General features: G+C 62.9%; 41 protein-coding genes and 3 pseudogenes. 19 read left to right on the forward strand and 25 right to left on the reverse strand.

All coding sequences use genetic code 11. The features are described from left to right. Window positions 1-184: 184 nt before the first annotated feature. Entirely contained in the window at window positions 185-922 is a 738-nt protein-coding gene (locus HMPREF1023_RS01485; RefSeq protein WP_232228676.1) for a hypothetical protein, read from the reverse strand. 517 nt (window positions 923-1439) lie between these two features. Here HMPREF1023_RS01485 and HMPREF1023_RS01490 point away from each other — a divergent pair. Continuing rightward, window positions 1440-2726: a hypothetical protein gene (locus HMPREF1023_RS01490; RefSeq protein WP_009304361.1), complete on the forward strand. Its 1287-nt coding sequence runs from the start codon at window positions 1440-1442 to the stop codon at window positions 2724-2726. A 188-nt stretch (window positions 2727-2914) separates the two neighbouring features. On the opposite strand, the gene HMPREF1023_RS01495 is transcribed toward HMPREF1023_RS01490, so the two are convergent. Then, window positions 2915-3700, reverse strand: coding sequence for an enoyl-CoA hydratase/isomerase family protein (locus HMPREF1023_RS01495; protein ID WP_009304362.1), 786 nt, complete (start codon window positions 3698-3700; stop codon window positions 2915-2917). Window positions 3701-4205: 505 nt separating this feature from the next. Between HMPREF1023_RS01495 and fixA the strand changes: the two genes are divergently transcribed. The 9 genes from fixA (at window position 4206) to HMPREF1023_RS15865 (ending at window position 13775) form a co-directional block, all read left to right on the forward strand. Beyond that, on the forward strand, window positions 4206-4964 hold the full coding sequence (gene fixA, locus HMPREF1023_RS01500) for a putative electron transfer flavoprotein FixA (RefSeq protein WP_009304363.1): 759 nt from the start codon (window positions 4206-4208) through the stop codon (window positions 4962-4964). Between the two features lie 48 nt (window positions 4965-5012). Beyond that, window positions 5013-5894, forward strand: a complete 882-nt coding sequence (locus tag HMPREF1023_RS01505) for an electron transfer flavoprotein subunit alpha/FixB family protein (protein ID WP_009304364.1) — start codon at window positions 5013-5015, stop codon at window positions 5892-5894. Between the two features lie 333 nt (window positions 5895-6227). Further along, window positions 6228-7523: an FAD-dependent oxidoreductase gene (locus HMPREF1023_RS01510; RefSeq protein ID WP_009304365.1), complete on the forward strand. Its 1296-nt coding sequence runs from the start codon at window positions 6228-6230 to the stop codon at window positions 7521-7523. Beyond that, window positions 7520-7819: a ferredoxin ydiT gene (locus HMPREF1023_RS01515; RefSeq protein WP_009304366.1), complete on the forward strand. Its 300-nt coding sequence runs from the start codon at window positions 7520-7522 to the stop codon at window positions 7817-7819. Before HMPREF1023_RS01510 ends, HMPREF1023_RS01515 begins: the two co-directional genes overlap by 4 nt. 242 nt (window positions 7820-8061) lie before the next feature. After that, window positions 8062-8550, forward strand: coding sequence for a DUF1269 domain-containing protein (locus HMPREF1023_RS01520; RefSeq protein WP_009304367.1), 489 nt, complete (start codon window positions 8062-8064; stop codon window positions 8548-8550). 247 nt (window positions 8551-8797) lie between these two features. Continuing rightward, window positions 8798-9373, forward strand: coding sequence for a helix-turn-helix domain-containing protein (locus HMPREF1023_RS01525; RefSeq protein ID WP_009304368.1), 576 nt, complete (start codon window positions 8798-8800; stop codon window positions 9371-9373). Window positions 9374-9383: 10 nt separating this feature from the next. Beyond that, a complete protein-coding gene (locus HMPREF1023_RS01530; RefSeq protein ID WP_009304369.1) occupies window positions 9384-11075 on the forward strand; it encodes an AMP-binding protein in 1692 nt (563 codons plus the stop codon). A 265-nt stretch (window positions 11076-11340) separates the two neighbouring features. After that, a complete protein-coding gene (locus tag HMPREF1023_RS15860) occupies window positions 11341-12231 on the forward strand; it encodes a dockerin type I domain-containing protein (protein ID WP_009304370.1) in 891 nt (296 codons plus the stop codon). 770 nt (window positions 12232-13001) lie between these two features. Continuing rightward, a complete protein-coding gene (locus HMPREF1023_RS15865; protein ID WP_232228690.1) occupies window positions 13002-13775 on the forward strand; it encodes a fibronectin type III domain-containing protein in 774 nt (257 codons plus the stop codon). Here the strand turns inward: HMPREF1023_RS15865 and HMPREF1023_RS15090 are convergent. From HMPREF1023_RS15090 to HMPREF1023_RS01545, 3 genes and pseudogenes are all read right to left on the reverse strand, one after another. Then, a pseudogene (locus HMPREF1023_RS15090) lies at window positions 13724-14167 on the reverse strand (relaxase/mobilization nuclease domain-containing protein); the annotation flags it as partial. The gene HMPREF1023_RS15865 and the pseudogene HMPREF1023_RS15090 overlap by 52 nt on opposite strands. Beyond that, window positions 14128-14457 carry a plasmid mobilization relaxosome protein MobC gene (gene mobC, locus HMPREF1023_RS01540; protein ID WP_002569185.1) on the reverse strand — a complete coding sequence of 110 codons (330 nt, stop codon included), beginning with the start codon at window positions 14455-14457 and terminating at the stop codon, window positions 14128-14130. The gene mobC and the pseudogene HMPREF1023_RS15090, both read right to left, overlap by 40 nt. 268 nt (window positions 14458-14725) lie before the next feature. Beyond that, window positions 14726-15079, reverse strand: coding sequence for a helix-turn-helix transcriptional regulator (locus tag HMPREF1023_RS01545; protein ID WP_002569186.1), 354 nt, complete (start codon window positions 15077-15079; stop codon window positions 14726-14728). A 384-nt stretch (window positions 15080-15463) separates the two neighbouring features. Here HMPREF1023_RS01545 and HMPREF1023_RS15095 point away from each other — a divergent pair, with 384 nt between their 5' ends. Further along, entirely contained in the window at window positions 15464-15643 is a 180-nt protein-coding gene (locus tag HMPREF1023_RS15095; protein WP_002588768.1) for a cysteine-rich KTR domain-containing protein, read from the forward strand. 23 nt (window positions 15644-15666) lie between these two features. Then, complete coding sequence (rlmN, locus tag HMPREF1023_RS15100) at window positions 15667-16614, forward strand: 23S rRNA (adenine(2503)-C(2))-methyltransferase RlmN (RefSeq protein ID WP_083802122.1); 948 nt, start codon at window positions 15667-15669, stop codon at window positions 16612-16614. Between the two features lie 255 nt (window positions 16615-16869). On the opposite strand, the gene HMPREF1023_RS15870 is transcribed toward rlmN, so the two are convergent. Then, window positions 16870-17283: a hypothetical protein gene (locus tag HMPREF1023_RS15870; RefSeq protein WP_232228693.1), complete on the reverse strand. Its 414-nt coding sequence runs from the start codon at window positions 17281-17283 to the stop codon at window positions 16870-16872. 118 nt (window positions 17284-17401) lie between these two features. Here HMPREF1023_RS15870 and HMPREF1023_RS16155 point away from each other — a divergent pair. Further along, window positions 17402-17632 (forward strand): annotated as a pseudogene (locus HMPREF1023_RS16155) (RNA polymerase sigma factor); the annotation flags it as partial. Beyond that, a pseudogene (locus HMPREF1023_RS15110) lies at window positions 17613-17690 on the forward strand (helix-turn-helix domain-containing protein); the annotation flags it as partial. The pseudogenes HMPREF1023_RS16155 and HMPREF1023_RS15110, both read left to right, overlap by 20 nt. On the opposite strand, the gene HMPREF1023_RS15375 reads toward HMPREF1023_RS15110, so the two are convergent. Next, the gene (locus HMPREF1023_RS15375; protein WP_009304376.1) at window positions 17674-18894 is read right to left on the reverse strand and encodes a hypothetical protein; all 1221 of its coding nucleotides are present in this window, start codon (window positions 18892-18894) and stop codon (window positions 17674-17676) included. The pseudogene HMPREF1023_RS15110 and the gene HMPREF1023_RS15375 overlap by 17 nt on opposite strands. A gap of 270 nt (window positions 18895-19164) precedes the next feature. Between HMPREF1023_RS15375 and HMPREF1023_RS15120 the strand changes: the two genes are divergently transcribed. Beyond that, window positions 19165-19314 carry a type II toxin-antitoxin system YafQ family toxin gene (locus tag HMPREF1023_RS15120; protein WP_220150939.1) on the forward strand — a complete coding sequence of 50 codons (150 nt, stop codon included), beginning with the start codon at window positions 19165-19167 and terminating at the stop codon, window positions 19312-19314. Between the two features lie 263 nt (window positions 19315-19577). Here the strand turns inward: HMPREF1023_RS15120 and HMPREF1023_RS01560 are convergent, their stop codons facing one another. Both HMPREF1023_RS01560 and HMPREF1023_RS01565 read right to left on the reverse strand, forming a co-directional pair. Next, complete coding sequence (locus tag HMPREF1023_RS01560) at window positions 19578-20255, reverse strand: HXXEE domain-containing protein (RefSeq protein WP_009304377.1); 678 nt, start codon at window positions 20253-20255, stop codon at window positions 19578-19580. A gap of 48 nt (window positions 20256-20303) precedes the next feature. Further along, window positions 20304-20831 (reverse strand): nitroreductase, encoded by a 528-nt coding sequence (locus HMPREF1023_RS01565; protein ID WP_009304378.1) that lies wholly within the window; start codon window positions 20829-20831, stop codon window positions 20304-20306. A gap of 411 nt (window positions 20832-21242) precedes the next feature. Here HMPREF1023_RS01565 and HMPREF1023_RS01570 point away from each other — a divergent pair, with 411 nt between their 5' ends. Beyond that, window positions 21243-22925: a SulP family inorganic anion transporter gene (locus tag HMPREF1023_RS01570; RefSeq protein WP_009304379.1), complete on the forward strand. Its 1683-nt coding sequence runs from the start codon at window positions 21243-21245 to the stop codon at window positions 22923-22925. 40 nt (window positions 22926-22965) lie between these two features. Here the strand turns inward: HMPREF1023_RS01570 and HMPREF1023_RS01575 are convergent, their stop codons facing one another. The 5 genes from HMPREF1023_RS01575 to HMPREF1023_RS01595 form a co-directional block, all read right to left on the reverse strand. Then, on the reverse strand, window positions 22966-23538 hold the full coding sequence (locus HMPREF1023_RS01575) for a DNA-3-methyladenine glycosylase I (protein WP_009304380.1): 573 nt from the start codon (window positions 23536-23538) through the stop codon (window positions 22966-22968). Window positions 23539-23546: 8 nt separating this feature from the next. Then, window positions 23547-24434: an aldose 1-epimerase family protein gene (locus tag HMPREF1023_RS01580; RefSeq protein ID WP_009304381.1), complete on the reverse strand. Its 888-nt coding sequence runs from the start codon at window positions 24432-24434 to the stop codon at window positions 23547-23549. Window positions 24435-24443: 9 nt separating this feature from the next. After that, window positions 24444-25715, reverse strand: a complete 1272-nt coding sequence (locus HMPREF1023_RS01585) for an ATP-binding protein (RefSeq protein ID WP_009304382.1) — start codon at window positions 25713-25715, stop codon at window positions 24444-24446. 136 nt (window positions 25716-25851) lie between these two features. Next, on the reverse strand, window positions 25852-27804 hold the full coding sequence (locus HMPREF1023_RS01590; RefSeq protein WP_009304383.1) for a fructose-bisphosphatase class III: 1953 nt from the start codon (window positions 27802-27804) through the stop codon (window positions 25852-25854). 152 nt (window positions 27805-27956) lie between these two features. Continuing rightward, complete coding sequence (locus HMPREF1023_RS01595; protein WP_009304384.1) at window positions 27957-28298, reverse strand: arsenate reductase family protein; 342 nt, start codon at window positions 28296-28298, stop codon at window positions 27957-27959. 81 nt (window positions 28299-28379) lie between these two features. Here HMPREF1023_RS01595 and HMPREF1023_RS01600 point away from each other — a divergent pair, with 81 nt between their 5' ends. Then, window positions 28380-30533, forward strand: a complete 2154-nt coding sequence (locus tag HMPREF1023_RS01600; protein ID WP_009304385.1) for a Tex family protein — start codon at window positions 28380-28382, stop codon at window positions 30531-30533. A gap of 10 nt (window positions 30534-30543) precedes the next feature. Here HMPREF1023_RS01600 and HMPREF1023_RS01605 read toward each other — a convergent pair whose 3' ends face one another. Continuing rightward, window positions 30544-32151 (reverse strand): aminotransferase class I/II-fold pyridoxal phosphate-dependent enzyme, encoded by a 1608-nt coding sequence (locus HMPREF1023_RS01605; RefSeq protein WP_009304386.1) that lies wholly within the window; start codon window positions 32149-32151, stop codon window positions 30544-30546. A 277-nt stretch (window positions 32152-32428) separates the two neighbouring features. Between HMPREF1023_RS01605 and HMPREF1023_RS01610 the strand changes: the two genes are divergently transcribed. Next, a complete protein-coding gene (locus tag HMPREF1023_RS01610; protein WP_009304387.1) occupies window positions 32429-34960 on the forward strand; it encodes an excinuclease ABC subunit UvrA in 2532 nt (843 codons plus the stop codon). A 76-nt stretch (window positions 34961-35036) separates the two neighbouring features. Here HMPREF1023_RS01610 and HMPREF1023_RS01615 read toward each other — a convergent pair whose 3' ends face one another. From HMPREF1023_RS01615 to HMPREF1023_RS01640, 6 genes are all read right to left on the reverse strand, one after another. Beyond that, on the reverse strand, window positions 35037-35360 hold the full coding sequence (locus tag HMPREF1023_RS01615) for a hypothetical protein (RefSeq protein ID WP_009304388.1): 324 nt from the start codon (window positions 35358-35360) through the stop codon (window positions 35037-35039). Further along, window positions 35353-36684 carry a DNA repair protein gene (locus tag HMPREF1023_RS01620; RefSeq protein WP_009608574.1) on the reverse strand — a complete coding sequence of 444 codons (1332 nt, stop codon included), beginning with the start codon at window positions 36682-36684 and terminating at the stop codon, window positions 35353-35355. Before HMPREF1023_RS01620 ends, HMPREF1023_RS01615 begins: the two co-directional genes overlap by 8 nt. A gap of 87 nt (window positions 36685-36771) precedes the next feature. Further along, on the reverse strand, window positions 36772-38079 hold the full coding sequence (locus HMPREF1023_RS01625) for an FAD-dependent oxidoreductase (protein ID WP_035578263.1): 1308 nt from the start codon (window positions 38077-38079) through the stop codon (window positions 36772-36774). A gap of 162 nt (window positions 38080-38241) precedes the next feature. Then, on the reverse strand, window positions 38242-40035 hold the full coding sequence (locus tag HMPREF1023_RS01630; RefSeq protein WP_009304391.1) for an ABC transporter ATP-binding protein: 1794 nt from the start codon (window positions 40033-40035) through the stop codon (window positions 38242-38244). Between the two features lie 93 nt (window positions 40036-40128). Next, window positions 40129-42315: a YhgE/Pip domain-containing protein gene (locus HMPREF1023_RS01635; protein WP_009304392.1), complete on the reverse strand. Its 2187-nt coding sequence runs from the start codon at window positions 42313-42315 to the stop codon at window positions 40129-40131. Beyond that, on the reverse strand, window positions 42308-44953 hold the full coding sequence (locus HMPREF1023_RS01640) for a YhgE/Pip domain-containing protein (protein ID WP_009304393.1): 2646 nt from the start codon (window positions 44951-44953) through the stop codon (window positions 42308-42310). The genes HMPREF1023_RS01635 and HMPREF1023_RS01640 overlap by 8 nt, the downstream gene beginning before the upstream one ends. 805 nt (window positions 44954-45758) lie before the next feature. On the opposite strand from HMPREF1023_RS01640, the gene HMPREF1023_RS01645 reads away from it, so the two are divergent. Beyond that, window positions 45759-46718, forward strand: a complete 960-nt coding sequence (locus tag HMPREF1023_RS01645; protein ID WP_009304394.1) for a hypothetical protein — start codon at window positions 45759-45761, stop codon at window positions 46716-46718. Window positions 46719-47096: 378 nt separating this feature from the next. Here HMPREF1023_RS01645 and HMPREF1023_RS01650 read toward each other — a convergent pair whose 3' ends face one another. From HMPREF1023_RS01650 to HMPREF1023_RS01665, 4 genes are all read right to left on the reverse strand, one after another. After that, window positions 47097-48299, reverse strand: a complete 1203-nt coding sequence (locus HMPREF1023_RS01650) for an NADP-dependent isocitrate dehydrogenase (RefSeq protein ID WP_009304395.1) — start codon at window positions 48297-48299, stop codon at window positions 47097-47099. Between the two features lie 148 nt (window positions 48300-48447). Continuing rightward, window positions 48448-49320 carry an ABC transporter ATP-binding protein gene (locus HMPREF1023_RS01655; protein WP_009304396.1) on the reverse strand — a complete coding sequence of 291 codons (873 nt, stop codon included), beginning with the start codon at window positions 49318-49320 and terminating at the stop codon, window positions 48448-48450. Window positions 49321-49351: 31 nt separating this feature from the next. Then, complete coding sequence (locus tag HMPREF1023_RS01660) at window positions 49352-50122, reverse strand: hypothetical protein (RefSeq protein WP_009304397.1); 771 nt, start codon at window positions 50120-50122, stop codon at window positions 49352-49354. Beyond that, window positions 50119-50796 (reverse strand): hypothetical protein (locus tag HMPREF1023_RS01665; protein WP_369707136.1); only part of this gene is annotated, 678 nt, incomplete at its 5' end. The genes HMPREF1023_RS01665 and HMPREF1023_RS01660, both read right to left, overlap by 4 nt.

Below are 50796 nucleotides of genomic sequence, written 5' to 3' on the forward strand. Positions count from 1 at the left end.
TCGGAAGCGGTTGGACGCCGTCGGAGCGAACGCAACCAGGCGAAACCCCTGGTCGCGACTTCTCCGTTTCGCATTCCTTGTGGTCAGGACTGCCAAAACCTCGTTTTTGCTGCACATCGCGACGCGGAAACGTGCGCGAAGCCCTGCTGCGCATGTTGGGAAGCCGATTATATTAGCGGAAAGCTCATCGTCCGTCGAAGAAAGACCCCGTCAGCATCCCGTGAAGCTCGTGCTGGGCTTTTCGCCAGCCGACTCCGTTCGTGGAAAGCCGTTTGCCCATGCGCCTTGCAAGAAGCCGTGCGATCTCGTCGAGTTCGATGAGGTTCCACACTGTTCTGCCCGTGATCGATACCACCGTGGTGCCTCGCGCCAGCAGGTCGTTCCTTCTTCTTGCGTCGTCGGCCATCTTCGCGCGGCTGCCGTGATGCAGGAAGCTGTCGTATTCCACGGCGATGTCGGCGGCCGGCCACAAGAGGTCGCAACGGTAGCGTCGGTCGGAGGGCTTGCGGCAGGCTTGCTTCTTGAGGCTCGCCCTTCCGTTCATCACGGGGCGCGGCAAGCCGTACCCGCCGAGCCGAGGGGGCAGGCAGAACAGCAGGACGATGGCCGTTTCCATGGGCGAAGCCGAACCCGGCGCGATGTGTCGCACTGCTTTCCGGGCTTTCACCAAGCCGGGCATGCACTCTGCCTTGAGCAGGAACCGCTCCAGCCGCTTGACGGTGGTGAAAGGGCTCGTTCGGTCGAAGTCGACGATGCCGACGGTTTCTATGCCGTAGATGCCGCACAGCTCGTCCCCCAGCTTGACAAGCCGGGGGCAGTCCAGGACTTCCGCCATCTGAACGAAGGCGAGCTCCGGGGAGGACGAGAACGTCTCTTCGTCGATCGGCAGGAACGAACGGGCGGGGAAGGGGCCTGATCGCACGTGGCAACGGGCGTCGGCGCATCGTATCCTGCACTCGCTGCTCGGCACGAGAAGGTGCACGGGCTTCGCGAGGTACCCGAGGCCGAAGCTGGCGAGCCCGTCGATGTCCGCGCGCGTCGTCTTACCGGCAGGCGGAAGCGGGGTTCCGTCGTGTCGAGGAAGCCGTTCCCGACGATCGGCTGCGGCCGGCGCGAGCGGGTCGGCCTTCGCGTATGCGAGCCATTCCAATGCGGAAGTATGACTGAGATACCTGTTCATGACGTGAGGGTAGCATGGGGCTTCGATATGCTACGAGCGCGCAGACCAGCTGTTTACCAGGTGTTATGGCACGTGGAATTCGCGTTGGAACGACGTTGGATCCGTAGGTGATCCACGTGGAAACGACGTTGGATCCGTGGGTGATCCGCGTTGGAGCCGCGTGGAATTCCCGTTATATCGAACGGCTTCCTTGCTCCTCTCGCGCGGGGTTGCGCAGCCGTTGCTTGTCCGGCGGGCGGGGCGATCGTACACTGGACGCATGATGAGAAGCCTTCCCGACAGCAAGCAGGCCGTTCGTTCGGCTGCCCGGCGGTTGGGCGCCTGGACGCGCCGGCCTTTCGACACGGGGTACCGCTGGGGTCTGCCGCTCGCGCTTTACGCGGGGCTCTGCCTTGCGCTGCCGGCGGGCGCGGGGCTCGCGCTGTTCCTGCCGCCTGCGCTCGCGCTCGCCTTGAAGGCGGTGCGCGTATCGCAGCGCATCCACCGCCTGGACTTCGTGCGGCTCGTCGACGAGAACGGCACGGCGCGCCTCGACACCGAGACCGACCGGCTGCAGCGCGCCTGGGTGCTCGGCTGCATCGCGCTCGTGGGTCTGTCGGCGGCGTTGCTCGTCTCGCGCGCGGCGCTCGCGCTTCTGCCGGGTGCGGAGCTGTCGGGTTCCATCGCGCTGTACCTGGGATTCGCCGCCGTGCTGCTGGGAGGCTTTCTGCTGCTCTACTACGTGGCGCTGCGCTTCGACAACGGGCTCGCGCGCGGCCTGGCCAGCATCGCGGTCACCCTGCCGGCGTTCTTCGTCATCGTCGCGGTTTTCGGCATGGTGCTCTCATGGATCTCGACGCTCGCGGGCTCCATCGGCCGGCCTGCCGAGGCGGCCGTCGCTGACGGGTTCTCCTGGGTCTACGACGTCCAGCGCGTGCTCGGATCGGCGACGGACTACTTCGTGCGCCAGGACGCCGTGATCATCGGCGGTTCGGTGGTGTTCGCCGCCGTGCTCCTGCTGCTGTACGCCTATACGGTACCGTACTACTGGATGAGCAGCGTTGCGCGCTGGTTCAAAGGGCTCGGCCTTGCGGCGGTGGCGTTCTCCGGTGCAGCCATCGTGTTCGCGGGCGCGTGGCTGGTGGACGTGCAGCGCTGGGCGGCGCAGGGCGAAAGCGGGCAGCTCGCGCACGTCGTCGATCCCGACCTTGTGGGCGACAAGGCCCGGGCGCTGGCCGACTACCGCACCGACGACCTGGTGGCGCTCGTGAAGGCCTTCGTTCTGCCCTATACCGTGGGGGTGTTCGTGGCGAACGCCGTGGTGGCGTACCGTCGGGCGAAGGCGAAGCGTGAGAGCGACGCGATCCTCGACGGCTTCGCCCAAAGCGGCGCGGCGGACGAGAAGGCCCTTCCCGAGCTCGAGAAGCGCTACCTGTTCTTCGGCGGGCGCCGCACGCTGTGGGACATCGCCTTGCGCTCCATCGGCCACGACGTGCCCCTGCCGAGCCCCTTCGCGCCACGCAAGCTCACCTGGAAGGAACGTCTGACGGGGGAGTTGGAGGAATGAGACGTTGGCCCCGTCCCATCGCCTCGCTTTTTTGGCGCGGGGAGGGATGCGCATCTCGCGCAACCCGTCCGCGCCGATTCGCGATGGATGCGACCCGTCCGCGCCGATCGCGCGCCTCTGCCGCGCTGGAAAAGGCAAAACCCCCGGACGCGAGTCCGGGGGTTTCAAGGGCGAAAACCAAGAAGGAGCTACTTGCCCTGCCAGTTCGGCGTGCGCTTCTCGACGAAGGCGGCCGGGCCCTCGATGCCGTCGGCGGTCTTCTCCAGGAAGCGGTAGGCGGCGTCGCTGTAGCGCATGGCGTCCTCTTCGGACATCTGGTCGGCGGCGTGCACGATGTACTTCGTCCACTTCAGGGCCAGAGGCGCGTTCTTCAGGCACTCTTCGGCCAGCTCGATGGCCTTGTCCATGACTTCCTCGGCCGGCACGACGTAGTTGATGAGACCCAGCGCCTTGGCCTCATCGGCCTTGATCTTCTTGCCGGTGAGCAGAAGCTCCATGCAGTCCTTGCGATTGATGTCGCGGGCGAGGCGCACGAGGCCGCCGGTGGAGGCGATGATGCCCAGACCCACCTCGGTGCAGCCGAACTTGGCGCGCTCGGAGGCCACCACCATGTCGCAGGACAGGGCGATCTCCATGCCGCCGCCGGCCGCGGAGCCGTTGCAGGCCGCGATCACGGGCTTGGAGCACAGGCGCGCGGTCAGGCCGCCGAAGCCGTGCTCGGTCACGGTCTGGCACTCGCCGCCTTCGCTGAGCTCGGAGAGATCCTCGCCCGCGCAGAACACCTTGCCGGTGCCGGTGACGATGATCGCGCGCACCGCGGGATCGGTCTCGGCGTTGTTCATGATGTTCTCCATGGCCTTGGAGGTGACGCCGTTGAGGGCGTTCGCCACGTCGGGACGGTTGATGCGGATGATCAGCAGGCCGTCCTCGCGAAGTTCGGATACGACGGTGTCGGTGCCATAGTAATCTGCCATTGCTCCTCCTTGGATTGTTGCGATCTCACGCCTGTTTCCCAAGCGGTCTCGCCTCCCGCTGCGGCATGTGCAGCACGGCGCAGCGGGAGGCTCGACGCGCCTGAAATCTGGTTCCATCATAGGGATCGTCAGGCATCGGCCGCATCGCAAGCAGCGCAGTAATTCGACGATACTGCGCAAGCGGGGCATCGCAAAAAAAGCAGTAGCCCCGAGTAAACCGGGGTAGCGACTACGTGGAAAGGGCTCGCCGCGCCGCCTGGCCCGCGCCGCCGCCGGACGGCTCCGGCGCCCCCGTCCGCAGAGCCCGCGCAGGCATAGTCAAAAGTTGAGTAATGAGGGTTTCACAGCGATTTTGCGATGACGGGGCGATGACAGGGCGGCAAACTGTCATCAACGCGCCGGGAAGGGCCCCCGAGCTTTCCGAACATCGGAGGAAGGCGCCGAGGCGCGCCCGGCCAACGACCTGCATGCAAAGGTAAGGCAAACGAGAAGGGAAAGGTACAGGATGAACATCGTTGCTGCTTTCAAGGTGGTTCCCGACGATCAGGATATCCAGGTGTCGGCAGACGGAACGCTCGACTACTCCAAGGCGAAAAACACCGTGTCCGCCTACGACCTGAACGCCATCGAGGCCGCCGCTCAGCTGGCCGCCGCCAACGAGGGCTCGAACGTGGTCGCCGTTACCGTGGGAGGCGCCGACATCGACGACTCCAAGCTGAAGAAGAACGTGCTCGCCCGCGGCGTGGACGAGCTGTACATGACCGCCGACGACGCATGCAAGGGACTTGACGCCCGCGCCACCGCCGTCGCGCTCGCCGAACTCGTTTCCAAGGTGGGCGACTTCGACGTCGTCCTCTGCGGCGACGGCTCCGCCGACAACTACGCGCAGCAGGTGGACGTGCAGCTGGCTGCCAAGCTGGGCCTGCCCGTGGTCACCGCCGCCACGAAGATTACCGCCAAGGACGGCGCGCTCGAGGTCGAGCGCACGCTGGAAGACGTGGTGGAGGTCGTCGAGGTGCCGCTTCCGGCCGTCGTGTCCGTCGCGCCGGACATCGCGCTGCCCCGCATCCCCGGCATGAAGGACATCCTCGCCGCCGGCAAGAAGCCGATGAACGTGGCGGGCGCCGACGGCGCGTACGAGAGCTCCATCGAGGTCGCGTCCTGCCTCGCCCCCAAGCAGGCTGATCGCAAGCGCGAGATCCTTGAAGCCTCGGCCGACGGCGCCATCGAGCAGTTCGCCGCCGCCCTCAAGGCCGCGCTGTAAGTTCCCTCGACCATCCCCTTATGCAATAGAAAGGCAGAGTTGATATTCATGAAAGCACTCGTTATCGCTGAACGCACGGATGCCGCTCGGGAGCTTTGCGCTGGCGCTCGCACCATGGCCGACGAAGTCGTGCTCGTCTCCTTCGGCGAGGCCCCCGAGGCCGTCGCCGATAAGATCGCCCGCATCTCCGTGCCGGAAGGGACCGTCCTCGACGACGCCGCCGACACCGTGATCTCGGTGTTCGACGCCGAGGCTCCGGCTGTGGTGCTCGTGGAACCCACGCGCCACATGAAGACGATCGCCGGCAAGCTGGCCGCCCATGCGAACGCCTCCGTCATCACCGACGTCATGTCCTTCGAGAACGGCGCCGTCAGCCTGTACTTCGGCGGCGTGGCCGAGCGCGTGCAGAAGGCCGCAGGCGACGTGGCCATCTACACGGTGGGCGCGGGCGCATTCGAGGGTGCCGAGGCCTCCGGCGCGAACGCCGTCGAGGACGTCGCCTGGGTTGCTCCGGCGACGCCCGTGAAGCTGGTCTCCTCCAAGCCCATCGAGAAGAGCGGCGTGGACCTGAACAAGGCCGACGTCGTCGTGGCCGCCGGCCGCGGCTTCGCCGAGGAGTCCGAGCTCGACCTGGCGCGCGAGCTGTGCGACAAGCTGGGCGCAGGCCTTGCCTGCTCGCGTCCCCTCACCGAGGGCGTGAACTGGCTTCCCACCGAGCTGTACGTGGGCGTGTCCGGCCTCATGCTGTCCCCGAAGGCGTACGTCGCCTGCGGCATCTCCGGCCAGATGCAGCACATGGTGGGCTGCAACCGCGCTGGCACGATGTTTGCTATCAACAAGGACAAGAACGCTCCGGTGTTCAAGCAGTGCGACTACGGCATCGTGGGCGACGTCAAGGACGTCCTGCCGAAGCTGGCGGCGGCACTGTAAGCCGAAGGCGGCAAGCTGCCCGGATCCGCGTTTTTCGCGGATCCGGGCAGCCGGTCAGGCCGCCGTCCCGAGCGCCGCAGGTGGAAGCGGGGCGGATGCATCCTCCCTTCGCCTCCCGACGAGACCTTCGCCAGCTCGTCGCGGCCTCGACGCTCCGCGCCCACCTCGCGCGCTCGGGACGGCGGCCTCAACGGTTCGCGACAATCGTCGCGTTCGGCAGGGCTGAGGAAACGCAACCGCGGGATGCTCCGAACCGGGATCGTGTTCGTTCGGGGCGCGACGGTTTGCGGGACGGCAAGAAAACGGAAACGCAACGATAGGAAAGGACAGGACATGGCTGATTTCGACGCGATCGTCGTGGGCTCCGGGTGCGCGGGCGCCGTGGCGGCCTACGAGCTCGCGAAGGCCGGCAAGTCGACCCTCGTGGTCGAGCGCGGCAACTTCGCCGGCGCGAAGAACATGACCGGCGGGCGCATCTACTCGCACTCGCTGAAGAAGGTGTTCCCCGACTTCGAGTCCGAGGCGCCCTTGGAGCGCAAGATCACCCACGAGCGCATCGCGCTCATGGACCCGGCCTCCCAGATGGCCGTCGACTTCACGAGCCCCGAGCTGGCCGAGGAGGGCAAGGACTCCTACTCGGTCCTGCGCGCGCCCTTCGACCAGTGGCTCGCCTCCAAGGCCGAGGACGCGGGCGCGGAGTACATCTGCGGCATCGCCGTCGAGGAGCTCCTGAAGGACGAGTCCGGCAGGGTCGCCGGCGTGCGCGCCGGCGAGGACGAGATCACCGCCGAGGTGACGATCGTCGCCGAGGGCGTGAACAGCCTGCTCTGCGAGCGCAGCCTGGGCAACCCCCGCCCGAAGCCCTCCCAGATGGCGGTCGGCGTCAAGCAGGTGTTCGAGCTGCCCTCGAACGTCATCGAGGATCGCTTCCTGGTCCCGGAGGGCGAGGGCGCGGCCATGCTGTTCGTGGGCGACTGCACGCACGGCAACGTCGGCGGCGGCTTCCTCTACACGAACAGGGACTCGATCTCGCTCGGCCTCGTGGCCACCATCTCGCTGGCCGCCGACGGCGCGAACGAGACGCCGGTGTACCAGATGCTCGAGGACTTCAAGGGCCACCCGGCGGTCGCGCCGATCATCCGCGGCGCGAAGCTCGTGGAGCACTCCGGCCACATGGTGCCCGAGGGCGGCTACGGCATGATCCCGAAGTACGTGTTCGACGGCTGCCTGGTGGCCGGCGAGTCGGCCGGCCTCTGCATGAACATGGGCTACCAGGTGCGCGGCATGGACTTCGCCGTGGCCTCCGGCCAGATGGCGGGCCAGGCGGCCGTGCGCGCGCTCGACGCGGGCGACACGAGCGAGGCGGGGCTCGCCTCCTACAAGGAGGCGATGGAGGGCTCCTTCGTCATCCAGGACCTGCGCACCTTCTCCAAGTGGCCGCACGTCATGGAGGGCTGGGACCGCATGTTCACCGAGTACCCGGCCATGGCGCGCGACGTCTTCAACGCCATGTTCAGCGTGGACGGAAAACCCCAGAAGCCGCTGATGAAGCGCATGATGCCCATAGTCAAGCAGCGCGGCCTGTTCAAGCTGGCCGGCGAGGTTCGGAAGGCGGTGAAGTCGCTGTGAGCGAGGTCAAGGAGATCACGGTCAACGTCGACGAGTACCTGGCGCTCGACAAGTACGAGGTGGACGAGGAGAGCGCGCACATCGAGCTCGTGGACGACCCCGACATCGAGGAGTTCCTGAAGCTCGTGCGCGTGTGCCCGGCGGCGCTCTACAAGATCGACGAGGACGGCAAGAAGTCCTTCGACTACGCGGGCTGCCTGGAGTGCGGCACCTGCCGCATCGCCTGCGAGGGCACCATCGTCAAGAAGTGGGAGAACCCCCGGCCCACGATGGGCGTGGAGTACCGGTTCGGGTAGGAACCGCACGTCCTGACGGAATCGTTTGCAAGATATTCGCGGCCCCGATGATCGAAAGATCGTCGGGGCCGTTTTCATGCCGCCGTGCAAGCGCGTCTCGGCCTCATGCCTTCCCGTGCGGCTAGCGGCCGGCTTACGCGACGGTATCGAACCGATGGCGAACGGCAACACTTCTCGCCGTAGGGGCTTGCGGAGGCTTAGAGTGGAGCCGTATTCGAACGCATCGAAAGGAGCTCCATCATATGAGTACGCTCATCGTGCTCGGTTACCCGAGCGAAGCGGAAGCGAAGTCCGCCTACCAGAAGATCCTCGATCTCGACAAGAACCTCATCGTCAGCCTGCAGTCCGTCGCAGTCGTGGCGCGGCGCGCCGACGGCAAGTACGACGTGGTGACGCCCGGCTCCAAGGTGGGAACCTCCGCGGTGTGGGGTCTGTTCTGGGGCGTGCTGTTCGGTCTGTTGTTCTTCGTGCCCATCGTCGGCGCGGCGCTGGGCGCGGGCATCGGCGCGTTGACGGGCGCCATCGTCAAGCACGGCGTGGACAAGGACTTCCAGGATCGCGTGCGCAACCTGCTGAGCACCGACGACAGCGCCGCCGTGTTCATGGTGGTCGACGAGATGACCACCGACAAGTTCATCGATGCCATCCGCCCGTTCGGCGGCGACGTGCTGCAGACCTCGCTGTCCATCAAGGACGAGGAAGAGCTCAAGCACGAGCTTTTCAAGAACTAGCTTCCGTCCGCCCGAAGGCATCGCCCCGGGTCGGTCCAGAGGCCCTTCCATCCTGTGGGAGCGAGGATGGAAGGGCCTTCGGTCGCATGCGGGACGCTTCGCGAGTTTTCCGGGCGTTTCCAAGCCTTCTCGCAAGCGTTTGACCAAGCGAAAGATGGCCGTTCGGCGCTTTTTCGTTGCGACGGCACGCGAACGGGGGATAATTACCCGGATGCATTGTTGCGACGAGAGAAAAGGGGAGCGCACTATGGCGGATGACAACAGGCTCGGAGAGAAGATCGTCACCCTGCGGACCGCCCACCATCTGTCGAGCCGGGATCTGGCGGATCGTTGCGGATGCGACGTCTCGGTCATCGAGGGCTTGGAGCGCGGCGAGCTGCCGGCATCTCTCGCGCCGCTCATCAAGATCACCCGAGCGTTGGGCGTGCGTCTTGGCACGCTCATGGACGACGACGAGAATCTGGGCCCCGCGTACATCGACCGCGATCAGATGGAGGAGGTCGAGCGCACGAAGAGCCTCGAAACGACTTCGGGCGGCGACTTGAGCTACTTCAGCCTTGCAGCCGGGCGCCCTTCGCGTCACATGGATCCGTTCGTCATCACGGTGGATCCCTCCGGCGAAGCCGATCACGAGCTGGTGGGGCACGAAGGAGAGGAGTGGCTCTACGGCATGGAGGGCTGCATCGAGATCGAGTACGGCAAGGAGCTGTACGTGCTGCATCCCGGCGAGAGCATCTACTACGACTCCATCGTGCCTCATCAGGTGCGTGCCCATGACGGCCAGAAGGCGAAGTTCCTGGCCGTCGTGTACACGCCGATCTAGGGGAGGGAACATGACGACCGAAGCCATCACCGCCCCCGTCCCGGGCGATCCAGACTACCCGCTGCACTCCGAGAAGACCATCGGCCGCTACTTCCGCGATCAGGTGGCTGTAGATCCCGATCACGAGTTCGTCGTGTATCCCGACCGCGCGTTGCGTTGGACGTACAAGGAGTTCGACGAGCGCACCGACAACCTGGCGCGCGGCTTGCTCGCCATCGGCATGCGCCCAGGCGATCACCTCGGCGTGTGGGCGCGCAACATCCCCGACTGGCTGACGTTCATGTACGCCACGGCCAAGATCGGCGTGGTCATGGTCACGGTGAACCCCGTGTACAAGAGCCACGAGCTTGACTACGTGCTGAAGCAGTCGGACATGAAGGCGCTGTGCGTCATCGACGCCTATCGCGACGTGGACTATCTGAAGATCATCCGAGATCTCGTGCCCGAGACGCTCACGCAGCAGCGCGGCTACCTGGAGTCCGAGAACTACCCCTTCCTCAAGAACATCATCTACATGGGTCCCGAAAAGCATCGCGGCTGCTATAGCGTGCCGGAGCTCGTGCTGCTGGGAAGCCATGTGCCCGAAGAGGCGTTGGCAGAGGCGGAAACCCATTTCGACAACAACGACGTGGTGATGATGCAGTACACGTCCGGCACCACGGGCTTTCCGAAGGGCGTCATGCTCACGCACCGCAACATCCTGAACAACGGCTTCTATATCGGCGAAGGCCAGAAGCTCGGACCCGACGACCGCGTGACGCTGCCCGTTCCGTTCTTCCACTGCTTCGGTTGCGTGCTGGGCGTCATGGCGAACCTTACGCACCGCTCCACCATGATCATCGTGGAGGAGTTCGACGCGGGGCTCGTGCTGCAGGCCGTACATAAGGAGCGCGCCACCAGCGTCTACGGCGTGCCCACCATGTTCATCGCCGAACTCAACCACCCCGACTTCGATACGTTCGATCTGTCCAGCCTGCGCACAGGCATCATGGCCGGCAGCCCCTGCCCGCCCGAGACCATGCGCGAGGTCATGGACCGCATGTACATGAAGGAGATCACCATCTGCTACGGCCTCACCGAGACGAGCCCCGTGTTCACGCAGACCAGCGCCGACGACGACATCGAGCACAAGTGCGAGACGGTGGGGCGCAAGCATCCTCCGGTGGACGTGCGCGTGATCGACCCCGCCGACGGCCGCATCTGCGGACCTGGTGAGCCTGGCGAGCTGTGCTGCAAGGGCTACAACGTGATGAAGGGCTACTACAAGATGCCCGAGGAGACGGCGCGTGCCATCGACGCGGACGGCTACCTGCATTCGGGCGACCTCGGCACGGTGGACGAGGACGGCTACTACCGCGTTACCGGGCGCATCAAGGACATGATCATCCGCGGAGGCGAGAACGTGTACCCCTTGGAGGTGGAGAACTTCCTCTTGACCATGCCCGGCGTGCTGGACGCCCAGGTGGTGGGCATTCCTGATCCGAAGCTGGGCGAGCTCGTGGGCGCGTTCGTCCGCGTGCGCCCCGGTTACGAGGATATGACCGAGGACGATGTGCGCGCCTTCGCCATTCCGCGCATCGCTCGCTACAAGGTGCCCAAGCGCGTGTTCTTCGTGGACGATTTCCCTATGACCCCGTCCATGAAGGTGCAGAAGTTCAAGCTGCGCGAAATGGCCGAAGAGCTGGTGCGAGCAGGCAAGTAGCAAGCCGTTCTTTTTAGGGGAGGGCGCGTATTCCGGTGCGGCCCTCCCGAATGAGGCAGGGGGACGGGGCTGAAGACTCGCTTTGCGGCCAAACGAGTCGTCAGCTCCATCTCTCAGTCCCACTTTCGCCTCGTTCTCGATATTCTCCCCGCTTTCGCCGGCAATTCGGCCACCGTCTCCGTCACCGTATGTTATTATTCTCGTCGCATATTTGCGGGCGTGTTCCCGCAACCTACGTAATGGCTGGCGAGAAACGGAAACGAACATGAAACGCACCCACCGTGCCTTGTCGGCGGCGCTTGCCGTCGTCTTGGCGTCTTCGTTGTGCACCATCCCGGCATACGCCGTCGAAAGCGATGCGGAACCCGCCCCTCCCGGACGGGTCCAGGCGGACGAGACGGCGCCGAATCAGAGCCCCGAAGCCGATCACGGGCCTGGAAACGAGGTTCCGGACGCATCCGGCACCGCCGAGGCTTCCGGATCCAAATCTCAAACCCGAACCGAAAACGCAACGGAGCCTACGGCTTCGCCCCTGCAAGCTGAAAACGCTTCGCGCAGCGCCGTTGCCCCGCCGGCAGGCGAGCTGCGCGTGACGCTGACCGAGGGCCGTCCGGCGGCGACGGCCGGCACCGCCTACGAGGTGGCCCTCGCCGACTCCGACGGCGTGCAGGTCGGCGCGCAGCAGCTGAACCTTTCCCTTGAAGGCGACTCCTGGTCGGTCGCGCGATTCGGCGGTCTGGCCGACGGTTCCTACACGCTGAGCGTGCGCGCGCCCGGCATCGCGCCGTACTCCCAGAAGATCGACGTCAAGGGCGATTCCTCCGCCGTTGAGCTGTACGTGGGCGACCTGGCCGCCGACCCGCAGGCTCCGGCGCGCATCGGCGTGCTCGTGCCCGGCGATGTCAACGGCGACGGCACGGTCGACGATGCGGACGCCTCCGCCATCATCGACGACATAGAGGCGGGCGCGGCAAGCCCCGCCTGCGACGCGAACGGCGACGGCACGGTGTCGCTCGCGGATCTCGAGACGGCCGTGTCCAGCTTCGATCGCGTCGCGGTGGAGGCCACCGTGGCGCGCTCGCTGCCCCCGCGGCGGTCGAGGCGGCGCCGGGCGAGGGCACCGAGGTGGCGTCCGGCAGCCTCGACGAGGTGGTAGGCGCCGACGCGAAGCCCGTCTCGCTCAGGGCCTCGGAGGCCATTTCCGACGAGCATCCGGTGGAAGTGTCCTTCGACCTGGCGAAAGATTCCGAACAGGCCCCGAAGCTGGGCGGCATGGTGATCAACGTGCCCGCCAGCGGCGACCATGCCCCTGAGGCGGGCCGCCTCTTGGTCGAGCTGACGGACGGCACCGTCCGCGAGATCGGCATCTCCCGAGCCGAGGCTCGCGCGGCCTTCTTCCGCTCCAGCGCGCCCACGGCCGTGATCGACGAGAACGGCACGGTGGTGGTGGACTTCGGCGGCCAGATCGCTGTCAAGAAGGTCACGCTCGTCATCACCAAAACGCAGGGCGGCACGAACCTCGCCGAGGTGTCCAAGGTGGAGTTCCTCAACAACATGGAGGAGCGCATCCCCGAACCCGAGCTGAACATTCCCGGCGAGCTTTCCGCCGTCGCGGGCAGCAAGCAGTTCTCCGTTTCATGGAAGGCGGAGACCAACGTGACGGGCTACGAGCTCTCCATCAGCGCGAACGGCAGGGAAGAGGTCAAGCGCGCCACGGGCACCTCGCTTTCCGTCACGCAGTTCGACGAGCAGAAGATCAAGAACGGCACCGTGTTCACCCTCAAGGTTCGCTCCACGAACGGCGCCTGGCGCAGCGACTGGTCCGGCAGCGTCCAGGTCACGCCGAAGGCCGAGAAGGTTCCCGACGCGCCCGAGGGCATCTCGCTGTCCGGCGCCTATCGAGGGTTCAAGGCCAGCTGGAAGAACATGGAGGACACCGATTCGTACAACCTGTTCTATCGTGAGAAGGCCGACGAGGGCGGCGATTTCACGAAGGTGCCCGACCTGACGAAGACGTCCTGCTCCGTTGACGGTTTGAAGGACGATACCGAGTACCAGGTGTATCTGACCGGTGCGAACGAGATCGGCGAGAGCGCGCCTTCGGTCATGGCCGTCGTGCGCACGGCGAACGTCAAGCCGGCGCAGCTGCCGGCTTACCGCCTGGTTAACACCGAGAACGCGGATGGCGACTACCTGAACCGCATCGTCTCGGCAACCTACGGGCGCGGCTCCATGATCGACAGCCCGCTGGACGAAACGTCGGGCGAGGCAAAAAGCGCCTACGGCTTGTTCGACGACGACTACGCGTCGTATCTCAAAGTGGCCGACTGGGACGAGGGCGGCTTTTACCCCGCGCTCGGCAAGGGCGTCACGGTGACGTTCGACCAGCCCCAGACGCTCGGCATGGTTTCGTTCGCCGACGTTCAGGACGGCGTTCCTTACGGCAGGGTCAGCGTCTCTTACGTCGACGACGCTGGCGCTTGGCAGACCGTCCAGGCGAACGTGCAGATGCGCACGGGCGAGAACGGGCGCAAGTACGTGCTGGCGAAGCTGCCTCAGCCCGTGACCTCGTCCAAGGTGAGGATCGGCATGGGCCATTCCTGGTCCTCGGGCAACGTCGTGGTCGCCGAGATGCGCTTCCATGCCTACGACAAGCCATTTTCCCGGCACAGCTTGTCGCTCATGTTCCGTATGCCGTAATAGCTCCTTTTGTTGGAATTGTATTTATGGTGGTCTACAAAGTTCACCGCGCAAAAAATGATATGGTTATGGACGTGTCCTTTGTCAATGTGCGTCGTGAGTACATACTCATGCTGCCCCTTTGTTACCGCGTCGGCAAGCTGCTTTCCGATTTCATGGGCTTTCTGATAATCGACTTCCCCCGGCTCAAAGGACTGTATCAGATGAAAGGCTAAATTGTTCCCCTTTTGGAGTGCTTGCGACAGGGTATATTCAAACTCAATATCTGCCGTTTCATAGGAGCAACCGAAAGAGGACACAAGCATTTTCCCGTCCGTCTTGTCCGGGTTTTCGATATAGTCAAGGGCTTTGCTTAGAGTGCTTTTAATAGGCTTAATCTTTGTAACCGCCATATCTCCGCAAGCACCCCCTTTATTTCCTCTATGTCCTCTTGGTATGCGTTCCCCGTCGCGTTTACGCGGCGTGCTATCTGGTTGACGTTGACACCGATTTTCTGTATCTCTGCGGTCATAGCCTTTATATCGGCGTGGTCTATCTGAATGATATACCCGTCAATGGCAATCTTCCGCAGATACGCCGCCATGTTCCGGGTGGGTACGAGCTTCATTTTTTCCAGTATTAAATCCCGTTCCGCTTCCGTCACTCTGAATTTGATTTGCACTGTCCTTTTGCGTCCGTCCATGTGTTCGCTCCTTTCCTTTCCGTTCCGAGGGTTTGGGACACTTCCCAACAAGCAATTTTCAACCGACGCGCCGCAGCGCGGGAGGGCGAAAATACGGAAGTGGGTACCCGCTTCCTATGCTTGCTACGAATGTTTTTATCCTTTAGGCTCTTATCCCTTACTACGGAGAAAAAGCGATTTTGCCAAACTTCCGCAAAAGAAAAACGCTGCAATCTCAAAAAAGATTACAACGCTCTCTAAATCCTGTTCAGTTTTAAGTCGGACATTCCTATTCGCCCTCTTTTTCGACTTCGGAAATCTCCTTTGCCGTTGCGGTTACAATCCGTATGCCTGTATCGCTCATACCGTCAAGAAGCGCGTCAAGCTGCCGCCGCTGCGTGTTCTTCTCCGGCGGCGTTTCTAAAAGGAATTGGTCTACGGATATATGGTAACGCTGTATCAGCTCAAAGAATATCTGTAAACTTGGGTGCTGCCCCTTGTTCTCAATGTTCGCAAGGTAGCGCGGCGAGATAAACATTTCGTCGCCTACTTTCTTGCGGCTCTCCTTGCATCCCTCACGCGCTGCCTTTATCGCTGCCCCAAAAGCCTTGAAGTCGTATCGTGGTACTGGTCTTTTTGCCATAGTTATTCACCCTATTACATTTTACTGTTCCCCTTTCTTCTTGGATATGTCTACGTAGTTCTATCAGTTAGCCAAAATAATTCATATATATATATGTTGACAACAAGCTGCTTTTGTATATAATATTATATAAAAGGGGGGGAATGTTTATGTTACATAGCATGCGTATTCGATAAGCATTGAAATCAAAAAAGATTTTTCCCATTTTCAATATGGGCTTTTTTGTCATGCTTATTTTGCGTATGCTATACAACAAAACTAACGACGTATAGACATAGTATAAAAACTATGCCTTAATTTTGTTGTAGTATTATATGTATAAATGCAGGTCAATGCTCATGTTGAGAATTGACCTGCATTTTTTTGCGCAAAAGGAGAAATATTATGCTTGAAAAATATTGGATAAAATGTCCAATTTGTAACGGAAAGACGAGGGTTCAAGTATTTTATAATACGGTATTAAGAAATTTTCCTCTTTTCTGCCCTAAATGTAAATTAACGCATATCGTTGATGTTGAAAAACTAGAAATCATAATCAAAAACTCTGAAAAACAAACTTTTTAATTTTGAAAAGGAAGGATATTTAAATGAAACACTTACCTAAAAGTACACCTACGGAAATATTGAATGACCCATACGGATTTACTTACAAAGAAATGTCGGAAGTAATTGGAGAGGATAAAGCAAGAGCCTTATATACGGAATTGTATAAACAGCCATTTCACAAAGAAAATCTATCAATATCAACAAAAAAAGTCTATAAAAGTAGCGATACTGAAAAGTATGTTTATGAATTGAAAGATAACAGGTATATTGAAACGGTTTTTATTAAACGGCGAGATGGTGGGACTGTTTGCGTAAGTACGCAAGTTGGTTGTTCTGTTGGCTGTATTTTTTGTGAGTCCGGACGCAATGGTTTTGTTCGTAATCTAACACCGTCTGAAATTGTGCAGCAGGTTGTATTGATACGTCAAAAAGTAAATCGTATCGTTTTTATGGGAATGGGAGAACCTTTATTCAATTACGACAACTTGATTGCAGCAATCCATATTCTTCGAGATAGAAATGGACTTAACTTTCCAACCGACGGCATTACCGTATCAACAGTTGGTCCAGTTAATCAATTAAAAAAATTGCGCGAAGAACATCTAAAAATTCAGTTGACAATATCTTTACATGCAGCAACACAGGCTGCGAGAAACTGTATCATTCCTCATATGCACATGTACGCTATTGAAGATGTTGTTAAGCAAGCATTGTCCTATTCTCAAAGGCATAATCGAAAAGTGGTATTTGCGTATTTGCTTTTACCAGGTATAAATGACCGTTCCTCAGATATAAGGCAACTTGCAAAATGGTTTAAGGGCAAAAATGTTATGATTAACGTGCTGCAATACAACCCGACGAGTAATTCAAAAATTAGAGCACCACAAAAACAAGAAATGGTTGCGTTCAAACATCAATTAGAGCAAACAGGACTTGAAGTTACCATGAGAGTTTCTCATGGTAGAGAGATTAAAGCAGCTTGTGGATAGTTAGCTAATACATATAATAAAGCCAAAAAACAACAGAAATAATTTAATTAAAAGAGCCAGACGCACAGACGCAGAGCCGATAATATGCAGTTTGAAATACTGCTGTTATCGGCTCTTTTTTGATTTTAATTTGTGCCCCTAATAACCATATTGGAGCAAAATCAGAACTGTTGCTTGTCGTTCTTTGATTTCCGCAGCAGCTTTGAAAAATCAAAGCCGCCGTTTCTTTTTATCTTCTAATGAAATGACGCGGTATCACTGTTGAAATCGGCGGCTAAAGGAGGTAGCCGCCATGAAGCAAAAAGCATATCGACAAAATCCGACAGTTATTGACTTATCAAAAAAAGCCCGCCCACCACCGGGGGAAACTACGCTTATATATATGAACTGTCTAATCATCTGGATACTGCTTACAATGCCTATGCGCCCGTCCGGGCTTTTCGGACGGGCGCATTTTGTACGTTCAAAAAATTTTTGAAGAAATTTCAAAAAATCTTCGGCGTTTTTGAAAAACGCCGTATTGCCCCGCGAAAAGGGGGGAAGCACCACCAACTTTCCAACGAGAAAGGAGGTGAGAATGTGGAACCTAATAGCAGGGAGTTTTACAAACAGTGTGCTTTTCAGAAGTTTTGTAATACGGTATTGCACAATGAAGCTTGCGACACCCATAGAGAACTTCGCAGACACAAGGCAAAGGAAGTGACCTTTTCCGACATGACCTTAGACGAAGCGCGGCGGCTTCACGTTTGATGAATATTTCAAACGTGAAGCCGCCGAAACCGTCTTTGAGAAAGCCGGGAAGAAAATCACGCCAAAGCTGCTTCTTGAAGCAATCCGTACTTTGCCGGAAGAAAAGCGCAAAGCCATATTGCTGTATTACTTCGAGGGAATGAACGATACCGAGATTGCGGAGCTGTTCAACACGTCGAGAAGCACGATACAGTACAGGCGGACAAGCTCTTTTGAGAAATTAAGAAAATATCTGGAGGAAAATGCTGATGAATGGGACGAATGGTAACGAACCCGGCTACCCGGAAAATGCCCTTGTTCCTTATCCTGTCATTGTGGCAGCGACAACTTCTCTCCTGCTTGAGTAATCGCAAATTCATCCGCTTTGTGATCTCTTAACAAGCCAGCCAGCTGAAGAAAATGTATGCGCTTTAATATTTCAGAACCATTTTCTTTCTCGAATCCGTATTTAACGATAGAGGCAGCTGAAAGATCGTTTTTCGTTTTTGGTCGATTCTTTAATTCTTGCAAGATTTCGAAAACAAACATACATGCCTTATGCAAACAGCAACACATATTTAATGGGTTGGCGTCTTTGTTCCAGAGAATCGCAAGCTCGGTTGCCTGATAGCGGTTCCTCGACGCTCTTTCAACAAAGCCGATTCCCGATAGCATGTTTAGAAATGAGCGAGCAGAAGAAGGCTTGATTCCGTAATTTGCCGTCGAAAAAGCTTCGACTTCCTCTCTCGTTCTAGGAGCTTCAAAAAATGCAATATAAGCAGTGAGCGTAGATATTAATTCAGCTTTGCCGCCGGGGTAATAACCGATACTCCCTTTCCTAGACCTCAAATCTTCCTGCTCTAGCTCACATAAAGATAAAGCCCAGGGCGAAGCCTCGTAGACAAGGGGATCAGATAGCTCCCCTTCCGAAATAGACTCGGGAAAAACAACTTCGATGGTTTTTAGGAACGATCGCCCGGCATCAGTCAATTCATATAGCAGCGAATGCTCATGAAAGACGACTAAACCCAAATCCCTTAGCCATACGGTACGCCGATTAACCTCGCTATTTTTCTTCCAAGGCATAAAATACTGCGTAGTTGCGATCTCTTGAAGCATCGAAGCCTTCATCGGCTTCTGCAAGAGGTAGAGTATTTCGCCTAAGTATTTTGTATTTGCACAGAGTACGGCCGCTAAGTAGCCGTCATCCTTCGACGAAAGCCATTTCTCAGCCTCCTCAGAGAGGGACCAGCTACCATTTTTATCTCTAACCAGACCTACAGGTCTTAAACGCTGGCAGCAAACGCCAAGGGTGACCTCCGAATCTGAACCGGGAATGCCAACAGGAGAGGTTTGAGGTTTTCCGCTTGCCACATCTTCCAGAATTATCCTCAAGGCACCTGTCATGCCCATGGAGCCACGTGGAATGTTCGGTGCAGCTTGAGCTTTCATACACCACGTCCGTGGGGTTGGATAATCAGCTATGGGAATATCTTTCATTACGCCCTCAATCATGTCGTTCGCCAGTACGCAAATCAATCTGCTATCCATGATGCTATTCTATATATAGTACCTGATAAGGCTTCCCACGTGCGGCCGCTGAAGTTGCAGAATATTACGGATTCGACCTTTCCTCCGTTACCCGCGCTTTGTGGAAACAGACGGCTCGCGATTGTCGCATTCCCCTGGATTTCGACAATCACGAGCCGAACGAAACGAGACTTCGTAGCATTTAGGAAGCCGAATCCATCATCGCTGCTGGCGGAATAGGCGCCTTTTACGACTCCGGCCGCAACCTTCTTGTGCGGCGAGGGCGTAAGCATGGCCCTCCTGAAAGCTGAATTCACGCCTGCTTTTAAACGAGACTTGAAAAAGCTCGACAAGCGTCACGTCGACGATGCGCCTTTAGCTGATGTTATCGATTTGATTATTGAGAGCACAACGGAGTCGTTCGAAAAGCTACACAACTGACTTTTGATCTGGAGGACGTTTGATGGTTTAGCCCTTATGCAGCGAACCGGATCCCATGATGACTTGTTCCGCTAGGAGCATATGCGCGAGCATTCTGGAAGACAATACCCTTAATGAGCTTATCCTGACCAACCCCCCCCCCAAAAAAAAATAGGCGCGCATAAGCCATCTGCATCTGGGGCGCAGTCGCCACCGACTCTTCGAGCTCGCCAACCGAACGCGCTTTTTTGTCCTCGACAAGACGCTTGTCCCACAGGCAGCCCTCAACGCGAGCCGTCAACGTACTTCTCGAAGTAGCCCTTGTCGCGAAAGGCGTATTCCCTGCTCTTGATGCGAATCGAGAACGCGAACGGAACGAGGATGAGGAATACGGCGATCCCCAGGAATATCCCGATGCCGCCGACTACCTCCCACACGGTCGCCCCGCAGTCGACGAGCCATCTGAGCGCCACGGCAGCCATCGGGACGAGCACGCACCAAGACGTGACGAGGCCGGGACCGTAGACGGTTCGCTTTCCCCGGTCTTTGAACTTGCGGTACATGAGGATGCCGCTACGCGTGTGATTCACGGTCTCCCCCAGCGCGAAGAAGACCACCAGGCTCATGACAACCGGTTCGATCGTCGCAGCGTTGAGCGCAACGGCGATTATGACGATCTCGGCTCCTAGGTTCGTGATCATGTTGGTGCAACGGTTCTGAGGATAGACCATGGGTTCTTTCGAACCGAAGCCCATGTTGTTCATGTAGAAGAAACCTCCGGGGAACGTGTTCTCCTCGAAGACATGCAAGGGAACCGCAACGGCCAGCATGCAGGCGAGTTTCTGCGGAAGATCGAACGCTGCCCAATTCCACAGCAAATAGCAGGTCATCGCAACCCCGAGAAGATAAACGAGGTAAAGCCACATTTGGTCGCACCAGCGGCTGAAGGGACTTTTGAACATGGCTTCCATCCTCTCGCTCCAACGGAATCGGCTCCCAACGCGTTCCGCCTAAACGATCCTCACGTACCCGTCTTTCCGGGGTTTCGGCTCGGATGCAGAGCCGTCGCCGTAGCCCAGAATACAGTTGGCGACGCCCACGTAATCACCGTCGAGGCCCCACTCCTTCAAAAGCGCCCGACCCTCGTCGGTCTCGAAGACCTCCTTGGCACGATAGATGAAGCACGAATCGACTCCGACGGCATGCGCCGCGTTCAGAAGGTTGCCCGCCACAAGACAAGCGTCTTCGAACCAGGTAGGCACAACGTCCTTGTGGCCGAACACGATCGCGACTGCAGGAGCCCCGTAGAAGGGATCGGTGTCGCGCCCCATCGCCCCCGCGTTGAGGGCGGCTACCTTGTCCCTGGTCTCCTTGCTCTCCACCAGCACGATCACAGGCGACTGAGCCCCCATTCCCGTAGGCGCATAGGTTGCAGCCTCCAAGATCGCCTCGAGCTTCTCGCGCTCCACGGGCCTATCTGCATAACTCCTCACCGCGCGCCGAGTTTTCAGGCTTTCGATGACCGCGTTTCCCGACATAAGGGGCCTCCATTCATCCTTCGCGGAGCTTCTCGCTCCACCCGCTCTTATCCCGTCGTGCAACTTTCAAGTTTTCGCGATTCGAATATAATGAGCCCGCTGTGTCAATTAAATAGCCAATTGCGAGAATCAGGCCAATTAAGGACTCGCAAGAAGCGATCGATCGTTTAACGACTCAGGTCAAAAGCACGATGCCGAACGAAAAGGGACAGAGGAAACGGACTAGGCGACTGCGTTGGACGGATCCTGGGTTTCCCCGATTTGTTGCCCTCTTGTAATCTTGCAGTATAATGGCGAAGCGCAAAATCGAATCCAACCGCATAGTATTCGCTTGCGTTCCGCCCGGTCGATCCGGGCGGAACGCTTTTTCGCGCGCACCGAGCAGAAGCGACGACATGGAAGAGCAGAGCATTGCAACGCGACAAGATCAAACCGATACTTTTCAGCATCATCAAGCACACCGACAGCGAAGAGCTCAAACGACAGCTTCCCAAAGACGTTGTTTCGGGCGTCATGGTGGCCGTGGTGGCGCTGCCTCTTTCCATCGCGCTGGCCATCGCTTCGGGCGTGAGCCCTGAGCAAGGCCTTTACACGGCCATCGTCGCCGGGTTCCTCATCGCGTTCCTCGGCGGCAGCCGCGTGCAAATCTCGGGCCCCACGGCGGCGTTCGCCACCATCGTTGCAGGCATCGTGGCAACCGACGGCATGGACGGCCTCGTCGCAGCCACCGTCATCGCCGGCGTGCTGCTCATGCTGATGGGCTTCTTCAAGCTGGGATCGCTCATCCGGTTCGTTCCCTACACCATCACCACGGGCTTTACGGCAGGCATCGCCGTGACCCTCGTCATCGGCCAAGTCAAAGACTTCCTCGGCCTCGCCTTCCCCGCCGGCGCGCCCACGGTCGAGACTATGGACAAGCTGCAGGCCGTCGCCCAAAGCATCGGAACGGCCAACTGGCAAGCGTTCGTCGTGGGAGCGGTCTGCCTCGCCATCCTGTTCGCCTGGCCTAAGGTCAGCGAACGCATCCCCGGATCCCTTGTCGCGCTCATCGTGGGAATCGCCCTGGTCAGCGGCTTCGGCATGCAGGTGAGCACCATCGGTGACCTGTACGCCATCAGCAGCGACCTGCCCGAATTCCGCATTCCCCAACTCAACGTCGACCTGCTGGCCGACCAGCTTCCCAACGGCATCACCATCGCCATCCTGGCCGCGATCGAATCGCTCCTGTCCTGCGTCGTCGCCGACAGCATGATCAGCTCGCACCACCGCAGCAACATGGAGCTGGTTGCGCAGGGCGTGGGCAACATCGGCTCGGTACTATTCGGCGGAATCCCCGCAACCGGCGCCATCGCGCGCACCGCCGCGAACGTGAAGAACGGAGGCAGAACGCCCGTCGCCGGCATGACCCATGCGCTCGTGCTGCTGATCGTCCTCGTGTTCTTCATGCCCTACGCGGCTCTCATCCCCATGCCGACCATCGCGGCCATCTTGCTGCACGTCGCCTACAACATGTCGGGATGGCGCAATTTCGCACACTTGTGCAAGACGGCCTCCCGAGGAGCGGTGGCCACGCTGCTGCTCACCTTCGCGCTGACCGTCGTGTTCGACCTGGTGGTGGCGATTGCCGTGGGCATGTTGATCACGGTCGTCCTGTTCATGAAGATGGTGAGCGAGGAGACCGAGGTTCGCGGCTGGAAATACTACTGCGACGAGGATTCCGAGGTCACGCACCTGCGCGAACTCCCTGAAAGCGTGCGCGTGTACGAGATCAACGGACCCATGTTCTTCGGCATGACCGACCGCATATCCGACATATCGGTGAAATCCTTCACGAAGTACCTGATCATCCGCATGCGAGGCGTGCCATCGCTCGATTCGACGGGCATGAACGCGCTGGAGAACCTCTACGGGTACTGCCGCGAGAACGGCGTCAGCCTCATCTTCTCGCACGCCAACGAGCAGCCGATGAAAACCATGCGCCGCGCTGGTTTCGTGGACATGGTGGGAGAAGACCATTTCCGCAGCAATATCGACGATGCAATCGCTTACGCGCGCAAGCTGCTGGACGAAGAGGGGGAAACGGCATCGGCCTAGCTTTCAAATGCCCGCCACGACGACGGAGGCCGAACCATCCTTACGACGTAAGCTCCCGGTACGCATAGCAATCGACCACGTGGTCGTTCACGATGCCGATGGATTGCAGGTAGGCATACACGATGGTGGAGCCGACGAACTTGAAGCCGCGCTTCTTGAGATCCTTGCTGATGCGGTCGGAAAGCGGCGTGGTCGCCGGCACGTCGGCCTGGGTTTTCCAGCGGTTCACGATGGGTTCGCCATCCACATAGCCCCAGATGAACGCATCGAAGCTTCCGAACTCGCGGGCCACGTCCAGAAACAGCTTCGCGTTGGTTACGGCCGCGTTGATCTTAAGGCGGTTGCGCACGATCCCCTCGTTAGCCATGAGCTCTTCAACCTTGGCCTCGTCGTAGAGCGCCACCTTGGCAGGGTCGAAGCCGTCGAACGCTTCGCGGTACGCCTCGCGCTTCTTCAGGATAGTCAGCCACGAGAGGCCCGCCTGCGCGCCCTCCAAAACCAACAGCTCGAACAGCATGCGATCGTCATGGGTGGGCCTTCCCCACTCGTTATCGTGGTAGTCGACGTACACGGGTACGTCGCCCGCCCACGAGCACCTGCGCTTCTCGTCCATGGCGCCTCCTAGCGAAACGTCATCCGGTATTCCAGCACGGCACGCTCCCCGGGCGCAAGCGTGCGCACGCCGGGCTTCTCGGACAGCTCACGTGGGGAGAAGCGTGCGTCGGGCAGCGCGGACCAGGGCTCTATGCACAGGTATCGGGCATCGTCCTGGCCGGCCTTCGTCCAAATGCCCAGATAGGGAAAATCGGAAAACTCCACCGTCACCTCGTAGCCGTGCGCGACACTAGCCAGCGTCGCGACGCTGCCAGGAACGTTCTCCAGCACGACGGTGTCGATACCCAGCTGCTCGGGCGTCTTGGTCAAGCGGCCGTCTTCCAGCGGCACCTCGACCTTCGGCAGCGTCAGTATCCCAGCCTCGTCCATCCCGAACATCTCGAGCACATCGACGCCTTCGAAGCGCACGAAATAGTCGGACATGCGCTCCCCCGGCAACAAGCGCGTCGCATACGCCTCGTGGCCTCCCAGCTCGAACGGCAGGGGGACGTCGCCCTGGTTCTCAACGGTGTGCGACTTCACGATCGAGGAACCCTCGAGCGTGAAGTCGACGGTCAATCGGAAATCGAAGGGATAGACGGCCCGGGTCCGCTCGTCGGAAGCCGTCTCGAAACGGACGCGCACATCCGAAACCTGCTCGGCGGAAAACAAGCGGTCGCGGCAGAAACCGTGCATCGGCGCATCCACCCGTCGGCCCCCGTTCGCGTACCAACCGTCGCGCAAGCGCCCGATCAGCGGGAACAGCAACGGAGCCCGACGACCCCACACCGCAGGGTCGCCCGACCACATGCGCTCGACGCCGCCGCACACGACGCTCTGCAGCTCCGCGCCCACGGGCGAGATGATCACGGACAACGCGCCGTTCTCCAGCACGAACGTCGACAGCTCTTTCATCAGCACTCCTTACACCGCCCACACGGGAAACGCCCACACCTGCGAGACTATGGGGAAGGCATCTTCGGTCATGCAGAGGATGCACCCCATCCCCACTTCGCGCTTGAAAGCCCGCAGCTCTACAGGAACGTCGTCGAACGTCACTGGATCGATGGCGTTGAGATTGCGGGCGTCCTTCTTGCTTGGCGACGCGGTCTTCTTCACCTCTATCGGAAAGAGCACGCCATCCTGCTCCAAAAGCATATCGATTTCCTTTTTGTCGTTCGTTCTGAAGAAATGCAGCGGAGCTCGCCTGCCCGCATTGAGGAAGCTCTTGTAGACCTCGCCGAATGCGTACGTTTCGAAAATCTGCCCGCTCATGGCACCGACCTCCAACGCCTCGGGACTGCTCCACCCGGAAAGATACGCCGCAAGACCGGTATCGAGAAAATGCATGACGGGCTGCTTGCTCAATCGTTTTAGGATGTTGTTAGAGTACGGCTCGACCACCTTCACCAGGTAGGAACTTACCAGCAACGAAAGCCACGTCTTCGCAGTCTTCTGATCGATGTCCGCAAGCCTGGCGAGTTCGGCGTACACCACCGGCCTCGACGTGAGGGCAGCGCATGCCGCCATGAAACGCCTGAATTTGAGCTCGTCGCCCACCTGCGCGAGATCCCGGATGTCGCGCATGATATACGTATCCAGATACGACTCGTAACCGCCCGCACGCAAATCGTCGGGCAGGGCACGGATGCCGGGCAGCGAACCCGCGCATATCTGCCGATACGCTTCCGACACCCCGAAGGGCTTCGCCATATCCACGCGCCGCATGAAGTAGTCTGCGCTGGGCAGATACGGTTCCGAGGGGGTGCCAGCCACCTCGGAATGCGAAAGACCGAGCATTTCCACGATGCCGACGCGGCCGGCCAGGGACTCGGACACGGCTTTCATCAAGTGCAGCGGCTGGGAACCAGTAATCCACACGGATCCGCAATCATCGCGCTCGTCGACGATCATCTTGATATACGGAAGAAGCTCGGGGGCCTTCTGTATCTCGTCAATCAGAACAGGCGGACGATAGCGCTGCAGGAAAAGCGCCGGATCTTCCTTCGCCGTCTGCAGAATTGCCGTGTTGTCAAGCGTTACGTAAACTCGGTCGACACCGCTCTCGGCCTCTTCCTCCATCAGATGCTTGAGCATAGTCGTCTTGCCGACCTGCCTCGGTCCGGTCACGGCAACTATTTTGAAGTTCTCGGAATAGCGTCTCACCAAAGGTTCAAGCGCTCGTTCGATGTACATGACAACCTCATATCTTCTCAAATCTGGAATATACTACCATTTTTGAGAATTTTAACAGATGAAGCCAACCTGTCTTCTCGAAACCTTGAGCCGTAGCAGCGTCGTTACGTTCCCGAACCCTGAGAGACGAGCTTTCCTACTCCTTTTCCGCCAAGATGCCGCACCGATAGGCTTCCAGCAGCTCTTCCAAGTCGGCTATCTGCTGCTTGAGCACCGAGCCGTTGTCGGTGTCGGCCACCAGCGTGCGCTTGTCGACCAGCTCCACCACCTTGCGCGACGAATGGATGTCCAGCTCGTTCACCACGGCGGCGCGCATCGACTCGAGCGGCTCGTGAGCCGCCAGCACGAAGCCGTAGGAGTTCGAGATCAGCGTGTAGCCGGCGATGCCGGTGGTGGGCTGGTAGGCTTTCGAGAAGCCGCCGTCGATGGTGAGCACGCGGCCGCCGCACTTCACCGGATCCTCGCCGTCCTTCACCTTCACCGGCACGTGCCCGCACACGATGCGCGACGTCTCGGGATCCATGCCGAAGTCCTCGAAGATGCCGCCCATCACGCGCTCGTCGTCGAGATAGGAATAGAACGAGTTCTTGACCTCCTTGCGCGCCTCCTTCTCGGCGATCAGGTACAGCTCGAACGTGGCCATCTTGCTCTTGGCGAACAGGGGCGATCCCTCGCCCAGCCACATATACCACAGAAGGTCGCGCCCGCGCTTGGCGAGCTCAGGATTGGCGTCGTCGAACGCCGCGCGCACGTAGCGCTCCATGACGTCGTACAGCGCACGGCCCTTGTACGTCTCGCCGAACACCTCCGTCTCCATGAGGGAGCCGTCGGCGTTCAGCGGCACGCACGCGTGGAACAACAGGTTGCCGTTGCATATCTTGTACAGGCTGCCCGCGTCCAGGAAGAAGCGCATATGGCGCTGCAGCTTCTCGCAGCCCGTGAACGCCTGCTCGAGGCGCTGCATGACGTCCTCCTCCTCGGGCGTCAGCCGATAAGGGTCGGCCGGATCCACCGTGGGGAACACCGTGTCGGTCAGCTCGTATTCGATGCCGTCCAGCATCACCGTGCCGCGCTCGTAGTCGATCTTGTCGAGCAGCTTGCGACCCTCCAGGCCGAAGCCGGGGTTCTCGTCGATGAGCTGCGCTTCCACCTTGAACTGGATGATGGCCATGGCCTTCTGGATCTTGACGTTCATCTCCAGCTCCTGCGGCGGGAGATCCGGATTGCCTTTGAGGCCGAAGGCGACGCACGGATCGTCCTTGTACGCTTCGAGCGCGAACGAGGCCAAGGGCAGGACGTTGATGCCGTAGGCATCCTCCAGGATGGACAGGTTGCCGTAGCGCGCGCAGTTGCGCACGACGTGCGCGATGCAGCCGCGCTGGCCGAGCGAGGCGCCCATCCACACGATGTCGTGGTTGCCCCACTGGATGTCGAGGGAGTGGTGCTCCATGAGCGCGTCCATGATGATGTGCGGATACGGCCCGCGATCGTAGATGTCGCCGACGATGTGCAGGCGCTCGATGGCCAAACGCTGGATGAGCAGGCACAGCGCCTCGACGAGCGCGCCGCCGCGATCGGTGCGGATGACGGCGTCGACGATGGCGGCGTAGTAGGCCTGCTTGTCAACGCCGTGGCGGTTCTCCGTCATCAGCTCCTCGATGATGTAGGCGAAATCCTTCGGCAGCGCCTTGCGGACGCGCGAGCGCGTGTACTTCTGCGCGGCGCGCTTGCACACGGCGACGAGGCGCTGCAGCGTGACGGCGTACCACGCTTCGGCATCGTCCACCTGCGACAGCACGAGCTCCATCTTCTCGCGCGGATAGTAGATGAGCGTGGCCAGCGAACGCTTCTCGTTCTCGCTCAGCGAATCGCCGAACACGTCGTCGATCTTGAGCCGGATGGAACCCGAGCCGTTCCTCAGGGTGTGGGAGAACGCCTCGTACTCGCCGTGGATGTCGGAGGCGAAGAACTCGGTCCCTTTCGGCAGATTCAAAATGGCGCTGAGGTTGATGATCTCCGCCGAAGCCTTGTCCGCAGAGGGAAACAGCCGGGATAGAAGTTCCAGATACCGCATATCGGTCGCGTCCACGATACAACCTCCTCGTCGAATTCTACAGCATGGCGCTCATTCTATACTATCCCGTCCGAGCGGGCTCGAATGCCGCGAAGAAACCGATCGGCGCGCCCCGTCGGCAAAGCGTTCGCTCGGCGACATCCGGATGCGCGAAGACGCATGGCCGATCACTCCCACGTCTTCCACACGTCGGGAGCGTAGCCGACCGTGGCCTGCTTGCCGTTGCGCACCACGGGCTCGGCCAGCACGTGCTGGTTCTCCAGCAGCTTGTCGAACTTCTGATCGGGCGACAGGTACGCGAGCAGCGACACCGTGTCGGCATCCTTCGCCTTCGGATCGACCAGCGCGTCGATGCCGCCGACCGCTCGGGCGACCGATTCCAGCTCGCCTTTGCTCATCCCCTTCTCCTTCAGGTCGATGAACTGGAACTTCACGCGCCGCTCTTTGAAGTAACGCTGCGCCTTCTTCGTGTCGAAGCTCTTCTTCGTTCCGAACACCTGGATATTCATCGCGCTCCCGCTTTCCGTCCGCTCGTCTATAATGACTGAACACGTTATCACCACCCGAAGCCAAAAGCGAGATGTTCACCCATGCCATCCATCCAAACCACCATCGCCCAGGAGCTGAACCTGACCGCCGCGCAGGTCGCGGCCGTCATCGACCTCGTAGACCAGGGGAACACCATCCCGTTCATCGCTCGCTACCGCAAGGAGGCCACTGGCGGCATCGACGATGCGACGCTGCGCGATCTGGACGAGCGCCTGACCTACCTGCGCAACCTCGAGGCTCGCAAGGACGAGGTACTGCGCGCCATCGAGGAGCAGGGCAAGCTCACGGCCGACCTGCGCGCGAAGATCGACGAGGCCACGGTCATGCAGCGCGTCGAGGACCTGTACAAGCCTTACCGGAAGAAGCGCGCCACCCGCGCCTCGAAGGCGCGCGACGCCGGGCTCGAGCCGCTCGCGCTGCTCATCCTCGCGCAAGGCCGCAGCGCCAAGGATCCGCTGGCCGTGGCCGCCGGCCTCGTGAACCCGGAGGCGGGATACCCCACGCCTGAGGATGCGCTGCAAGGCGCGCAGGACATCGTGGCCGAGGTCGTCGCCGACGACGCCGAGCACGTCGCCTGCCTGCGCGCGGCCACCAAGCGAAGCGGGGCCCTGTCCGTCGAAGCCGTCGACGCGTCCGAGAAGACCGTCTACGAGGCGTACTACGACTTCTCCGAACCTCTGTCGCGCATCCCCAACCACCGCATCCTCGCCGTCAACCGCGGCGAGAAGGAGAAGAAGCTCAAAGTGAAGGTGCGCACCGACGCCGATGCGGCCACGGGCCTGCTGGAGCGCCGCATCCTGCGCGGCGACGGCCCCTTCGCAGCCCTTTTGAAAGCCGCAATCGCGGACGGCTACAAGCGCCTGATCGCGCCGTCGGTGGAGCGCGACCTGCGCGCCGAGCTCACCGAGCGCGCCGAGACCGATGCCATCCGCGTGTTCGCCAAGAACACCGAGAACCTCCTGCAGCAGCGTCCCGTGCGTGGGGCGCGCATCATCGCGCTCGACCCCGGCTACCGCACGGGCTGCAAGGTGGCCGTGCTGGACGAGTACGGCAAGCTGCTCGACCACACCACGGTCTACCCCACCCCGCCGCGCTCCCAGGTAAAGGAAACGCAGGCCCAGCTGGCCGCCTACGTCGAGAAGCACCGCATCAACGTCATCGTCATCGGCAACGGGACGGGCAGCCGCGAAACCGAGGAGGTGGTGGCCGACTACATCGCCCGGTCGAAGGCGCCCGTGCGCTACACCATCGTGAACGAGGCCGGCGCCTCGGTGTACTCGGCCTCCAAGCTGGCAAGCGAGGAGTATCCCGACCTCGACGTCACCACGCGCGGCGCCATGAGCCTGGGGCGCCGCCTCCAGGATCCGCTGGCCGAGCTCGTGAAGATCCCGCCCCAGGCCATCGGCGTGGGCCAGTACCAGCACGACCTCAACCAGGCGGCGCTCGAGCGCGCGCTGACGGGCGTGGTGGAGAACGTGGTGAACCGCGTGGGCGTGGACCTCAACACCGCCAGCGCGAGCCTGCTGGGCTACGTGTCGGGTATCAGCGCCGCAGTGGCCAAGAACATCGTCGCCTACCGCGAGGAACACGGCGCGTTCACCGACCGGGGTCAGCTGAAGAAGGTGCCGAAGCTGGGCGCGAAGGCCTTCCAGAACTGCGCGGGCTTTCTGCGCATCTCGGACGGCAAGAACCCGTTGGACGCCACGAGCGTGCACCCCGAAAGCTACGCCGTCGCAAACGAACTGCTCAAGCGCGCGAAGGTGAAGCCCGAAGCGCTCGCCGACGGCGGCGTCCCCGACTTCGCGAGCCGCCTCGGCGACGTGGACGCGCTGGCGGCCGAGCTGGGCGTTGGCGCACCCACGCTGCGCGACATCGTCTCCGAGCTGGAAAAGCCGGGCCGCGACCCCCGCGACGATGCGCCGGAGGTCGTGTTCAGCGAGGGCGTGCGCGACTTCGACGACCTGACCGTGGGAATGGAGCTTACCGGCACGGTGCGCAACGTCGTCGACTTCGGCGCGTTCGTGGACGTCGGCGTGAAGCAGGACGGCCTCGTGCATGTCTCCAAGATGGCCGACCGCTTCGTGCGCCATCCGAGCGAAGTCGTGGCCGTGGGCGACACGGTCACGGTGTGGGTGACGGGCATCGACAAGGATCGCGGCAAGATCTCGCTGTCCATGGTGAAAGGCAAGGCGTAGGCGCGCGCCCTCACGCTTGCCGGTAGCGGCTCAAGAAGTCGCCCAGGTCGCGCATGGCGTCGCCCAGCACCTCGATGCGCGGCAGGTACACCACGCGGAAGTGGTCGGGCTTCTTCCAGTTGAAGCCGCCGCCGTGCACCACGAGCAGGCGCTTCTCGTGCAGCAGGTCGAGCGCGAACTTCTCGTCGTCCGTGATGTTGAACTTCTTCACGTCGAGCTTCGGGAAGATGTAAAAGCCCGCCTTGGGCTTCACCGCGGTCACGCCGGGGATGTCGTTCAGCGCGTTGTACACGTACTCGCGCTGCTCGTACACGCGCCCGCCCGGCACGATGTAGCTCTGCACGCTCTGGTGTCCGCCGAGAGCCGTCTGCACGATGGACTGCGCGGGGACGTTCGAGCACATGCGCATGTTGCACAGCATGTTGACGCCCAGGATGTAGTCGCGCGCCCGCGCCTTGTCTCCCGAAAGCACCATCCAGCCGATGCGGTACCCCGCCACCATGTGCGACTTCGACAGGCCGCTGAACGTGACGCAGAACACGTCGGGCGCCATCGAGGCGATGGAGATATGCTCCAAACCGTCCATGACGATGCGGTCGTAGATCTCGTCCGAGAAGATGATGAGGTCGTGCTCGCGCGCGATGTCGACGAGCTCCTGCAGCACCTCGCGCGGGTAGAGCGAGCCGGTGGGGTTGTTCGGGTTGATGATGACGAGGGCCTTCGTGCGGCTCGTGATCTTCTTGCGGATGTCGTCCATATCGGGATACCATTCCGCCTGCTCGTCGCACACGTAATGCAGCGGCGTGCCGCCGGCAAGCGTGACGCACGCCGTCCACAGCGGGTAGTCGGGCGAAGGAACCAGCACCTCGTCGCCGTTGTCCAGCAGCGCCAGCATGCTGAGATTGATGAGCTCGCTCACGCCGTTGCCGGTGTACACGTCATCGATGTCCACGCCCTGAATGTGCTTGAGCTGCGCGTACTGCATGATGGCCTTGCGCGCCGAGAACAGGCCCTTCGCCGACGAGTAGCCCTCGCATTCGGCCAGCTGGCGGCTCATGTCGAACACCATCTCCTCAGGCGCGCGGAAGTCGAACGGCGCCGGGTTGCCGATGTTGAGCTTCAGGATGCGCGCGCCGGCCTCCTCCATGCGCTCGGCTTCCTCCACCACCGGCCCGCGCACGTCGTACAGTACGTTGTCCAGCTTGGTCGACTTCTTGATCTCGCGCATGGTATCGCTCCTCGGTTCGGTACGGTCGATGATCGGCGTCGCGGAGGCGTCCGCGTGCGCCCCGGCTGCGGGGGCCGCTCCCCCTGCGCCCTGCGATGCGCTTGCCGGCCTGCTCACGCCGTCCGCGGTGCCGCGGGACACGGTTTCAGGTTCAATTTCCCCCGCGCCCTCCATCAGCCATGCGGCGGGCACGCCCAGCACGTCGGCCAGCACCTCCCCCACGGGCCTGCGGGGCACCGTTTTGCCGTTCGCATATTGGCTGACCTGGCTTTTCCCAAGCTTCATGCCGCGATCTCCCGCGATGCGGATGAGATCGGCCTGCTTGTAGCCTTTGGCTGCCATCGCGCGGGCCAGACGCTCGGCGAACGTTTCCTGCTTCTCGGTCATCATCGCTCCGTAAGTTCAATTTCGCTCCGGATAAATTGAACTCATTAAAGCAGGTTCTTGAACTCTTTACCATACTTGAACCGAAAGTTCATTTTTCCGGCACGTTTCCGAGGGCCGATGGTCAACAGGGGCTAAATGTTTCGGCTGCGAACCGTCGCCAACCGATGCGCTCCTCCGCATCCGCGGCACGCGAGCCGACCGCGCTCGTGCTACCATACGCTTCGACGAAACGCAGAGCCGAAAACGGCGACGACACCCGACGAACCCCAAGAGGCGCACCATGGATCAACAGAGCGCGACGGCGGCCGACGCAGGCCGCGACCTGCACGGCCCCGACCGCATCGAGGTGCGCGGAGCGCGCGTGCACAACCTGAAGAACATCGACGCCAGCATCCCGCTGAACCGGCTCGTCGGCATCGCGGGCGTGTCGGGGTCGGGCAAGTCGTCGCTCGCCCTGGGCGTGCTGTACGCCGAGGGGTCGCGGCGCTACCTGGAAGCGCTCTCCACCTACACGCGCCGCCGCCTGACGCAGGCGGGCCGCGCCTCCGTGGACGAGGTGCTGCACGTGCCCGCCGCGCTCGCCCTGCACCAGCGGCCCAGCGTGCCCGGCGTGCGCAGCACCTTCGGCACGTCCACCGAGCTGCTGAACAGCCTGCGCCTGCTGTTCTCGCGCGCCGGCAGCCACGTGTGCCCGAACGGCCACCGCGTGCCGCCCACGCTGAACGTCGCCGCCGAGCGCCCCATCACGTGCCCCGTCTGCGGCGTGGAGTTCTTCGGCCCCGGCGCGGAGGACCTGGCCTTCAACAGCGGCGGCGCCTGCCCCGAGTGCGACGGCACGGGCATCGTGCGCACCGTGGACCTGGACTCGCTGGTGCCCGACGAGGGGCTCGCCATCGACGAAGGCGCCGTCGCGCCCTGGAGCACGCTCATGTGGGACCTCATGAAGCAGGTCGCGCGCGAGATGGGCGTGCGCACCGACGTGCCCTTCAACCAGCTGACGCCCGCCGAGCGCGACATCGTGTTTTCCGGCCCAGCCGAGAAGAAGCACATCCTGTACAAGGCGAAGAAGACCGACACCTTCGCCGAGCTGGACTTCACCTACTACAACGCCGTCTACACCGTGGAGAACGCGTTGGCGAAGGTGAAGGACGAGAAGGGTCTGGGGCGCGTGGCGCGCTTCCTCAAGCAGGGCGTCTGCCCCGAGTGCGACGGCACGCGCCTCTCCCCGGAGGCGCGCCTCCCGCAGGTTGCGGGCATCGACCTGGCCGAGGCGTCCGCGAAGACCCTCGACGAGCTGGTCGCCTGGACGGACGCCGTGCCCGAAGGCCTCACGCCCGAGATGCGCCCGATGGCGCACAACATCGTCGAGTCGTTCCAGCACACGGCGCGCCGCCTCGTCGATTTGGGGCTGGGCTATCTCGCGCTCGATCGCGCGGGCTCCACGCTGTCCACCGGAGAGCGCCAGCGCGTGCAGCTGGCCCGCGCCGTGCGCAACCGAACCACCGGCGTGCTGTACGTGCTGGACGAGCCGTCCATCGGCCTGCACCCCTCCAACATCGACGGGCTCGTCGAGGTGATGCGCGATTTGCTCGCCGACGGCAACTCGGTGGTCATGGTGGACCACGACACGCGCATCCTGGCCGCCGCCGACTGGCTCGTGGAGATGGGGCCGGGCGCGGGCGCGGACGGCGGAAGGATCGTCGCGCAAGGGACGCTGACCGAGGTGGAGGCGAACCCCGCCTCGTTGATAGGCGGTTTTCTCTCCGGCGCGGAAACCGTGCGCGTGCGCGAGCGCATTCCCGCCGCCGACGTGTTCGCCCACGGAAGCATCGAGCTGGCCACCGAGGCACTGCACACCGTGAAGCCGCTCGAGGTAGCCGTCCCGCGCGGTCGCTTGACCGCCGTCACCGGCGTGTCCGGCTCGGGCAAGACGACGCTCGTGCTGGAAAGCCTCATCCCCTCGCTCGTCGCGAACGCGAGCGGCGCGAAGCTTCCCGCCCACGTCAAGCGCATCGAAGCCGCGGGCATCGAGCGGGCGAACCTCATCGACGCCACGCCCATCGGCTCGAACGTGCGCTCCACCGTGGCCACCTACGCCGGGGTGCACGACGAGCTGCGCCGCGCCTTCGCGCGCACGCCCGAAGCCAAGGCGGCCGGGCTGAAAGCGGGCGACTTCTCCTACAACACGGGGAAGCTGCGCTGCCCCGAATGCGACGGCACGGGCTCCATCAGCCTGGACGTGCAGTTCCTGCCCGACGTGGACATCACCTGCCCCGTGTGCGGAGGCTCGCGCTACGCCCCGGAGGCCTCCCGCATCCACCGCGCCGCTGAGGGCTGCGAGGATCCCGGCTGCACGCTGCCCCAGTTCATGGCCATGACCGTGGACGAGGCGCGCACGCCCGCGTCCGGCTTGAAGAAGGCGCGCGCCCGCCTGGACACGCTGCACAGGCTGGGCTTGGGCTACCTCACGCTGGGCGAGGCCACGCCGGCGCTGTCGGGCGGCGAGGCGCAGCGCCTGAAACTCGCCAGCGAGATGGGCCGGGCGCAGGACGATGCCGTGTTCGTGTTCGACGAGCCCACCATCGGCCTGCACCCGCTCGACGTGCGCACCCTCCTGGGCGTGTTCGAGCGCTTGGTGGAGCAGGGAGCGACGGTCGTCGTGATCGAGCACGACCTGGACGTCATCGCCAACGCCGACTACGTGGTGGACCTCGGCCCCGGCGGCGGCGCCTCCGGAGGCCGCATCGTGGCCGTCGGCACTCCCGAGCAAGTGGCCGACAACCCCGAGAGCGTCACCGGAAGGTACCTTTGATGCACCATCGCACGTGCATCATCGCCCGAAAAACACGCAAAACGGCCTTCGAGCGTGTTTTTCGGGCGATGATGCGTCACGCGTCCGTCCGGATGTCCGCGATGTCGTCGAGGGGGATGCGGGTGCGGACGACGGTGACGGTGCGGGCCGCGAGGTCGATGTCGCTGACCAGGCCGCGCGCGGTGACGTACGCTTCGCCGTCGTAGTGGACGATGCACGCCATCTCGCGCCGTTTCAGCTGGGAGAGCTTTCGCGACAGCTCGAGCGCCTGCTCGTCGGTCAGCTCGCGCTTCGGCTCTGCCACGCGCTCGCGCTCGCGGATGAGGTCGTAGTAGCCTTTGAGCGCGGCGAACGGCATGAACTGCTGCGCGCGGTCGGCGCGGGGTCGGCGCTCAGGCATGGTGCCCTCCTATCTGCTCGTTGCGCTCGCGCGCCGTGGCCTTCTCTTTCAAGCTGGTGCCGCGCAGAAGCGCGTTCTTGCCGAAGCGCCCCTTCACGGCCAGCACGGCCTGCTGCAGGCGATGTTCCTCGGCCTCCGCTTCCACGTCCGAGAACAGGTCCATCGTGGCGAACTCCTCGGGGAGCACCCCGCCGACGCCCACGTTGATGCGGCGGATGGGCGCGTCTTTGCGCGTGGTCTCGTCGAACAGGTCGAGGAACCGCGGCATGAGCTTCGAGTAGAGGTTCGTGCGATCCGCCTGCCTGCGCGTGGAGCCGGTGTGAGAGAAACCGCGGCGGCCGCTTGCGGGGCGCCTGCCGTGGCCGCCGTCGAAGAACGCGCCGTCCGATTCGCCCGCACGCTCGCCTGGACCCTTCGCGTACCCCACGTACAGCGATATCGATCCGGCGACCAGACGTTTCTCCACGAGATCGAGCACCAGCTGATCCACCATCTCGCGCAGCACGTCGCGCGCTTCCTCGAACGAGTAGTCGCACGGCAGCACCTGGCCGTTGCCCAGAGAATGCCCGCTCGGCTCGTAGGCGTGGATGTCGGCGATGGTGCACGGCTCGACGCCGTGGGCGTGGTCGATCAGATACTCCGCGTTCACGCCGAACTCGCGGTACAGCGTGGCCTCGCTCATCTCGCATACGCCGCGCAGGTCGTACACCGCGTACTTCGCCAGGCGCCTCGCGATGCCCGGGCCGATGTTCCAGATATCGGTGATGGGCCGGTGGGTCTGGATAGTGCGCTCGAACTCGGCCTGGTCGAGAAAGCCGATGCAGTCCCGGGCGTGCTTCGCCGTGATGTCGAGCGCCACTTTCGCCAAGAACAGGTTCGGCCCGACCCCTGCCGTGGCGCGCACGCCCGTCTCGGCCAGCACCGCCTCCATGAGCATGACGGCGAACTCCCGGGCGCTCGTCCGGTACAGCGACAGGTACGGCGTCGCATCGATGAAGCATTCGTCGATGGAATAGGGATGGACGTCCTCGGGCGACACGAAGCGCAGGTAGATGGAGTAAATGTCGGCCGACGCCTCCATGTAGCGCTGCATGCGCGGCTTCGCCATGACGTAGTCCACGTTCTCGGGGATCTCGAACACGCGGCAACGGCTGGACAGGCCGAGCGCCTTCATGGACGGCGTGATGGCCAGGCAGATGGTCTTCTCCGTGCGGTCGGGATCGGCCACGACGAGGTTCGCCGTCAACGGGTCCAGCCCGCGGTCGACGCATTCGACGCTGGCGTAGAAGCTCTTCAAATCTATGCACACGTACGTGCGCTCCATCGCGCCGACCCCTTCCTCACCTAACCAGCACACTTGTTCGTTTAGTATAGCACGTTCGTCGCGGGATCGGAGGAGCCGCTGCCGCTTTCACACCGAGATCGGCTTCGTTGCCGGCCCTTCCAGCACCGTGCCGTCGGCGGCGAAGCGCGAGCCGTGGCAGGGACAGTCCCATGAGTCCTCCACGTCGTTGTGCGCGAGGCAGCAGCCCAAGTGCGAGCATCGGCGGCCCGGCTTCACCAGGTTCGCCGTCGAGGTGCCCAGGTTCGAGAACAAGCTGGCATGCAGCATGGAGCGCTGCGGCGAGAAGAGGCCCTGCACCGAGCTCCTCCCTTTCACGATGAGGTCGGTTATGGTGCGCGCGGCGACGTACGAGCCGGTCATGCCCCATTTGCTGAACCCGGTCGCCACGTAGTGGTTCGGACGGCTGCGACGATGCACGCCGATGTAGGGCCGGTGGTCCAGGCTCATGCAATCCTGCGTGGCCCACGCGTAGCGCTCCTGCGCCTCAGGGTACGCCGCATCCGTGAACGAGCGGACCTCGGCGTAGCCCTCGCTCGGCTTCGGCCCCTCTCCGGTGCGGTGCCCGCCGCCTCCCACCAGCAGGAAGTCCCGGTACGTGCGGAAGGAGAAGCCGCCGCCGTCGCTGATGAGCATGCCGTCCGTCAACGGCGCCCCTTCCAGCGCGATCACGTACGAGCGCATCTGGTGCTCCTTCATGAAGTAGAGTCCCGGGACGTTGACCAGCGGATAATGCGTCGCGTAGACGATGTAGTCGGCGGTGATCGACCCGCGATCCGTGCGCGCCGTGTTGCCCTCGACGCCGGTCACGAAGGCGTGCTCGTACACGTCGATGGAGGGGAGCAGCCCGTAGAGCAGCTTGAGCGGGTTGAACTGCGCCTGCCGCTCCATGCCGAGAGCACCCTTGTTCGGCAGCGGCACGGGAGCGCTCGCCAGCTCGTGATGCGGGATGCCCAACCGCTCGTAGGCGTTCCGCTCGCGTTCGAGGGCGGCGGCGGACTGCTCGGCGTACACGTACGCCGTTCGCTCCTCGAAATCGCAGGGAACGGAGGCGGCGAGCTGCCGCAGCCCCTCGACCGCCGCCTGGTTCGCCTCGAAGTACTGGCGCGCCCGGTCGGGCCCTTCCTGCTTGACGAGCTTGTCGTACACAAGGCCGTGCTGCGCGGTCACCTTCGCCGTCGTGTTCGCCGTAACGCTCCCACCCGCCCGGTCTTTCTCGGCAAGCACGCATCGGCATCCTGCCTGCGTCAGCAGGTAGGCGCTCAAAACGCCCGCCATGCCGCCGCCTATGACCAGCACGTCGGCGCGCACGTCGCCTTCGAGCATCCGAGCGCCCTCGCGCGGACGCACGGCAGTCGCTTCCCATAAAGAGGTCATGGCCAGCCCTTTCGCTTCGGTTCCGTTTTCACGGTCGCACACGATAGCGCGTCGAAGCTGCCGGGAAGCCGCTGGTGCGCGAAGCGTAGGGCGCTCATTGACGAAGGGTTGACCGCGCGAAGCACAGCCTCCCGCGCAAGGACTCCCCTCCCTCGCCGAGCGTCACTCCTCTTCCAAATACGCCCCCGTCTGGCGGCTCCAGAGGTTCGCGTACTCGCCGCCCTGCTCGATGAGCTGGGCGTGAGGGCCGTCCTCGGCCACCTTGCCGCCGTCGAGCACCACGATGCGGTCGAGGCTGGCCACGGTGGACAGGCGGTGTGCCACCACGATGGACGTGCGCCCGCGCATGAGCGTTGCCAGCGCGTCTTGCACCAGCTGCTCGCTTTCGGAGTCGAGCGCGCTCGTGGCCTCGTCCAGCACGAGCACCGGGCAGTCGGCCAGAAGCGCCCGCGCGATGGCGATGCGCTGACGCTGCCCGCCCGACAGCTTCACGCCGCGCTCGCCCGTGACGGTGTCGAAGCCCTGCGGCAGCCGCTCGATGAACTCCAGCGCGTTCGCCTGGCGCGCCGCTTCGCGGATCTGCTCCATCGTGGCGTCGGGCCGCCCGTAGGCGATGTTCTCGGCGATGGTGCGATGGAACAGCAGCGCCTCCTGCGGCACGTAGGCGATCTGGCGGCGCAGCGACTGCTGCGTCGTCTCGGCGATGTTCTGGCCGTCGATGAGGATGCGCCCCTCCTGGATATCGGACAAGCGCAGCAAAAGCTTCGTGAGCGTGGTCTTCCCCGCCCCGCTCGTGCCCACGAGGCCCACGCGCTGGCCTGCGGGGATATGCAGCTCGAAGTCGTCGAACACGTGCGTGCACGCGTCGCCGTCGGTGTACCAGAAGTCGATGCCCTCGAAGTCGATGGCGCCCTCGCGCACCTCGAGCTCCGGCGCGCCGGGCTTGTCGTCCACGAGGCGCGGCTCGTCGAGGATGACGGTCATGCCGCTCGCGTCGCCGAACGCGCGGTTGAAGCGCTGCAGCCCGTTGTTGATGAAGTTGAACTGGTTCGTCACCGTGTAGGTGTAGGTGAACATCACCACGAGCGTGCCGGGCGTGATGCCGTACCACGCGTTGCCGCCCGCGATGAACACGGCCACCACGCTCATGATGGCGATGGTGATGCACGCCGTCACGATGCCGCGCGTCAGCGACGCCCACATGCGCTTCGAGTCGCGCGCCACCACCTCGCGGTTCGCCTGGTCGAACAGCCCCCGCTCGTAGTCCTCGCGCCCGTAGGTCTTCACCGCCAGGATGTTCGCCACCGAGTCGGACAGCTCGCCCGACAGCTGGTTCTGCGCGCTGGCCGCCTGCTCGTTGAGGTGCAGGATGCGCTTGTACATGTAGTACGACACGCCCGCGTACACCGCCAGCAGCACCATGAGGATGGCCACGTACACCGGCACGCGCGGCGCGAGGATGGCACAGGTGAACACCACCGAGCAGATGACCGGCAGAAACGGGAACGTGATGGTTTCCAGCAGCAGCTGGTAGGCGCTCATGAACTTCGTCGTCTGGCTGACCAGCGTGCCGCCGAAGCGGTTTGAGTGGAACGACATCGACTGGTTCGACAGCGCGTCGAACGACATGGTGGCCAAGTCGTAGGACGCGGCGATCTCCAGCCGGTACATCGTGTAGTCCTGCACCTTGCTGGCCGCCTGGCCGGCCACGTTGATGAGGATGAGCGCGGCGATGTAGGGGCCGAACACCGAGAACACCTCGTCGGGCGCCACCGAGCCCGCGCTCACGCGATCCACCACGAGGCTCATGACGTAGGGGTTGCCGTACGAAAGCAGCGCCACGAACAGAAACGTCGCGGTCATGAGCGCGGCGAACAGCCCGATGTGCTTACGGGTGACCAGCCAGAAGTAGTAGAGCGTGCGACGCGTCGTCGACGGAGCACCGGTTCGTGCCATGCGGGATTCCTTTCTCTTTTCTCAGCACGATTATGCCACAAGAAGGCAAGGCCGGAGGGCGTGCCGCGGGCCTTGACAAGGAAGCCGCAGGCCCTACCCTACGAGCTTGGACGACTCTACCTGCTCGACGTACCAGGTCATGAACTTGGCGAGGGGTTTGCGCAGCACGAGGCCGATGAGCGCCGCGGGGATCAGGAACAGCAGGAGCAGCCCGATCTCCGTCCAGAAGTCGGCGCCGTAGGTGCCGAACATGGCCGCCCGCATGGCGTTCACCACGTGCGTGGCGGGAAGCCAGGGGCTCAGGGCCTGCACGAACGGCGGCAAAAGCTGCAGCGGGAACGACCCGCCGCACCCCGTCACCTGGATGATCAACAGCAGCACCGCCACGGCCTTGCCGAGGTTCGCGAACGCCGCCACCAGCGCGTATATCAGGAACGTGAACACGAGGCCGGCTATCCAGAAGCACAGCATGAACAGCGCGGGCTCGGCAACCTGCACCTGCAAGAACAGCAGGTTCCCCAAGCCCATCACCGTGGTCTGCGCGAGCGACAAGAACGCCAGCACGCCGAAGCGCCCCATGAACAGCTGGCGCGGCTGCGGGTCGGACAGCTGCTCGCGGGTGCGGTCGGAAACCGTCGGCTTCACCACCACGAGGATCAAAAGCGACCCGATGAACAGGGCGAGCGTCGTGTACAGCGGGGCCATGGCCGAACCGAAGTTCTCAGCCGGGAACACGGCCTCGCGCTCGATGCCCACCGGCGCTGCGAGCGCCTTCGACAAGAGCTGCGCGTCGGCGCCCAGCACCGCGCGCAGCGCGTCCGCGTCGCCCGCGACCAGCGCCTCGTCCACGCCGTCGGCGAGCGTATCCAGCTCGCGCGCCGTTTCGCGCAACTTCTGCGCCGCCTCGTCCACCTTCGCGCGCGCATCGCCCAGCACGTCGGCGGCCGACCCTGCGGACGCGGACAGATCGGCGCCCGACGAGCGCAGACCGTCCAGGCCGTCTCCCATGTTAGCCGCAAGCACGCCCGCGCTGTCCGCGAGCTGCTGCAAGCCCGGCTTGAGCCCGCTGTCGAACGAGGCTGCGAGGTCGTCGGAGGCCTGCCGCGCCTCAGCCGCAAGCCGTTCGACCTCCGCGCGCTGAGCCTCCACGTCGGCGTTTCCAGCCTCCAGCCTCTCGGCTGCGGCGCCCAGGTTGTCGCGCATGCCCTCCATAAGCGAGACGACGGCGCTCATGCGCGCGATGACGGCGTCGAGCGCCTGCTGGGCATCGGAAGGCAACGAGCCTCGCAGCTCCTCGAGCTGCTCTATGGCGCTACGGTACCGCGCGATCTGCGCGTCCACAGCTTCGGCCTGGCCCCGCAGCCCTGCCGCGCCCTGCGCGGCACCGGTCGAGGCGGCGTCGAACAGCGCCCCTGCGGAGGCAGACACCTCGTCGAAGCGCGCGGCAGCACCGTCGAGTGCGCCCGCAAGGTCGTCGACCGACCCTTTCACGGCCGTCACCAGGTCGGAGGCCGACGTAGAGCCCTGAGACGATGCGGCGTCGAGGCCATCGACCCCGTTTTGCGCTGCGACTACCAGCTTGCCCGAGTCGCTCGCGAGCGTCTGCGCAGCGCCGGCCAGCGACGAATACAGTTCCAGCACCGACGCCATCCGTTCGGCTTGCGCTCCCATGTCGCGCACTTTCCCCGACACACCCGCAATGCGCCCGCCCACGTCTGCCTCGTCGGCGTAGGCGGACATCGACTCGGCGATGCCCAGCGCCACTTCTGACAACGTCTGGGCGAACACCTCGTTCACCTGGTACGATACCGAATCGGCACCTTGATCGGTGATCTTCGGCGCAATAGCGCTCTTCTTCTCGTTGGCGTAGTAGACGATACGGGCGTGCTGCACGTCCTCGGAGTAGAACGTCAGCATATCCTTGCTGAACCCCGCGGGGATGACCACGGCCGCGTAGTAGCGTCCCGACCGCGCGCCGTCCACCGCGTCCTCCTCGGTGGTGAACGTCCAGTCGATCTGGTCATTTGCTCGCAGAGCCGACACCACCCGCTCGCCGATGTTCACGCGCAAAGGCACGAGATCGCTCTCGTAGCCGTCGTCGACGTTCGCTACCGCCACCGTCAGGTTGCCCGTGTTGTCGAACACGTTCCAACACGCGATGACGTTGTACCACGCGAAGATCGACGGCATCACCACGAGCCCGATCACGATGATCACGCTCATCGCGTTCGCGAACAGCCGCTTGAAGTCGCTGCGCACGATGCGGATCACGTTACCCACGGACGACGCCCCCTTCCGCATCCTGCGCTTCATGCGCGTCGGAGGCGCAGGCCGCGGCGGGCGCCGGATCACCGGACGCCTCGTCGTCGGACGAGCGCACCATGCGGTCGCGCGCGCCGCCCAGCTCCAACAGCCCCTCGTCGCTCATACCTTCGAGCCTCATCTGGCGTTCGAGCCCCGCGCGCAGGCTCTCCACCACCACGAGGAACACGAACACCACGACGAGCCAAACCAGCCACGCCGTGAGCAGCTGCACCTTCTCGGCCGGCGTGAGCGAGAACACCACCGCAAGCGCCACGGGCACCGAAAGCCCCAAGGCCAGCGCACCGCGGATGAGACGCGGGTACCATCGCTCGAAGCGCTCCATGCGCGCCCGCAGCTCCTCACGATACTCCTCTTTGTCAGACAACGCTCTGAACAGCTGCGACACGCGATAGGGGCGCGCGGGGATCTCCACGTCCTCCCCGTTGAAGATGCCGCTCTCGCGCACCTGGCAGGCCACCATGCGGTTGACGTTCGCCATGAGCGGCCGCACGAGGATGCCGAACGCCATGAACAGCGCGAAGAATAGCGCGAGCATCCCCAGGGCGTCGACGTACTGCGATCCGTAGAAGCCGAAGATAGCCTCGCGCATGGCGGAGATGCCGTAAGTGAAGGGGAAGAACGGGTAGACGGCCTGGAAGAAGCTCGAGGTCATCTCGATGGGATACAGCCCCGTCGCGCCGGGGATCTGCGCGAACACCAGCACGATGCAGATACCCTTGCCGATATGCTGCAGGGTAACCGACAGCGCGTAGATGATGCTGAGATAGGAAAGGGAGGCCACGATGGCAGCGAAGAAGAGCGCGGGAGCGTTCGCCGCCTGCACCCCGATGGCCAGCACGCCGGCGCAGCAGATCGCCGCCTGCAGCACCGCCATCGCGGCCAGCAGCAGGAAGCGCCCCAGGTAGCGCTGCGTGACGGTGAGCTTGCGCACGCCTTCACCGTCCACTTCCTGCTTCATGATGACCAGCAGCATGAACGCGCCGATCCAGAACGTGAGGTTCATGAACAGCGGAGCCATGGCCGAACCGTACGCGTTCAGCTCGTACAGCTGCTCGGTGACCAGTTCGGTGGGCGAGCCCATGAAGTCGGCGATTTTGGCCGCGTCGAGGCCGTCCTCGCCGAACGCCTTCGCGAGCGCTCCCGATTCGCCGAGCGACAGCACGTCGGTCTGCACGGTGGACAGGCTTTCCTCCAAATCGGCAAGGATGCCGTCGGTCTGGCCGAGCGCCTCACGCGCGGCGACGAGCGTGGAGGTCAACTGGCCGATCGCCAACTCGGTCTGGTCGATCAGCAGACGTTGGTTCGACACGGCGGCCGCGAGCGAAGACGAAACAGCGCTCAGCTGCGCGAGGCTTCGGTTGACGGTGGGAACCGTATCGCCGAACAGGCCGTCCGCGTACGCCCCCGCGGCATCGGCCGCGCCCTGCACCGATCCGTCGAAGGACGTTCCCGCTTGGGACACCGCGCGCGCGAGATCGCCCGCTTGCGTGTTCGCCGCGTCGAGAGCGTCGAGCGTCGCCTGCGCGTCGGCCGCACGCTGGTCGAGCGCATCGGCGACCGCGACGAGCGGCTCTTTGGCCGCGTCGCCGTCGGGCAGCGCCTGAGCCGCCTGGCGCACCTGGGCGGCCAGCGCCTTGCTCTCCTCGGCGGCGTCGCGGCCCTGCGCGATGGTCGCGCCGATGCCCGCCTGCGCCTCGCCCGCCGCCGCGGTCATGCTGCCGACGGCGCCGTTCGCTTTCGAGGACGCTTCCGACACCGTGCGGATCGTCTTGTTCACGGCGGGCATCGCCGCCGAGGAAATCTCCGCGGCCTCGCCCTGCAGCTGGGAGGTCAGGTTCGCGATGGCCGCGAGGGCGTCGCCTGCCGCGGCGATGTCCTCGCGCGCTCGTCCGAGCGAATCTTTGGAGCCGGCTGCCTTGGCCTGAGCTTCGTCGGTGGCCGCGACGATCCCGTCAAGCGTGGCGCGCGCCTCGGATATCGCCTGCACCGCGCCCGCCACTTTGACCGCCGCCCTCGCCTTCGATGCGTCCAGCGCGTCGTTCGACTCCGCCAACGCTCGGTCGACCGCGCCCACGGCCACATCGCTCACCGTAGAGACGAAGGTGGAGTTGATCGTCTCGTCAAGGGTGCTCGCGCCCGTGTCGGTGATCTTCGGCGCCACGGGTCCCGTCTTCTCGTTCACGTAGTAGGCCAGCTCGGGCTGCACGAAGTCGCCGGTGGTCAGCGACAGCAGCCGCTCGGTGAAGTCTTCGGGTATGACGAACGCAGCGTAGCTCGCGCCCGCATCGAGCTCGTCCATGGCGGTGGCGCGATCGACGAACGCCCAGTCGAGCTGCTCGTTTTCGCGCAGCTCCTCCACGATCATATCGCCCACGTGCAGCTCGCCGGTCAGCTCGCTGGAAGCGCCCGCGTCCTCGTTCACCACGCACACGCGCAAGTTGCCCGTGTTGTCGTAGGGGTTCCAGAAGCCGACCACGTTGTACCAGGTATACACTGAAGGCAGCACGAGCAGCGCGATTACCACCACCAGCGCGCAGGGCGCCTTAAGCAGGCGCAGCACATCGCGCTTGAATACGCGCAGAACGTTACCCATTGCCCGTCGGACCCCTCTCATCGCTCGCTCGAAAACAACCCGAACAATGATACCTCCTCCGTTGACACTCCGTCAGCCCCGATTGACGATCCAACCCCTTCCGTCAATCGCACGCCGCGCCACGTGCGGCCGAGGACGCGTTCGACAAAGAACGCCAAGGCGTGCGATGTCGAGCAGGCAACCGGCGAGCCTCCCGTCTGCGGCGCAACCGGCATGGCAACCCCACAGGTGCGTCTAGAGCCGCGATACGCTGGAATCATGGGGCTCGCAAGTGCGCGGTACGACCAACGACCCATGACCGAGCGGGCTCTGGCTCCATGACCCGCAGCCACAGGCATCACGCCCCATGGCCCGCAGGCTTGTGCGCTTCGATGACTTGGCTGCGCAAGCCCGACGTCCGATTCTGGCAGGAATCGACGTGATTCCGTCGCGTGGGGCCTCGGCCGTTTAATCTTGTTTGCTTGAAAACCGTTGACCTGGGAAAACATCGACACGCTCTCATCGCGTCATCTCCACATTGGGACAGGCGCTTCTCCAGCGACGGAATCCTGTCGATTCCTGCCAATTTCGACATGATCCATCGCGCGCCTGGCCGTCGGCTCCTCGGCACCCGCAAACGATACCAGTTTTTCATGCGAATCCAACGCCGTTTCCACGTGCGTCACCTCTCGACCCAATGCCGATTCCACGCGCGTCGCTCCTCGATCCAGCACGGATCGCATGCGGATCTTGTGCCGTTCCAACGCGGTTGCCACGCCCGATAATAGTTGTATCATCTGGTATAACTCCGTGTTACACTCGCGCCATGCGCATCGTGCTCGCTTACATATCGGCTCTCGATTTCTGGCGCTCCGCCCTCAGCGACGAGGGCTCGGCGCGTATGGCATGCCGAGCCCGGATCCTTCCCGATCGCGCGCCGCACGCGTTGGCGGTACAATCCCATCCGCTTGCACAGAGCGGCGCTTCGTCTTTCCCCGTGCACCTGCTCGCGCACGGAAGCCAGAGGAAAGCGTCGGACATTCTCGTCGTCCACCAAGCAAAAGACCTGCCCGACGGATCGCTGCGTCAGATCGTGATTCCCGGCAGCGACGAACCGCTTCTTACGACAAGCCCCGAACTGACTTTCGTCCATATGGCGTCCTTGTTGAGCTTTCCCCGCACGGTTCACCTCGGATACGAGCTATGCGGAACCTTCGCCCCGGACGAGAGCAAGCCGTACGGGGTCAGAGACCGAAAGCCTCTCACTACGCCGGCTAAATTGGCCTCGTATCTGAACAAGGCCGAACGCATGAAAGGCGCGAAACGGGCGCGATCAGCGCTTCCCTACATCTTGGGCATGTCGGCCTCCCCGCGAGAATCGACGCTGGCCGAGCTGATCACGCTCCCCTGCCATCGTGGAGGAAGCGGCATCGAAAACCCCGAGATGAACGCCGTCATCCCTATCAGCTCAAGCAACCGCTGGGCCACCGATCGCTCCTCGTTCCGATGCGATCTCCTTTGGCGCGATCAGGGTGTGGCCGTCGAATATGACAGCACTCTGTGCCACACCGGCGCCGAACGCATCGCCAACGACGCCTCGCGGAGAAACGCGCTGGAATCCCTCGGCCTCACGGTGGTAACCGCAACCTGGCGGCATGTGACGAACTATAAAGAATACAATCGATTCGCACGCATTCTTGCGAAGCACCTAGGGACGAGAATACGCCCGAACTGCCCCGATTACCCGAACAGGCAGCTCGCCCTCCGCTCAGAGCTTCTTCGCTGAAGCGAGGCGAGCGGCAGGATCGCAACGTTTCGACAGGAATCGACGGGATTCCGTCGTTGAAGGAGCGCCTAACCCGGCACAGAGACCCAATGATGGGAGCGCGCTCGCGTTTTCCCAGGTCAACCGTTTCATGCTTGAACAGGACAGCCAGCCGGCACTCTCTCGCCACGGAATCCCGTCGATTCCTACCAGAATCGGGCATCGAGCTTGCGCTGTCGAGCCGTCGGGGGTATGCACCCTGCCCACATGCGCGCCGGCTGCGCCGTGCACGGCGAACCCCCTTGCACCGGCGTCGCGTCCGAAAACGGAAGCGGCCCCGACGTGTCGTCGGGGCCGCAGGAAGAGACCTTGTGCGATACGCAAGCGTCCTTTTCCGCCCTACGCCTCCAAGCGTTTCGCGATGGCCAGGATGAAGTCGCGGGTGCTCAGCTTCTTCGGGTTCGGCAGCGTGGTGATGAGCGCGAGGTCGCCCGTCATCTCGCCGGCCTCGATGGTGTCGAGCGTGGCGCGCTCCAGCTTGTCGGCGAACGCCACGAGGTCGTCCAAGCCGTCCAGCTCGCCGCGCTTGCGCAGCGCACCCGACCACGCGAAGATGGTGGCCACCGAGTTCGTGGAGGTCTCCTCGCCCTTGAGGTGCTTGTAGTAGTGGCGCTGCACGGTGCCGTGCGCGGCCTCGTACTCGTAGTAGCCCTGAGGGCTCACCAGCACCGACGTCATCATGGCAAGCGAGCCGAAGGCGCTCGACACCATGTCGCTCATCACGTCGCCGTCGTAGTTCTTGCAGGCCCAGATGAAGCCGCCGTCGGCCTTCATCACGCGCGCCACGGCATCGTCGATGAGCGTGTAGAAGTACTCGATCCCGGCTTCCTCGAAGCGCGCGGCGTACTCGGCGTCGTAGATATCCTGGAAGATGTCCTTGAAGCGGTGATCGTACTTTTTCGAGATGGTGTCCTTCGTGGCGAACCAGATGTCCTGCTTGATGTCGAGGGCGTACTCGAAGCAGCTGCGGGCGAAGCTCTCGATGGACGCGTCGAGGTTGTGCATGCCCTGGGCGATGCCGGGGCCGTCGAACTTCTGCACCAGCTCGCGCGTCTCGGAGCCGTCTGCGGCGGTGTACACGAGCTCCACCGTGCCGGGACCGGGAACGCGCAGCTCCGCGTTCTTGTACACGTCGCCGTAGGCGTGACGCGCGATGGTGATGGGCTTGACCCAGTTGCGCACGCACGGCTCGATGCCCGCGACGGTGATGGGCGTGCGGAACACGGTGCCGTCCAGCATGGCGCGGATGGTGCCGTTAGGGCTCTTCCACATGCTCTTGAGGTCGTACTCGTCCATGCGCGCGGCGTTCGGCGTGATGGTGGCGCACTTCACGGCCACGCCCAGGCGCTTGGTCGCCTCGGCGGAATCGACGGTCACCTGGTCGTCGGTGGCGTTGCGATGCTCCAGGCCCAGGTCGTAGTACTCGGTCTTCAGATCGATATGCGGAAGCAGCAGCTCGTCCTTGATCATCTGCCAGATGATGCGCGTCATCTCGTCGCCGTCCATCTCCACGAGCGGCGTGGTCATCGCTATTTTCGCCATAGTCAACCTTTCCGTGTCCAAAGGGCCGTCTCTCCCCCGTTTTCCCGTACCCGCACATGATACCCGTCGAAGCGGGCGCACGACGCGCGGGAAAGCGATTTCCAGCGCAACGCCAAAAAGGAGGCCTCTTCGCCGCAGCAGCACTACATCAGGCCCTCGCCCGATCGTCGGAGGCCAGCGCCATGTAGCCGTCTTCGAGGGTGGGCTCGACGGGCTGCGACCCCGCGGGCGGCGCGGCGCTCACGATGCGGTAGCGTGTGCCCTGCGCCGTGGTGGCTGCGTTCACCACGACCGCGCCCGTCGGCGGCGCCATGAGCGGCGGCGTGAGCCACGTGCGTCCGTGCGCGCCGTCGATGAGGCCCGCCGTTGCGCCGTCGTAGCGCAGTCGGCCCGATCGCAGAACGCACACGTAAGGGCAGGTCTGCGCCACGTCGTCGAGGATATGGGTGGACAGGATCACCGTGCGGTCGGCTCCCAGCGTGGCGATGAGCGTGCGGAATCGCATGCGCTCCTCGGGGTCGAGCCCGGCCGTGGGCTCGTCCACCACGAGCAGGCGCGGGTCGCCCATGAGCGCCTGCGCGATGCCCACGCGCCGCCGCATGCCGCCCGAGAAACCGCCGATGCGCCGGCGGCGAACATCTGCCAGCCCCACGCGCTCGATAAGCTCGTCGGCCTGGCGGCGGCGCTCGCGCTTGTCGTCCATACCCTTGAGGATGCCCACGTAGTCGAGGAACTCCGGCGGCGTGAGGTTCGGATAGGGCTCGATGTCCTGCGGCAGGTATCCGAGGGTCTTCTTGAGCGCGCGGCGGTTGCGCGGCTCGGCGATATCGCGGCCGTCAACCAGCACGTGCCCGCGGGTGGGGCTCACGATGCCACACAGGATGCGCATGAGCGTGGTCTTGCCGGCGCCGTTGGGGCCGATGAGCCCGATCATGCCCGAGGGCAGGTCGAGCGTGAGGTCGTCGAGGGCGCAGGGCCTCTTGTCGAAGTCCTTGCCCAGGCGGTCGAGGGAGATGAACATGGGAGTCCTTTCTATGCGGAGCGGAGGCTCGTCAGTGACGGCGGTACGAGCGCCTGCGGGCGACGGCCGCGGCCGCGGCCAGAAGCGCCGCCGCAACGGCGAACTTGAACACGAGCAGGGCCAGCGCTTCGAAAGGCGCAGCGGCGGGAGCCGGCCCCTGATAGTCGAGGAACGGCTGGGATCCGAAGAACGCCTGCGCGAGCGGGTCGCTCGCGATATGGAACTGCACGCCGCCGCCGGAAGCCGGAACGCCCTTGAACGAACATGCGAACAGCGTACCCAGCCATGCGGCGACGGAGACGATGCGCGCGACGATCCTCGGCAGTAACGAGCCCGCCAGCGCCGACAGCGCCGCAGCAACAAAGGCAGCGGGAAGCACCACCCCGGCGAACAGGACTATCGCCTGCAACGGAGCCCAAACGTTGCCGTGCAGCATCTGCCCGGCCGCACAGAACAGCAACAAGGCGGCCGAAGGCGATGTCATCACGGCCAGAGCGCCCGCAACGCGTGCGACCGTCAGCTCCATCGGCCTTACGGGGGCGGAGGCCTCGACTTCCGAGATGCCCAGCCGCTCGGGCTCGGCGGCAAGGTCGGTGAAAGCGGCAGCGTAGGCGACGGGCGGCAGCATGGCCAGCATCTGCGCCAAGAACACGAGGTCGGCGACGTCTCCCGTCTCGAAAGGAAGCCCGGTATTCACCGTGACCCCCATCGACAGCAGCGCCAGCAGCAGCGACGCAACCCATATCGCACGCTGCCGGGCAGCCATGCGCGCATGGATCACCGACAACGACAAGAACCTCATCGCGCACCTCCCAGCTTCCTCCACACGCGCTCGGGCGAGCCCAGGGCATGCCATGCGCACGCGCCGACGGCGAGCAGCACGAGCAACGGCAACCCGCGCTGCAGCGCCGGCATCGACGCCGTGTTCGGATCCCATATCAACGCGAAGAACAGCCAGACGAGCATCACGACGAGCGTCGTCGCACGCGTCGACCCGGAAAGCGCCGCCGCATACGCGACCAACACCATGAGAGCTGCCCCGCCCGCCGGCGAAAGCGCGCCGACCCAGCCGGCGTCGCCGTAGATCGCACCTGCGAGATGCAACGACGCGAACAGCGCGAAGCCTCCGACAGCCGCCGCGACCAGCAGCACGGCCGCGCGCATGGTCTGCACCGTGCGGAACTCCATCGGCGTCGACGCATGCAGCTCCACGAGCGTGTCGCCCGTGAACACGGCCGCGGCGCACATGCCCGCGGCGGCGGCGTAGAGCGGCATGATCCCCAGCATGGCGAGCGCGGCCGACGCCGGTCCCGCCGCCAGCGCCCAGCACGAACCCGCGATCGCGATCAGCACCGCCGTCGCGAGCGGCACCGCGATCCCCACGACCCTGACGCGCCGCGCCTGCGCGTCCAACAGCGCCCACCATGCGCCTGATGCCGAGCCGCCGCGAGCGGCCCTATCCGAAGCACCCATGCG

Source organism: Eggerthella sp. 1_3_56FAA (assembly GCF_000185625.1).
Classification (GTDB): Bacteria; Actinomycetota; Coriobacteriia; order Coriobacteriales; family Eggerthellaceae; genus Eggerthella; species Eggerthella lenta.

What these genes read in the sequence shown, in the direction of transcription:
- HMPREF1023_RS01615 (WP_009304388.1), bottom strand. Translation starts at nt 35,360, where the DNA reads ATGCCTGAGCGCCGACCCCGCGCCGACCGCGCGCAGCAGTTCATGCCG.
- HMPREF1023_RS01625 (WP_035578263.1), bottom strand. Translation starts at nt 38,079, where the DNA reads ATGACCTCTTTATGGGAAGCGACTGCCGTGCGTCCGCGCGAGGGCGCT.
- HMPREF1023_RS01545 (WP_002569186.1), bottom strand. Translation starts at nt 15,079, where the DNA reads ATGGCAAAAAGACCAGTACCACGATACGACTTCAAGGCTTTTGGGGCA.
- HMPREF1023_RS15120 (WP_220150939.1), top strand. Translation starts at nt 19,165, where the DNA reads ATGGCCCTCCTGAAAGCTGAATTCACGCCTGCTTTTAAACGAGACTTG.
- rlmN (WP_083802122.1), top strand. Translation starts at nt 15,667, where the DNA reads ATGAAACACTTACCTAAAAGTACACCTACGGAAATATTGAATGACCCA.
- HMPREF1023_RS15375 (WP_009304376.1), bottom strand. Translation starts at nt 18,894, where the DNA reads ATGGATAGCAGATTGATTTGCGTACTGGCGAACGACATGATTGAGGGC.
- HMPREF1023_RS01640 (WP_009304393.1), bottom strand. Translation starts at nt 44,953, where the DNA reads ATGGGTAACGTTCTGCGCGTATTCAAGCGCGATGTGCTGCGCCTGCTT.
- HMPREF1023_RS15860 (WP_009304370.1), top strand. Translation starts at nt 11,341, where the DNA reads ATGAAACGCACCCACCGTGCCTTGTCGGCGGCGCTTGCCGTCGTCTTG.
- HMPREF1023_RS15095 (WP_002588768.1), top strand. Translation starts at nt 15,464, where the DNA reads ATGCTTGAAAAATATTGGATAAAATGTCCAATTTGTAACGGAAAGACG.
- HMPREF1023_RS01585 (WP_009304382.1), bottom strand. Translation starts at nt 25,715, where the DNA reads ATGTACATCGAACGAGCGCTTGAACCTTTGGTGAGACGCTATTCCGAG.
- fixA (WP_009304363.1), top strand. Translation starts at nt 4,206, where the DNA reads ATGAACATCGTTGCTGCTTTCAAGGTGGTTCCCGACGATCAGGATATC.
- HMPREF1023_RS01600 (WP_009304385.1), top strand. Translation starts at nt 28,380, where the DNA reads ATGCCATCCATCCAAACCACCATCGCCCAGGAGCTGAACCTGACCGCC.
- HMPREF1023_RS01620 (WP_009608574.1), bottom strand. Translation starts at nt 36,684, where the DNA reads ATGGAGCGCACGTACGTGTGCATAGATTTGAAGAGCTTCTACGCCAGC.
- HMPREF1023_RS01565 (WP_009304378.1), bottom strand. Translation starts at nt 20,831, where the DNA reads ATGTCGGGAAACGCGGTCATCGAAAGCCTGAAAACTCGGCGCGCGGTG.
- HMPREF1023_RS01650 (WP_009304395.1), bottom strand. Translation starts at nt 48,299, where the DNA reads ATGGCGAAAATAGCGATGACCACGCCGCTCGTGGAGATGGACGGCGAC.
- HMPREF1023_RS01630 (WP_009304391.1), bottom strand. Translation starts at nt 40,035, where the DNA reads ATGGCACGAACCGGTGCTCCGTCGACGACGCGTCGCACGCTCTACTAC.
- HMPREF1023_RS15865 (WP_232228690.1), top strand. Translation starts at nt 13,002, where the DNA reads ATGGAGGACACCGATTCGTACAACCTGTTCTATCGTGAGAAGGCCGAC.
- HMPREF1023_RS01645 (WP_009304394.1), top strand. Translation starts at nt 45,759, where the DNA reads ATGCGCATCGTGCTCGCTTACATATCGGCTCTCGATTTCTGGCGCTCC.
- HMPREF1023_RS15870 (WP_232228693.1), bottom strand. Translation starts at nt 17,283, where the DNA reads ATGGGTGTCGCAAGCTTCATTGTGCAATACCGTATTACAAAACTTCTG.
- HMPREF1023_RS01605 (WP_009304386.1), bottom strand. Translation starts at nt 32,151, where the DNA reads ATGATGACCGAGAAGCAGGAAACGTTCGCCGAGCGTCTGGCCCGCGCG.
- mobC (WP_002569185.1), bottom strand. Translation starts at nt 14,457, where the DNA reads ATGGACGGACGCAAAAGGACAGTGCAAATCAAATTCAGAGTGACGGAA.
- HMPREF1023_RS01520 (WP_009304367.1), top strand. Translation starts at nt 8,062, where the DNA reads ATGAGTACGCTCATCGTGCTCGGTTACCCGAGCGAAGCGGAAGCGAAG.
- HMPREF1023_RS01655 (WP_009304396.1), bottom strand. Translation starts at nt 49,320, where the DNA reads ATGTTCATCTCCCTCGACCGCCTGGGCAAGGACTTCGACAAGAGGCCC.
- HMPREF1023_RS01525 (WP_009304368.1), top strand. Translation starts at nt 8,798, where the DNA reads ATGGCGGATGACAACAGGCTCGGAGAGAAGATCGTCACCCTGCGGACC.
- HMPREF1023_RS01505 (WP_009304364.1), top strand. Translation starts at nt 5,013, where the DNA reads ATGAAAGCACTCGTTATCGCTGAACGCACGGATGCCGCTCGGGAGCTT.
- HMPREF1023_RS01530 (WP_009304369.1), top strand. Translation starts at nt 9,384, where the DNA reads ATGACGACCGAAGCCATCACCGCCCCCGTCCCGGGCGATCCAGACTAC.
- HMPREF1023_RS01580 (WP_009304381.1), bottom strand. Translation starts at nt 24,434, where the DNA reads ATGAAAGAGCTGTCGACGTTCGTGCTGGAGAACGGCGCGTTGTCCGTG.
- HMPREF1023_RS01560 (WP_009304377.1), bottom strand. Translation starts at nt 20,255, where the DNA reads ATGTTCAAAAGTCCCTTCAGCCGCTGGTGCGACCAAATGTGGCTTTAC.
- HMPREF1023_RS01510 (WP_009304365.1), top strand. Translation starts at nt 6,228, where the DNA reads ATGGCTGATTTCGACGCGATCGTCGTGGGCTCCGGGTGCGCGGGCGCC.
- HMPREF1023_RS01610 (WP_009304387.1), top strand. Translation starts at nt 32,429, where the DNA reads ATGGATCAACAGAGCGCGACGGCGGCCGACGCAGGCCGCGACCTGCAC.
- HMPREF1023_RS01660 (WP_009304397.1), bottom strand. Translation starts at nt 50,122, where the DNA reads ATGAGGTTCTTGTCGTTGTCGGTGATCCATGCGCGCATGGCTGCCCGG.
- HMPREF1023_RS01595 (WP_009304384.1), bottom strand. Translation starts at nt 28,298, where the DNA reads ATGAATATCCAGGTGTTCGGAACGAAGAAGAGCTTCGACACGAAGAAG.
- HMPREF1023_RS01495 (WP_009304362.1), bottom strand. Translation starts at nt 3,700, where the DNA reads ATGGCAGATTACTATGGCACCGACACCGTCGTATCCGAACTTCGCGAG.
- HMPREF1023_RS01490 (WP_009304361.1), top strand. Translation starts at nt 1,440, where the DNA reads ATGATGAGAAGCCTTCCCGACAGCAAGCAGGCCGTTCGTTCGGCTGCC.
- HMPREF1023_RS01575 (WP_009304380.1), bottom strand. Translation starts at nt 23,538, where the DNA reads ATGGACGAGAAGCGCAGGTGCTCGTGGGCGGGCGACGTACCCGTGTAC.